This is a genomic window from Deminuibacter soli (assembly GCF_003412455.1).
Taxonomy (GTDB): Bacteria; Bacteroidota; Bacteroidia; order Chitinophagales; family Chitinophagaceae; genus Deminuibacter; species Deminuibacter soli.
Genome location: NZ_QTJU01000007.1, coordinates 173,014 through 230,684, shown reverse-complemented (window position 1 = coordinate 230,684; position 57,671 = coordinate 173,014). Strand labels below are relative to the sequence as shown.

The 57,671-nt window shown below is 46.8% G+C and carries 40 protein-coding genes (2 of these 40 only partly in view); 13 read left to right on the top strand and 27 right to left on the bottom strand.

What is annotated here, in order from left to right; genetic code table 11:
* The 3 genes in view from DXN05_RS18070 to DXN05_RS18060 are tightly spaced (at most 29 nt apart) and all read left to right on the top strand, a layout consistent with a single transcriptional unit that may run on beyond the window.
* Positions 1–241 carry the end of a DUF1214 domain-containing protein gene (locus DXN05_RS18070; RefSeq protein WP_116848681.1) on the top strand. 1,115 nt of this gene lie to the left of the window's left edge, so the window shows 241 of its 1,356 coding nt (coding positions 1,116–1,356); the start codon falls outside the window, past its left edge; its stop codon occupies positions 239–241.
* A 29-nt stretch (positions 242–270) separates the two neighbouring features.
* Positions 271–999 carry a DUF1254 domain-containing protein gene (locus DXN05_RS18065; protein WP_116848680.1) on the top strand — a complete coding sequence of 243 codons (729 nt, stop codon included), beginning with the start codon at positions 271–273 and terminating at the stop codon, positions 997–999.
* Positions 996–1,679, top strand: a complete 684-nt coding sequence (locus DXN05_RS18060; RefSeq protein ID WP_116848679.1) for a DUF1214 domain-containing protein — start codon at positions 996–998, stop codon at positions 1,677–1,679. Before DXN05_RS18065 ends, DXN05_RS18060 begins: the two co-directional genes overlap by 4 nt.
* Before the next feature lie 143 nt (positions 1,680–1,822).
* On the opposite strand, the gene DXN05_RS18055 is transcribed toward DXN05_RS18060, so the two are convergent.
* Positions 1,823–3,475 (bottom strand): RagB/SusD family nutrient uptake outer membrane protein, encoded by a 1,653-nt coding sequence (locus DXN05_RS18055; RefSeq protein ID WP_116848678.1) that lies wholly within the window; start codon positions 3,473–3,475, stop codon positions 1,823–1,825.
* 25 nt (positions 3,476–3,500) lie between these two features.
* A complete protein-coding gene (locus DXN05_RS18050) occupies positions 3,501–6,584 on the bottom strand; it encodes a SusC/RagA family TonB-linked outer membrane protein (RefSeq protein ID WP_211330094.1) in 3,084 nt (1,027 codons plus the stop codon).
* A gap of 212 nt (positions 6,585–6,796) precedes the next feature.
* On the opposite strand from DXN05_RS18050, the gene DXN05_RS18045 reads away from it, so the two are divergent.
* Complete coding sequence (locus DXN05_RS18045) at positions 6,797–7,669, top strand: AraC family transcriptional regulator (RefSeq protein ID WP_116848677.1); 873 nt, start codon at positions 6,797–6,799, stop codon at positions 7,667–7,669.
* Here DXN05_RS18045 and DXN05_RS18040 read toward each other — a convergent pair.
* From DXN05_RS18040 to DXN05_RS18005, 8 genes are all read right to left on the bottom strand, one after another.
* A complete protein-coding gene (locus tag DXN05_RS18040) occupies positions 7,659–8,588 on the bottom strand; it encodes an SMP-30/gluconolactonase/LRE family protein (RefSeq protein ID WP_116848676.1) in 930 nt (309 codons plus the stop codon). The two genes, DXN05_RS18045 and DXN05_RS18040, sit on opposite strands and share 11 nt — an antisense overlap.
* A gap of 83 nt (positions 8,589–8,671) precedes the next feature.
* A complete protein-coding gene (locus DXN05_RS18035; RefSeq protein ID WP_116848675.1) occupies positions 8,672–10,936 on the bottom strand; it encodes a glycosyl hydrolase family 95 catalytic domain-containing protein in 2,265 nt (754 codons plus the stop codon).
* 70 nt (positions 10,937–11,006) lie between these two features.
* Positions 11,007–12,353 (bottom strand): glucosidase family protein, encoded by a 1,347-nt coding sequence (locus DXN05_RS18030; RefSeq protein ID WP_116848674.1) that lies wholly within the window; start codon positions 12,351–12,353, stop codon positions 11,007–11,009.
* Positions 12,354–12,395: 42 nt separating this feature from the next.
* Complete coding sequence (locus tag DXN05_RS18025) at positions 12,396–13,172, bottom strand: SDR family oxidoreductase (protein ID WP_116848673.1); 777 nt, start codon at positions 13,170–13,172, stop codon at positions 12,396–12,398.
* A gap of 70 nt (positions 13,173–13,242) precedes the next feature.
* Positions 13,243–14,409 (bottom strand): mandelate racemase/muconate lactonizing enzyme family protein, encoded by a 1,167-nt coding sequence (locus DXN05_RS18020; protein ID WP_116848672.1) that lies wholly within the window; start codon positions 14,407–14,409, stop codon positions 13,243–13,245.
* A gap of 27 nt (positions 14,410–14,436) precedes the next feature.
* On the bottom strand, positions 14,437–17,337 hold the full coding sequence (locus DXN05_RS18015) for a glycoside hydrolase family 2 protein (protein ID WP_116848671.1): 2,901 nt from the start codon (positions 17,335–17,337) through the stop codon (positions 14,437–14,439).
* A 35-nt stretch (positions 17,338–17,372) separates the two neighbouring features.
* Positions 17,373–20,291, bottom strand: a complete 2,919-nt coding sequence (locus DXN05_RS18010) for a glycoside hydrolase family 2 TIM barrel-domain containing protein (RefSeq protein WP_116848670.1) — start codon at positions 20,289–20,291, stop codon at positions 17,373–17,375.
* Positions 20,278–20,982, bottom strand: a complete 705-nt coding sequence (locus DXN05_RS18005) for an RraA family protein (RefSeq protein WP_116848669.1) — start codon at positions 20,980–20,982, stop codon at positions 20,278–20,280. Before DXN05_RS18005 ends, DXN05_RS18010 begins: the two co-directional genes overlap by 14 nt.
* 181 nt (positions 20,983–21,163) lie before the next feature.
* On the opposite strand from DXN05_RS18005, the gene DXN05_RS18000 reads away from it, so the two are divergent.
* Positions 21,164–22,018 carry an AraC family transcriptional regulator gene (locus DXN05_RS18000; RefSeq protein ID WP_116848668.1) on the top strand — a complete coding sequence of 285 codons (855 nt, stop codon included), beginning with the start codon at positions 21,164–21,166 and terminating at the stop codon, positions 22,016–22,018.
* A gap of 24 nt (positions 22,019–22,042) precedes the next feature.
* Here the strand turns inward: DXN05_RS18000 and DXN05_RS17995 are convergent, their stop codons facing one another.
* The 3 genes from DXN05_RS17995 to DXN05_RS17985 form a co-directional block, all read right to left on the bottom strand.
* Positions 22,043–23,038 carry a mechanosensitive ion channel family protein gene (locus tag DXN05_RS17995; protein ID WP_116848667.1) on the bottom strand — a complete coding sequence of 332 codons (996 nt, stop codon included), beginning with the start codon at positions 23,036–23,038 and terminating at the stop codon, positions 22,043–22,045.
* 76 nt (positions 23,039–23,114) lie between these two features.
* On the bottom strand, positions 23,115–23,309 hold the full coding sequence (locus tag DXN05_RS17990; protein WP_116848666.1) for a DUF2188 domain-containing protein: 195 nt from the start codon (positions 23,307–23,309) through the stop codon (positions 23,115–23,117).
* 4 nt (positions 23,310–23,313) lie between these two features.
* Positions 23,314–24,288 (bottom strand): SDR family oxidoreductase, encoded by a 975-nt coding sequence (locus DXN05_RS17985; protein WP_116848665.1) that lies wholly within the window; start codon positions 24,286–24,288, stop codon positions 23,314–23,316.
* A 401-nt stretch (positions 24,289–24,689) separates the two neighbouring features.
* Here DXN05_RS17985 and DXN05_RS17975 point away from each other — a divergent pair, with 401 nt between their 5' ends.
* The 4 genes from DXN05_RS17975 (at position 24,690) to DXN05_RS17960 (ending at position 28,273) form a co-directional block, all read left to right on the top strand.
* Positions 24,690–25,694, top strand: coding sequence for an SDR family oxidoreductase (locus DXN05_RS17975; RefSeq protein WP_116848663.1), 1,005 nt, complete (start codon positions 24,690–24,692; stop codon positions 25,692–25,694).
* 153 nt (positions 25,695–25,847) lie between these two features.
* On the top strand, positions 25,848–27,017 hold the full coding sequence (locus tag DXN05_RS17970; protein WP_116848662.1) for a zinc-dependent alcohol dehydrogenase: 1,170 nt from the start codon (positions 25,848–25,850) through the stop codon (positions 27,015–27,017).
* A 24-nt stretch (positions 27,018–27,041) separates the two neighbouring features.
* Positions 27,042–27,845, top strand: a complete 804-nt coding sequence (locus DXN05_RS17965) for an SDR family NAD(P)-dependent oxidoreductase (RefSeq protein WP_116848661.1) — start codon at positions 27,042–27,044, stop codon at positions 27,843–27,845.
* 209 nt (positions 27,846–28,054) lie between these two features.
* Positions 28,055–28,273 (top strand): hypothetical protein, encoded by a 219-nt coding sequence (locus DXN05_RS17960; protein WP_116848660.1) that lies wholly within the window; start codon positions 28,055–28,057, stop codon positions 28,271–28,273.
* Between the two features lie 172 nt (positions 28,274–28,445).
* On the opposite strand, the gene DXN05_RS17955 is transcribed toward DXN05_RS17960, so the two are convergent.
* The 7 genes from DXN05_RS17955 to DXN05_RS17925 all read right to left on the bottom strand — a co-directional run bounded on the left by DXN05_RS17955 (position 28,446) and on the right by DXN05_RS17925 (position 34,174).
* The gene (locus DXN05_RS17955; protein WP_116848659.1) at positions 28,446–28,844 is read right to left on the bottom strand and encodes a response regulator; all 399 of its coding nucleotides are present in this window, start codon (positions 28,842–28,844) and stop codon (positions 28,446–28,448) included.
* A 4-nt stretch (positions 28,845–28,848) separates the two neighbouring features.
* The gene (locus DXN05_RS17950) at positions 28,849–30,477 is read right to left on the bottom strand and encodes a sensor histidine kinase (protein WP_116848658.1); all 1,629 of its coding nucleotides are present in this window, start codon (positions 30,475–30,477) and stop codon (positions 28,849–28,851) included.
* 6 nt (positions 30,478–30,483) lie between these two features.
* A complete protein-coding gene (locus DXN05_RS17945; protein ID WP_116848657.1) occupies positions 30,484–31,503 on the bottom strand; it encodes a SpoIIE family protein phosphatase in 1,020 nt (339 codons plus the stop codon).
* A complete protein-coding gene (locus tag DXN05_RS17940; protein ID WP_116848656.1) occupies positions 31,496–31,909 on the bottom strand; it encodes an anti-sigma regulatory factor in 414 nt (137 codons plus the stop codon). The genes DXN05_RS17945 and DXN05_RS17940 overlap by 8 nt, the downstream gene beginning before the upstream one ends.
* Complete coding sequence (locus DXN05_RS17935; protein ID WP_116848655.1) at positions 31,906–32,292, bottom strand: STAS domain-containing protein; 387 nt, start codon at positions 32,290–32,292, stop codon at positions 31,906–31,908. Before DXN05_RS17935 ends, DXN05_RS17940 begins: the two co-directional genes overlap by 4 nt.
* Before the next feature lie 11 nt (positions 32,293–32,303).
* On the bottom strand, positions 32,304–33,149 hold the full coding sequence (locus DXN05_RS17930) for an STAS domain-containing protein (RefSeq protein ID WP_116848654.1): 846 nt from the start codon (positions 33,147–33,149) through the stop codon (positions 32,304–32,306).
* 764 nt (positions 33,150–33,913) lie between these two features.
* Entirely contained in the window at positions 33,914–34,174 is a 261-nt protein-coding gene (locus tag DXN05_RS17925) for a hypothetical protein (protein ID WP_116848653.1), read from the bottom strand.
* Between the two features lie 195 nt (positions 34,175–34,369).
* On the opposite strand from DXN05_RS17925, the gene DXN05_RS17920 reads away from it, so the two are divergent.
* Entirely contained in the window at positions 34,370–34,828 is a 459-nt protein-coding gene (locus tag DXN05_RS17920; protein WP_116848652.1) for a ferritin-like domain-containing protein, read from the top strand.
* Between the two features lie 219 nt (positions 34,829–35,047).
* Here the strand turns inward: DXN05_RS17920 and DXN05_RS17915 are convergent, their stop codons facing one another.
* The 7 genes from DXN05_RS17915 to DXN05_RS17885 all read right to left on the bottom strand — a co-directional run bounded on the left by DXN05_RS17915 (position 35,048) and on the right by DXN05_RS17885 (position 52,323).
* Positions 35,048–37,069, bottom strand: coding sequence for an OmpA family protein (locus tag DXN05_RS17915; RefSeq protein WP_158559310.1), 2,022 nt, complete (start codon positions 37,067–37,069; stop codon positions 35,048–35,050).
* A 10-nt stretch (positions 37,070–37,079) separates the two neighbouring features.
* Positions 37,080–38,075, bottom strand: a complete 996-nt coding sequence (locus DXN05_RS17910) for a PorP/SprF family type IX secretion system membrane protein (RefSeq protein ID WP_116848650.1) — start codon at positions 38,073–38,075, stop codon at positions 37,080–37,082.
* Between the two features lie 24 nt (positions 38,076–38,099).
* The gene (locus DXN05_RS17905; RefSeq protein WP_147313975.1) at positions 38,100–44,795 is read right to left on the bottom strand and encodes a T9SS type B sorting domain-containing protein; all 6,696 of its coding nucleotides are present in this window, start codon (positions 44,793–44,795) and stop codon (positions 38,100–38,102) included.
* A gap of 534 nt (positions 44,796–45,329) precedes the next feature.
* The gene (locus DXN05_RS17900; protein WP_147313974.1) at positions 45,330–46,886 is read right to left on the bottom strand and encodes a hypothetical protein; all 1,557 of its coding nucleotides are present in this window, start codon (positions 46,884–46,886) and stop codon (positions 45,330–45,332) included.
* A 118-nt stretch (positions 46,887–47,004) separates the two neighbouring features.
* A complete protein-coding gene (locus DXN05_RS24510; protein WP_158559309.1) occupies positions 47,005–47,493 on the bottom strand; it encodes a hypothetical protein in 489 nt (162 codons plus the stop codon).
* Between the two features lie 365 nt (positions 47,494–47,858).
* Entirely contained in the window at positions 47,859–51,248 is a 3,390-nt protein-coding gene (locus DXN05_RS17890; RefSeq protein ID WP_116848646.1) for a TonB-dependent receptor, read from the bottom strand.
* Positions 51,249–51,339: 91 nt separating this feature from the next.
* On the bottom strand, positions 51,340–52,323 hold the full coding sequence (locus DXN05_RS17885) for a FecR family protein (RefSeq protein WP_116848645.1): 984 nt from the start codon (positions 52,321–52,323) through the stop codon (positions 51,340–51,342).
* 114 nt (positions 52,324–52,437) lie between these two features.
* On the opposite strand from DXN05_RS17885, the gene DXN05_RS17880 reads away from it, so the two are divergent.
* From DXN05_RS17880 to DXN05_RS17870, 3 genes are all read left to right on the top strand, one after another.
* Complete coding sequence (locus DXN05_RS17880; protein ID WP_116848644.1) at positions 52,438–52,992, top strand: RNA polymerase sigma factor; 555 nt, start codon at positions 52,438–52,440, stop codon at positions 52,990–52,992.
* 431 nt (positions 52,993–53,423) lie between these two features.
* A complete protein-coding gene (locus DXN05_RS17875) occupies positions 53,424–53,873 on the top strand; it encodes a hypothetical protein (protein ID WP_116848643.1) in 450 nt (149 codons plus the stop codon).
* A 51-nt stretch (positions 53,874–53,924) separates the two neighbouring features.
* Positions 53,925–57,671: the beginning of a DUF7507 domain-containing protein gene (locus DXN05_RS17870; RefSeq protein WP_116848642.1), read on the top strand. The gene runs 6,486 nt beyond the window's last position; 3,747 of the gene's 10,233 nt are visible here — the first part of the coding sequence; its start codon is at positions 53,925–53,927; its stop codon lies beyond the right edge, outside the window.

Genomic DNA, 57,671 nt, shown 5'->3' with positions numbered 1-57,671 from the left:
TGTCGTTGATAACACGTTAAAACGTTATAACCTGAATAATTTTTCGCCCTTCAAATATGAACGCGATAGTACTTTAAAAATCTACATTGCCCCCGTCTATCATTCAGGCTGGCCTAAAGAGAACTGGTTACCTTCTCCCCAAAACGGAAAGTTTAATCTTACGTTGCGCATGTATGTGCCCAAGGCCAATGTACGGACCGGAGATTGGTTTCCTGCGCCGGTTGAAAAAATAAAAAAATAAACTTAATTGCTCAATATAGATTTCCCGCTATGAAAAGAACGATTTTTTACCTGGCTATGATTGTAGCTGTAACATGTAGTTGTGGTAGCAACCGTGCTCCGGGTGATGCAAATAATATGGCTGACACAAGCCTAACAGCTGCCAAAGTACAGCAAATGGCCAGGGAAGCATATGTGCATTGCTTTCCCATCTTTGAAAATTACAAAGGGATTTATTTTTACGGGGTGTTGCAAACTTCACCGAAATATGCACCTATGAATACGATTACCAAAGAAACGAAATTATACTCTCCTGATGATAAGCTTGTGGTCAGTCCTAACAATGACACCTATTATTCCACTGGCATTTTGGATGTCCGCGCAGCACCTGTGATTATAAAAGTACCGGAAAGCAAAAACAGGTATTATGTAATACAGTTAGTGGATATGGTAACAAATAACTTTGCTTACATCGGTGTAAACACAACAGGAACTGCACCCGGCATTTATGCGGTTACCGGCCCTGACTTTACCGGCAGGCTTCCGGACAGTGTAAAGGAAATAAAATCACCTTCCGGTTTTTTGGTGTTTGCAGGACGCACAGCAGTCAATGCAGAAAATCAGGCCGATATTGCAAAGGCCAAACAATTACAGGAACTATACCAGGTTGGTCCTGTCAGCAAATTTTTTCCAGGATTCCCTTCCCAAAAAGCTGACACTCCAAATTTTCCCCCTATAAAAAAACAGACGATTCCGATGAACAGTTTTTTAACAGAGTGAACTTTCTGCTTAAATATACCAGGCTCAGCAAAAGTGATCAATCAATTATAGACAGGTTTAAACCAATAGGTATTGAGGCGGGAAGACCTTACGATTTTGTGCAAACTCATCCTGAATTTAAAGCTGCGTTACTCGCAGGAATTAAAGACGGGGCAGCCGTGGTAGATTCTTTAGGCAATCACATAGGCAAAAAAGTGAACGGCTGGAACCTGGCTCCCTTGGCAAAGGAGTATTTCGGTACCGATTATAACCTTCGTACAGGTTATGCAAAAAAAGCCATTTATGCCAATACTCCTTCTGAAGCATATTATCCTTCTGCGGCAGAAGATAAAGACGGTTTACCGCTTGACGGTAACAATAATTATACAATTACCTTCCCGGCCGGCGGACTACCACCTGCTAAATATTTTTGGTCTATCACGATGTACGATAATTCGCATCAGTTATTGGTGCCTAACGAGATCAAACGCTATTCCATCGGCGACAGAACCAAGGGTATACAGCGAAATACAAATGGTTCTCTGACCTTTTATATCAGCAGTAAAAAACCTTCAGCGGGCGCTGCCAACTGGTTGCCTGCACCTCCGGCAGGCTTTAATTTAATGATGCGAATTTACGGGCCGAAAGAACAGGTATTGAATGGAGATTGGGTGCCACCAGCGATTGTGAAGGTGAGATGATTGGTTGTATAAAGGTCTAATACACCTGCGCACACATTGCAAAAAAAATAAAGGCTGCTGGAAAGCAGCCTTTTCACTCGTGTTTAACTGTTTATGATTGTCGAATATTGGATTTTTGAATATACTGCGCAATGCCTTTGCTCTTAGTATCCTTTTGCAGCCTGCGCTGTCTTTAATAAACCATTGCGATCAACTGCCGTTTGCGGGTATGGGAGTAACTTGAATTTATCCTGCCATTTGCGCTCCTGCACCAGGTTATTGTTAATATCATATTCGTTTTTCATGTTGGTAGTCAGGTTCCATCTGCGCATGTCATCGTACCGGAAGCCCTCCTGGGCCAGTTCAATCCTGCGTTCATTCTGTATTACCTTGCGCAATTCGTCTTTTGATAAACCAGGTGTTACTGGTGGCATACCGGCCCTGTCACGGATGTCGTTCAATGCACTGTATACTTCTGGTCCAGGTCCTTCTGCCTCATTCTGCGCCTCAGCAAACGTGAGTAACACTTCTGCATAACGGATGATCTGGTAATTCTGTGGCGCTGTCCAGTCCACTACGTAATTTGGATCCACCAGTTTACGGAACGTATAGCCCGTCTTTGTTTCACCCTGGTCCCAGTAACCTGTTACTCCCATCCGTCCCCATGGATTGCTGGGGAATAAAACAGACGCATATAAACGTGTATCCCGATCCTTGAATTCATCATAATAAGCCGGGCTGGGATTACCTTTATTGAAACTGGCGGCCCTAGTTGCAGCAGTCGGCGGCGCAAAGGCAGTACCATCGGCTTTCCAATAAGCATCTACCAGTTCCTGTGTAGGTTCTATAGAACTCCAGCCGCCCAGGTAAGCAGGTGGCAGCAGCAGTTGCAGGCCATTGGAATAGGTGGCATCGTTTAAAATAAATCCTGCGTCCAGTATAACTTCCGGGTTGTATTCATTTGCCGCCCAGAACTGCTGCTCGTAGCTACGTAAACCTTTATAGAACTTTTGTTTGGCTGCATCATCTGCGAAACTGCGCAAACTACTGTAATCATCTTTCAGATCATCGGCTGCCAGGCTCGTTAACCTGAATAACCTGAAATGATTGCCATCGATGATTTGTTTGGCAATGGCAGCGGCCTTACTCCACTGACCGCGGTACAGCCAGGCGCGTGATTCCAGGGCCAGGGCCGCCCATTTGGTAATGCGTCCTTTTTCATTGCCGGCGCCGGAGCCGTTGTATTCATCCGGTAATACTGCACTGGCCTGATCCAATTCTTGCGTGATAAAGTCGTATAACTCATCCTGTGAAGCAGGAGCAATATTGAGCGATGCCGGATCTTTGGCAGCATCCTTAATCAATGGCAGCGGGCCAAAGTATTGCGTCATCAAAAAATACCGATATGCCCGCAATGCCCTCGCCTCGCCAATGTATCGCTGTTTTAATGTTTCATCCATCTTCACCTTGTCAATGTTAGCGAGAAAATAATTACACCGGGTGATAATCGTATAGTCGTACCCCTGGTTAATGGTCGCGGCATTGATATTGCCCGCAGAAATTTCAGTGGCATTGCTTTCCCATGGATATTGGCAATAACAATTATCCGCAAATCCGTCATTGTACCAGGCATCATACGCAGTGCCATTTACAAAATTGTAGCAGGCAGTAAGGGCTAGCCGCGCTTCTTTTTCTGTGGTCCAGAATGTTCCTTCGGAAATTTCTTCCTGCGGCAGTTTATCGAGTTCCTTTTTGGAACAGGATGATAGCAACACAGCCCCACACAGTATAGCGAGCATCAGTGGATTGCATTTCATGTAAAGTCGTTTTTAAATCAGTATTTTAGAATGTTACATTCAACCCAATGGAAACAGATTTCAATTGGGGATAGCTGGCGCGTACGGAAGCCATTTCCGGATCAAAGTCTTTTAAGCGTTTGTCGGCTTTTATGGTAAAGGGGTTATTGGACGATGCATAAAAGCGAACCCTTTGCAAATGCCATTGTTTTACCAACTTGGCCGGAAGCGAATAACCTAACGCAAGTGTTTTGATACGGAAGTAGTCGCCGTTAAACAGCCAGAAGCTGCTGTTTACCTGGTTTTGCGTATTGTCGGCAGAAACCAGTATGCGTGGATAGGCTGCATTGGGATCGGGGTTTTCTTTTGTCCATCGTTGCAAATTGTAGCGCTTCACCCCGCCACCATTGAAAAATGCCCAGGAAGCTTCCATTGGCAGATATACCTGCACATCGCTTACGCCCTGGCCCATCACATTTAAATCAAACCCTTTGTAACTTGCGGACAGGTTTAAGCCATAAGTGAAATATGGCACGTCATTACCCACTATCTTCCGGTCATTGCCGTCAATGATCCCATCACCATTTAAATCTGCATATTTAATGTCACCTGCCTTCGTAGCCGTACCCTGGGTCGCATGCTTGGCAACATCGGCATCCGTGGCAAATAAGCCCTGTGCCTGGTACATATAAAAGGCGCCAATGGCCTCCCCTTGCTTGTAGATATAATAGTCTCCGGTTACCTGGTTATCCTGTCCGTGCATATCCAGTATTTTATTCCATACCCGCGACACATTACCGCCAACGGTATAACTTACCGGCCCAATATGACCAGACTTGCTCACCGTAACTTCGATGCCCTTATTGCTTACTTTGGCAGCATTCTGTGGCTGTGTATTATTGGGAACGCCCCACTCAATGGGCACCGGCATATTCAGCAATATATTTTTGGTGATCTTTTTGAAGGCGTCTACCTGTATGTTCAGCGAGTGGTTAAACAACGTTCCATCCAGCCCCAGGTTGGTCATGTCCACTACTTCCCAGGTCAGTGTCGGGTTGGCCAGCCGGGTTTGGTATACACCGCTTGCATAGGCGTTGTTCAGGATTCCAATGGTGCCTGTGGTCATGCCATCATAGTAGTCGTAATAGCCTACATTATTCACATTGCCCAGTTTTCCCCAGGAGCCACGCAGCTTCAGTTCATCCATCCATGTTATGCCCTTGAAGAAACGTTCTTGGGAAATGCGCCAGGCTGCCGATACAGATGGAAAGGTTCCCCAGCGGTGACTGGGATCGAACTGGGAAGATGCGTCCCTGCGCACATTGGCTTCCACCAGGTACCGTTCGTTGAAATTATAATTGAAACGGCCGAAGTAGGAGTTAAATGCCCGCTCCTGTATGGAACCGCTGTTGCCGATGTCGGCAGACGTAACACCCGGAGAACCGGCATTCAGTGCATTGAGGTCGTTGTTGATAAAATCCTTGCGGAATGCAGTTAAGTTGCGGTACTTGTAATCCTCATAAGAACTGCCGGCCATTAACTTAGCATAATGTTTACCCCATTGATGCTCGTAGCTTGCATAGCCTTGCAGTAAGAGATTGCCTGCATTTTCCCAATTCTCATCCAGCCGGTTAGGATATTTATGGGTAGATTCAATGGTTTCCTTGGTTACCCAGTTCACCAGCGGCTGTATTTCATTTGTGAAGGTAGATGTGGTCGCGTTATAGACGTTGTAAGATATCGTACCGTCGAAACTTAATCCCTTGATGGGCTTGAGCGTGGCGTTCAGTGAAGTAATAAACCGGTTGGTTGCGTAGGATGATCTGCCGCCCTCTTGTAACGTGCGTAAAGGATTGATAGCACCGTATGTTGCATCTACCTTTCCGCCGTTCATGGTTCCCCAGCTGCCATCGCTTTGCTTATTAACTACAGTAGGAATCATTCTTGCGAGCGTAGTGGCGCCAAAGTCTGCACCGTTGAAATCAAACCCGTCTCTTATATATGAAATGTTGGTCCCCACCTTAAAGATCTCACTTACCTGTGTTTCGGTATTGGAACGCAGCGAATAACGCGTGAGATCTTTGCCAGGAATCAGTGATTCCTGGTGCATAACATTGGCATTCATATAATACCTTGTTTTACCGCCGCCCATAACACTGATCTCGTTGCTCCAGATAGGCGCATGTTTGCGGTATGCCAGGCTATACCAATCGGTGTTGGGGTAATTGTCAGGATCAGAACCATCCCGGAACTTTTGTATTTCTGCGGGCGTGAACACCGGGTCTTTGCCGGCATTGGTGGCTGCTTCGTTTCGCAGGGTCGCATAATCTGCCGAGCCCAGCACATCTGGCAGTACTGTAGGAGATTGGGAGCCGTAGTAGGCATTGTAGTCCACCTGCATCTTACCTTCCCTGCCTTTTTTGGTTGTCACCAGTATAACCCCGAATGCGGCTCTCGATCCATAAATTGCAGCAGCAGCAGCGTCTTTTAAAATGGACATGCTTTCTACGTCGGATGGATTGATGCGGGAGAAGTCATCTGCACCGATGGGAATACCATCCAGTACATATAGCGGCGCAGAGCTGCCTAAATTTCCCCTGCCGCGGATGTTGATGTTATCCTGGTCATTGCCCACATCGCCTGGCCTGGAGATGACTGTAACCCCGGGAGCTTGTCCCTGCAAGGTTTTAGTAAGACTGTTGACCGGCCTGTTCACAAGGTTGCCCACTTTAACGGTTGTTACAGCGCCTGACAAGTCTACTTTCTTTTGTGTGCCGTAACCTACCACAACTACATCCTGCAGTTTGCTCTCTGCTGCTTCCATGATGATCGTCATTGGTTCGCCCAACTTGGCCACAGTCTTCAACGGAGCAAACCCAACAGCCGAAATTTCCAGGGGATCGCCTGTTTTACCGGCAATGGAAAACTTGCCGTCTGTACCTGCTGCTGTGGATGTGCCACCTCGTTTATTAACAATGGTGGCTCCCGGAACCGGAGCCCCGGATGTAACGGCCACTCGTCCTGTGATGAGGGCTGAGGTTTGAGCCATCATTGCAGGCGCACTCAGCAGCACAATAAACATCAGTATTAACTGTGGCCGTAATAATTTTTTTGTAAGAAACGCTTCCATAAGTGCGGACAGTTTTGTTAGTAATTGGTTGATCAAACAAAACTATCTTTCACTATTGCCAAACCCTACAATCAAATTATCTAATCCTGCAACTTTTTTAGCAGATAGACTTCAAAAATCCGTGTACCAGGTATATTTACATCTAATATAATACTAACAGGCCTCCGGACATGGCAGCCATTGCGTTAAATCATGTCTTTAAATCACCGCTTATGAAAGCACAGCTCATTGATGTTCCGTTTGAAAATAAACACACGATACAGCTGAAAAAAGTAGACAAATTTTACCTGGATAATCCCTTTCATTTTCATCACCTGTGTGAACTGGTATGGATAGAACAGAGTTATGGCAAACGTATTGTTGGTGACCATATCGATAACTTCCTGGAGGGAGATCTTGTGCTGATGAGCCCCAACCTTCCGCACATTTGGCAAAACGACCCCATATTCCTGCACAGGAAAAAAGGATTTCGTTCAAAGGCGACTGTCATTTATTTTCCGGCTGATTTTATTTTGAATCTTTCAGATGAACCGATGATTGTTCATCCCATACAAGACCTGGTGGGCAACGCATCACGGGGGTTGAAGTTTTATGGCGCCACCCGCGAAAAGGTAACGTCCTTACTGATCGATATTGGTAAAGTACAGGGATTAACCAAGATCATTATATTTCTTAAGGTCATTGAATTGCTGGCGCAATCAAAGGAGTTTGAGTTCCTGGCAAGTGAGCGCTTTAAGAATGTTTATGATGCCAAGGATACCAGTCGCATCGCTGCAGTATATAAATATATGATGCAGAATTTTCACAACCCGATATCCCTGGAGAGAGTAGCTGCACTGTGCAACATGTCTCCTACGGCCTTCTGCCGCTTCTTCAAAAGCCGTACGCAAAAATCATTTGTCCAGGTGCTAAACGAATTAAGAATCGGGCATGCATGTAAACTGCTTCAAAACAATGATTATTCCATAGCAGATGCGTGTTACGAAAGCGGTTATAACAACCTGACCAACTTTAATAAATTCTTTAAACAACTAAAAGGCAAAACACCTTCAGAATTTCGCAAAAACATTTCCACTACGCTGTAGCATGGTCGTTCATTTCGTCATGGCTGTTTGATGTTTTTTTCACTTGTCCATAAACATGGCCCGGAAGGCCTTTTACCGGTAAGTCAACATAAAAAATGGAACCACTTTGCGGATACATTTCCAACTCGATATCGAACAGCCCCTGCCGCGCGGTCGTAATAAAAAGGCGTTGCATGGTGGCGCCGCCAAATACACAGCTGGTTACATTAGGCGCCTCTACTTTCACCTTGCCGATTATTGCACCGGTGGCAGGATTATACCGGTTAACACAGCCGCCGCCCCATATTGCCACCCATAGCATACCTTCTTCATCAATACACATTCCATCTGGCAAAACACCCTGCTCGGTCATTTTGACTACCATCCTTTTATTCGAAAGCATGCCCGTTTCCAGGTTAAAATCATAAGCACGCACTGCATATTCGTAAGAATCTATGTAATACAGGGTTTTGTTATCCGCAGACCAGCACAACCCGTTGGAGATGCTGATGTGCTCCAGCATTTTTGAAACCTGTCCATCCTGTATGCGGTACAATGCACCAGCGTGGGCAGCTGCATTTACATCCATTGTACCTATCCATAGCCGGCCGTGGGCATCGCATTTGCCATCATTACAACGGTTTGCAGGTATGCCAGGCTCTATCTCGCAGATCAACCGGCACGTGCCGGATATAGGATCCATGCGTACAATTTCTCCCTGTACTGCCAGCAGTAGCTGATCATCTGCAGTGGGAATTACGGCGCTTACCATTTTTCCCACGTTCCATGTTCTTATGTTGCCCGACAGCGGATCATAACATTCTACGACCCCTGCCACGATATCTACATATAAAAGCTTTTGCCTGGCGGCATCCCAATAACCGCCTTCCCCTAATTGCAGACGCCTGGGAAGCAATTGCGCGGCATTCCAGTGAATCATTAAAATGAATTGAAAATGAAAAATCAAATATTCATGCCAATGGTGTAAAACAGCATATACTATGTTGCCTGCAATGACAACGATCAGTTCTCTGCGCTTTCGAATACGACGGTTTCTCCCTTGTGCAGGTACACGGAGCCAATGCCCGGCCCTTCTTTTTTTACCCGCTCACCCGCTAATTGCCGGATGCGCCAATGCTCAAATGGCAGCCGTATGCGAAGTGTCCCGTTCTGTTCCGCCGCTACTGTAACCGACCGGGTAACGCCATCCGTTTTGCTGGCGCTCACCAAAAATGCGCCTTCTCCACGCAGCCGGGTAAAGGAGACATTTTTCCAACCGGATGGAACAGCAGGGAACACCTGCAGGTAGCCCCTGCGGCTTTGCAGCAGCAGCTCCTGCACACCCTGTGCGAATGCAAAATTACCCTCCAGCGTAAAGGGCCGGTAGGTGTAGCCGGAATATACACCGCCCTGCTGATCACCATTGAGGTGAAAGCTATTGGGAGAACAGAAATGCGTGGCAAATATTTGCAGTTGCTTTACAGCACTATCGGCCTGGTATGCCCGCGCATATAAACAAGCCATCCAGCTGAATGAATAGCCGCACCATTCCCGGGTACCCAGGCTTGCCAGGTGTTGCAGGGTGCTATCGATAATCCATTTGTCCGCTGCCTTGTTTTCATCCAGTAGCCCCAGTGGATAAATGGCCATATAGGGAGACATATGCCGGTGCGAAGCTACCTGTTCTAATCCCGGTGCAATAGATAGTCCTTTCGCTGTTGTTGCAAGCTGGGGCACCTGTTGCAAGATCTCACGCCAGTGTTTCGCTTCAGCAGGCTTGCCCATACTTTCACTTACGTCGGCTGCTGCTGTAAACAGGAACCTGGTGAGTGACAGGTCAAAATTGGTCCAGTCTGTGAACCAGGCATCCCGGGCGTTGTCGCGGTACTCAGGGCTTGAGCTCAGGGGCAGCTTTCTTTGGCCGTGCTGCAGGCGGGTAACAGCTTCCAGGTACTGCGCTACACCTTTGATATAAGGATAGGCCCTGGATTTTAAAAATGCGCTATCCATGGAGTAGCGCCATTGCCAGTAAAAATGTTGTGCACACCAGGCGCCCAATGTGGGTGACAGCGAATATTGTATCCAGCCGCCCATCGGGTCACCGCTTAAGGTTACAACACCCGGCACGTTAAGGCCATTTACTTCAAAATATTGCCGCGTAAACTTTTCGTTGTTCGGCTTTATCTTCCACAACCAGTCCGTATAGGTAGCGGCCTGCGTTAAATGGTTGGCGGTATAAGCGGGCCAGTAACTCAGTTGCGTATTCAGGTCGTTGTGGAAGTCGCCTTTCCAGGGCGGCAGGCTGCCGTTATCAGCCGTCCAGATCGCCTGTAAGGTAATGGCCGGCGCACCCGTGCGGGCCACGCAACCCAGCTTATACTGTTCCAAATAATATTGCCTTTCCAGCACAGAATCGGGAAGCGCGATGGCTGATTGCGCCCAAAACTGCTTCCACCAGGCGATATGGGTTGTCCAATCATCGCCCTTATCCGCTGCGGATATATCCTGCATAACTGTGGTGTTATTGGAAATGGTCCAGCAGCCTGCGAGGGTATCTTCGCCTATGCGTTTCCACTTAACCAACACTTCATAGAAACGCCCGTCATTGGTGGGTTGATGATACAGGCTGGTACTATCTGTCGTGGTGACCTGGCCTTGCTGGTAGCCCAGGCTGGACAATCCCTCCCCGGCATGTGTATTATCTGACACCGGCTGCTTGCCATCCGTCGCATAACGGTGCATCACCAGCCGCGGTATCACATTTCCTTGGTGGTTCCCGGGCAGGTGTGCGATCAGGAAACGCCCGTAAGGCCTGGTTGCATGAACATATGTGGTAAACACTACACCGCTTGTAAAATGGATGGTGTTAAGCGCCGTGTTTATATCCAGGGTACTGGAAACCACGTTCCCCCAGGCTTTGGTGTCCAGTTCAAGTGCGGCGGCAGGCAATTTGGTGGGATAAGGAATCTCATCGTAAGGCGCGTCGCCTACCTGTTGGATGTCGGCGTATTGGTTTTGCTTTACTTTATCTTCAACCTTACGAAAATTTAATTTGTTGAGGTCAAATGCTTTTCGCTCATCCCAAAGATCAGCCCTGTCCAGCGACAGTCGCATATTGCCTCCCTTTTCCCAAACCAGCACGCCCAGTAACCCATTGCCCAAAGGCATTGCTTCATCCCACCGTTTGGCCAGTTGCGTAAAGGAAAGGTTATGGCGCCCGGGTACCTGGGCGAGTAATGCTGTACACTGCAGCAGCGCGAGGATATTAACGAATAGATGTTTTCTCATAACTATTTATTTTCAGCAGCCAGGCACTCCATACACCTGTGTGATAAATGATGGCCTGCCTGGCGGCACTTTAAGATTGTTGCCTTGCCCAGGCCCTTAGCAACGCAATGGCCTTGGCCAAAGTACCTGCGGAGCCTTTGAACGCTGCCGAGCCGCGCCTCTGGCCACCTGGCGTATACCACTCGTAGAAGGTATCATCGGCAAGCACTCGGGTGAGCATCGGCTGTAGTTCCTGCCAAGCCTCCCCTACGTAACCATAGCGTACCAACTGTTGAATCATCCGGGCGCCAAACCAGGTCCAGTCGCCGCCATTCTGGTACTCATAAGCTTTGTTGACAGTGGAGGAAGGATAAGTGTTTTCAGGATATGGTGGATACAGGGTGAGCCCGATAGATTGGGCATTTGCCTGCTTAACATCGTCCAGCATCCGGGTGTTTGCTGACTTGATTTCTGCCATTGATAGCAGCCCTGCTTCTATAGCAATAGCCGTAGCGCCATGGTAAAAGATCTTGTTCTCATCAAAGCCTTTGGGCATCGGGGAAGCGGCCAGGTACCGGTGTGGAATCAGCTTGTGATGAGTATCATCCCACAAGTATTTGCGGATATTGGCCGCTGTTGCAACCTCAAGTTTTTCCCAACGCTGCTGCACCGCACCCGCCGGATAAAACGTTTGAAGATCTTTTAATGCAATAACAAACATCGCGTTGTCATAGGGATCTACACACCAATGGGTATTGGAATCTATATCAACCACGGCGCCGCCTTCAATTTGTACATCGCCCCAATCCTGCGTGGTGGCGCCTTTCAGCAGGCCGTAGCGAGGTGCATAACGTTCTTTCAGCAGGTATTCAACTGCCAGTTCCAGCCGTTGCAATACGGTTTTGCCATCCACCGGTTCCGACAAAATGCTATGGTCACCGGTCGTACGTATGTATTTGGCAATCGCCTGGATGAGCGAAGTTTCCTGGTCTGTTTCCACGGTATTTTTGAAACCCACATGCGTGGTATCGATGGCCGAAGTGTAGATGTTGGGATCATTCCAGGTTACATGCCCTTTGCGTACATAACCATCTACAATCTCCCCGTTGGGCTGCTGCAGGCGCAGGAAGGTAACCAGGCTTTCCCGGATGATGGCTTTGTCGTATACCTGGCAGGAAGTTTCAATAAATGTGTTCAGGTCACGTATCCATACCTGCGGATAACCGTCACCGGCGGCAAAGCCTTTTGCCAGCAGTTGTACGGCCTTTGCATACACGGTGTCAAGCCGCTTGTCTGACAAGATGGTTTGCGCCAGTGCGCGCTGTTGTGCGGACTGTGCCTGCAGCTTTCCGCTGTATAATACGAGACTGCACAACAAGAAAAAAAATAGCTGCACCGACTTTACAGGCGGCCTTAGCCGGGTTCTATTTTGGTTCATATGGTTACTCAATTAATCGTCCCATTAAACAGGAGGATGAGGCTAACCCCGGGTTTGCATCAGCGCGCTCCTGCCCCCGTCCACCAGGTAAGTAACACCGGCGGCAAAACCAGCATACGGGCTGCTGAGAAATACGCACCAGCCGCCGATTTCTTCGGTCGTCCCGATCTTTCCAACCGGGTGTAAACCGATGGTACGCTGCCGCTCCTGCGCAGGATCTGCAAAGCCATCAAACCATTGCTGATTACCCGGTGTATCAATAAAGCCCGGCGCAATACCTACGGTGCGTACCTGCGGCGCCCATTCCACGGCCAGGCTTCTGACCAGCCCTGTTAATGCAGTCTTGGCTACATCGTAAGGGAAACAGCCCGGTATGGACTGGAAAGCATGGTTGGAAGTAACCAGTATAATCACGCCCTGCTGTTGCTCGAGCCATGGCTTACACAACCTGGCCAGTTGCCAGTGTGCTTTGAGGTTCAGATCTATGTTGCGTTGCCAGTCTTCTTCTGAACTTTCGGCGGCCCCTGTAAAAACGTTGGCGCCTGCATTGGATACCAAAATATCTATACGGCCAAACTGTTCGGCGACTGTATCAATCCATCGCTGCAGGTCTGCTGTACTGGTTACATCACAACAGGTGTAACAGCCCGTGGTGCCGGTTATCTGCAATACGGCTGCAAATGCGCCGGGCGCCGGGTGAAGGTCTGCACCGCACACTGTAGCGCCGGCAAGGGCCATCTGGCGGGCAATGCCCAGGCCAATGCCGGCGCCGGCGCCGCTGATCAATACAACTTTTCCGCTTAGGTCTATCGTGAACATATGCGTGTGTTCCTGGTCTTTTTTATGATAAAGTTATCCCGCAATATCTTCTTTTTTATTGCCGGTACGCCTACACATAGAATCCCGGCCGGAAAGCTACCACCCCCGGGTGCTTTTCCATTTCAGCTTCTACCAGGTCTACACCCAGCCCTGGCCGGTCTGACAAATGCAGGTGACCATCGTTGATCATTTCCGCAATAGGATGGGTAATTACTTCATCCCGCCAGGGAACATCTGTAAACATAAATTCCTGCCGGAAGAAGTTGGGCACCGTGGCACAAACATGCGCGGAGGCCAAGGTAGATAAGGGACCATTGGGGTTATGCGGCGCCAGCAGTACGTTGTAGGCTTCCATCATGGTTGCCATGCGTTTCATTTCCGAAGGGCCGCCGCATCGCGTGATATCCGGCATCATAATATCGCAGACATGTTTTTCCAGCAGCGGGCGTATGCCATGCCTGGTATAGTGGCGCTCACCCACGCAAATGGAAACATTGGAGGGTAAACGCTCGCGCATAGCACGCAGCGTATCGGCACTCTCCGGGCCAGCCGGTTCTTCATACCAGGTGATATTGAGTTCGGCCAGTCGCTGGGCCATTTTTACGGCTACCCCATAGTTCAGCATCGCATGGGTTTCGATCATGATATCAAAATCAGGTCCAACTGCCTCCCGCACCGCTTTGCTCACTGCAAAAGCAACGTCCTGCTGCGCCGGGGTTAAGCCCAGGTTATGCGAAAGATCTTCTCCGTATAAATAATTGGTATGTGCAAACGGGTCGAACTTTAACCCGGTAAAACCGGCTGCCTTTACCTTCTTTGCCTGCGCAGCATAATCGGTTTCGTTATGGCCGCCGCCTGTAAACCAATAATTGGCGTAAAGCTGGATTTGCGTACGGAAAGCGCCACCCAACAACTCATAACACGGTACGCCCAGCACCTTGGCTTTCAGATCCAGCAAAGCCATGTCAATGCCGCTGATAGCGCACATGCTGGCGCCGTAAGGCCCCACCCAGTTTAAGTCCCGGTATAACTTGGTCCAGATAAAGTCCGTTTTCATCGGATCTAACCCAATAATACGTTGTCCTACATGCCGCGCAGCTTCCAATACAATGGGGCTGCCTGGCCAGTTCGTGGCTTCACCTATGCCTGTATGCCCTGTATCAGTAAAGATCTTGAGCATGGTCCAGTTATACTTTACGCCCTCTACCAACCACACTTTTACTTCCGTTATCTTCATAATATGTTGTTTTGCCGTTTGGTATTATTATAACGATAATTCAATGGTGTCTTCAATAATATCACCCTGTTTTAAGGGGCGATCAAATTTTTCAGCATGGCCCCTGAAAAAACGTTCATCTCCCAGGTTGCTATAGCCCGCAATTAATAGCTGCGTTATTGGCTGTTGCTTCCACGCCCGCACACTTTGCGCGCCATTGCTGTGTATTTGTACAGTGGCTTTACCGTTGGAAAGCGCAGCACTGGTAATATACATTTTTGTAGAACGGAAATCATTGGTGCCCGCTTCATTCCGGTCTATGTTCCAGGGCCAGGATGGCTGTACTGCCGGGCCGGCCGGGCCGCTGATTACCGCATTTGAAATGGCGCGGGCACTGCCTTCCAGTCGGCCGATGTGATCGGGCGGGTAATAATTCCATAGTCCTTTCCGCTGCCAGTCCAGTTGATCAAAACCGCCCTGCAGCGATAGTACCAGGCCCCATTGACGGGGATTGATGTCCTGCTTTACGGTATAGCGGTAATGAATAAGCACATGCCCGTCGGCCTTAAAGGTATACTGCGTAAAGCCCCCCGCTGTTTTATAATCATCCTGCACGTCTATTGTCAATTGGCTGGCTGTTGCCTGATAGGACAAGTGACTAACCACATGGTCAGTACATACATCGCTGAATAACGGAAAGTCCTGCGTTGTCCCTGTCATTTGTGTGCCCCGCCCTTCCGGATTGAGCGGTAGTAATAGCAGGTTCGCGAAGCTGATCACCGCATTTGCTGATCCTGCGGGTATAAGTTGTATGGCGCCAGTTTGTTTATCCACCTGCAGTTTGGCTTTGGGCCAACTGGCCGAGAGCTGCCCGTCACTTTCCTGGTAAGTGATCTTTGACGCAGCAGGAGCAGGTTTACCGGCAGTGGTTACCGCAGGCACTACTGCAAATGCATACTGGTCTATTAACACCTGCCGGCCATCCCACACATCCAAATACAATGTATCGGTTGCGCGCAGCGGTTGGTTTACCGCCAGGGTTACCGTGTCGGTCTGGCGCTGCGCAATGGATGGATGCAAGCGTTCTCCTGCATGGCCTATATGCCAGGACAGGGTACACTCGCTTAAGTTGGAAAACAACATCCGGTTTTCTACCACGAGCCTGATCATACCGTCACGGTAGTTACCGGCCAGCCGTATCTGCACCGGCGAATATGTTTTTTTCACATGCCAGAATTCCGGCTTCCTGCGACGCCAGTCGTCAATAGGCCCCCAACTACCATAACCCACCATCGCACCATCCGGTAAAATAAACGTATCATCGATACCTGCCCAGATACAACCACCCAGGATGGCAGGCGCGGCATACATTTTTTCCCACATGTTTTTAAAACCAATGCCCCAGGCATCCCTGACACCGGGATCGGTTGCCAGCTCCAGGCGGTTATAGGCATTGAGGTGTGCATATTCGTTAAACACCACCGGGCGGCTGTTATCATGATACTTGCCAGGACCACCCGGTCCCGGGTAGTGGAAATTGGCAAACTCCAGTTCTTTGTTGTCGGCCTCTTCACCGTATTGGTTATACACCCGTGGCCTGGTTGAATCCAGTACCCGTACCAGTGCCGCCGAACGTTTAAAATAGGCATCATAAGCGTCCTGCGATTCATTGGCAATAGACCAATCCAGCACCGCCGGGTCAGATTTGAAAAAGTTCACCATGTCCAGTGTTGGGGCAATGATGGCTGCCTGGTACTGCGCTGCCGGCACTGTTGTGCCATCTGCCCAGCAGAAGGGTGCTTCCACCTCCAAAAACATGCCCAGGCTGTCGCAGGCATGTACAAATTCTTCCGGTGGAGGATAGTGAGATGTGCGGATGTAGTTGACGTTTTCTTCCATAAACAACTTTACATCCCGCACCCAATCATCGCCCGTTAACACACGCCCATGCACGGGGTCTATTTCATGGCGGCAGGCTCCCCGCAATTTAATGGGTTGGTTATTGACAAAGACCCTGTTGCCGCGTATTTCAATCTGGCGAAAGCCAATCATACGTTGCACGGTCTCGCTGCCCTGGGAAGAACTTACTGACAGCCGGTAGGTGTAAAGACGCGGGTGCTCGGGATCCCATTTAACAGGCGCTGCAACCGGGAATGCAAAAGTCTCGCGATGCGGCGCTGCATGGCCGGCAATCTTCGTTAGTGCCACCTTTTTGGAAAATACAGGCGCACCGGTGCCGGGCGCCAGTAACTCGAAGAGCAAGGATGCATCTGTTATGTCTTTGGAAGATTCATTGGCTATTTCCACCTCTGTATGCAGTACGGCATCTTTATAACTCGTATCAAACGTGATGGCCGCGTGGAACATGGAAACATTGAGCGCAGGCATTGCTACCAGGTAGATTTTACGTGTAATGCCACCCAGCGGATGCACCGCATATTGCGAGCCGCTGGCCAGGGAATCTGCAATGCTTTCATTTTTCACCCGGATTACCAGTTGTACGCTACGACCGGGCGTTGCAGCGCCTGTCACATCGATTTCAAAGGGTGTAAACCCACCCAGGTGTTCTCCTATTTTTTTGCCATTCATGAACAGCTCACACACACTGTAAATCGCGTCGCATCTCAATTTTATACGCTGCCCCGCCCAGTTGGCCGGCACAGTAAAGTCGCGCCAGTAGGCCGCCCACGCACCCGGCTGCACCTTAAAACCCTGCATGACCCATTCTCCGGGAACCTGTATCGGTTTGCCTTCGTTCTTTACACGTTCATCGTGGCCTGCATTATCTGCAGGCGCGGCATTGAACTGCCAGGTGCCACCAAGGTTCAGCCGTCCGCCGGTGGTTGCCCGCTCAACAGGTATGGGGCTAAGCCTGTTTATAATTACGGTGGTATCGGCTGCCCTGGCCATACTGGTCAGCAGCAATAAAACCAGAAAGATTTTTTTCATGATCACTCGTTAAAAAGCATATTTGGTGGCGTGCATTAATCCAGCGCCAGTACCAATATGCCTGATAAAGTTTTGTCTTTGATGTTTATTTTCCCGTCGCTGAAAGGCCGGCCATAAAAAGGCTCAGATCCATTGTTGCTGTAATCTGCCGCCAGCCATTGCACCTGGCCGCTTTGCAGCCAGCTGCGTGCCGACTGCGTGCCATCCGACAGGATCGTTACCCGGTCACCTTGTTCATTCAGCAAACTGGCTGAATAGATGTTTGCTTTGGTAGACCTGAAATCGTTGGTGCCTAACGCGTTCGCATCCTCCTTCCAGGCACCCGCGGGCACTACGCCCCAGGGTTCCACATCGTTTTGCCGTACCGGGCCTGCCACGGCACTGCCGGCCGTTCTGGCAATATCATCAGCAGGGTATACAGAAAACGCACCATGGCGTTGCCACTCCAGCCGCTGAAATGTTACCGGTAATTGCAGTAGCATCCCGTATTGCCGGGGCAGCGTATCGGTGCCCTTGTAATGCAATGTATACGCAACCGTGAGCTTGCCTAACGCATCGAACCGGTAGGTTTGTTCGCACCTGGAGCCGTCGCTGTAATGCACCTCCATTGATACGGCAATGATCGAATCGGTCTGGTGAACCGCGAAGGATTTGGCGAAGATGGGATATAGTGTATACGCCTGCAAGGGGTAAATTTCGTTTTGATAGGTTTCTCCTGCAACATTTACCTTGCCACCGTCTTCAGCATTTTCCGGGACAACGGCAAATACAGGCCCTCTTTCCAGCAACAGGCGTCCTGCTTTGCTGGCTTCCACAATAGTACCCGTTAGCTTACTGATCTTGATAGCCGCGGCTCCCTGGTGAACAGTGACGGTAGCGTCGTTTTCACTTATAGCAAGATGTCGTTTATCACGGGGAGCGATTTGCTTTGGCTGCAGTACCACCAACGCTGAATCTACACAAAAGCCGCGCGGATCGGTGAAGTCCAGTCCAACCTCGGTCGTCGCAGCCGTTACCGGGATGGCTATCCAGCCACTGTCATGCGGTGCAATATTGGCCTGCAGGCGTGTTGTTGTGGCCATTTGCCTGCAGGTAATCGCTACGGATTCCAGGTTAGTGAAGTCATACCGGTTTTCTACCAGCAGCCGTAGTGTATGCGTCCCGTCAGCGGGGTAGACCACCCGTTTGATAACCACCGGCGCATAGGCCTTTTTCATGCCATAGAACTCCGGCTTGGGTCTGCGCCAGGCATCAATTACCCCCCAGGGGCCATAGCCCACTACCTGGCCACCCGGTAAATGAAATATATCATCTATCCCGCTCCAAATGGCGCCTCCCAGGCACGCGGGGTGTTGGTACATGCTGTCGTACAAAGTAACCAGCGCGGGGCCGTAAGCAGATCTTATACCGGGGTCGGTCACCAGTTCGCGGCGGTTATAGCAGGATATATGCGCATATTCACCGAACAATACCGGCCGTTTCATGGTATCGCAGGCTTTGCCGCCATTGATGCCCGGGTAATGGTAAACCGCTATGTCGGCCTGGCTTTTAGCGTTGTTAAACCCACCCCAGCACTGGTCATGAAAAGTGGTGGGCCTGGTAGGATCCAGTGCCTTAACAACCTGGTTTACGCGGTTCCACAACGGGCTCCAGCGCGATTCATTGCCCAGTGACCAGATGATGATAGCCGGATGATTGCGTTGGGCGGTTATTTTTTCTACATTGGCGCTGATCATATAGGGCAGGAAGCGCTTGTCCTGGTAATCCCAGTCCTGCCAGATGGGTGATGCACCATGCTGTATCCAGCATAGTGCCGATTCGCTTTCCACGAACATGCCCAGCGAATCGCAGGCATTTAAAAAGGCCTCTGATGGCGGGTAATGGGAAGTGCGGATATAATTGCAGTTGCCTGCACGCAGCAAGGCTACATCTGCAATATCCAATTCTGCTGTAATGCTGCGGCCCGTTAACGGGTAAATAGAGTGCCGGTTAACCCCATGCAGGCGTACAGGCTTACCGTTTACCAGCAGCCGGTTACCGTTCACTGTAACCTGGCGGAATCCCACTTTTTGTTGTAGCGCCTCTATTACTTTACCGTTCTTTACCAGGCGTGTAGCCAGTGAGTACAAATACGGGTGTTCTGCAGACCATTGTTCGGGTTTTTGTACCCGCAGATTGGTTTTAATTGTTTCGCCGGTTACCGGGGTGCGCTGCTGCAGCACCAGGTGTCCTTGCGCGTTGCGCAGTTCATATTCCAACACTCTACCGCTTTCTGCCGGCCCTGCCAGCGTGGTGGCAAGCTGCAATACGGCGTTGTGGTAAGCATTGTCAAAAGTGGTGACAGGGGTTAATGTTGTTATATGCGTTGCCGGAACAACGAACATTTCCACGTTTCTTAAAATGCCACCCACTGTATGCACAGCGTATTGGGAGGTGCAAGCCAGGCGGTCACTGATGGTCTGGGCCTGCACGCCTACATCCAGCGTGTTGATGCCCGGTTTAAGCGCATCGGTAATATCGGCTTCAAAGGGCACAAAGCCCCCTTCGTGTATGGCCACCTGCTTGCCATTTACCCATACGATGCCATGGGTGCTGATGGCCTCGAAACGCAGCTTCACCCGGCCTTGCCGCCAATCATCCGCGATGGTGAACGTGCGGCTATAAAAGGCGGTATCTCCCTCTGCCACATGAAAGCCCTGCATTTCCCATTCACCAGGCACCTGTACCGGGCGGCCGGATGCATTTGCACCCACCCGCAATTGCCAGGCGCCATTGAGCAGGGTAACAGGTTGACTTACCCCTGCCACCTGCGCCGGGCGGGCGGTCAGTGCCGCGACCGGGAAGTCTGCCGCCTGGTTTTGCTGCGCAGTGGCCGCTGCTCCCAGCAGCAAGCCGGTAATAGTGCCGGCGGCCATGCGCCACCACCGGCCTTGTTGTGATTTATAAAATGCCATACGTTTCAAATGCTTGTTTTGCGCTCATGCCTTCCTGTATCTTTTGCTGTACCATCTTTTCTCCCCGTGCTTTTTCGATAGCGCGGCTAAATACTTCCGCCTCTGCGTGACGGGGTACAATGCAGACCCCATCTATATCCCCTATCACGATATCACCCGGTTCTACCCGGATGCCGTTGAACATGACCGGTACACGGAAGTCCAGCACTTTGCCGCGGGGCGCCTGGTCCTGGGCATAACTGCCCATGGAAAATACCGGGAAATTTAACGCCAGGATGCCCAATGTATCCCTGCAATACCCGTCTACCACTGCACCGGTTGCACCCAATTTGATTGCCCGCGTGGTCATTAATTCTCCCCAAAGCGCATACTGCGGAGCGGCCCCGGCGCACACGTAAATTTCATTGGGCTTCAGATCATCCAGTGCCTCCAGCATTAGCCCGAAAGGCTTATCCAGTACCGTGTTGCGATGACCATTTTCGCCCGTAACGTCTGCCTGGAGCACTGTCATTGCCCTGCCTACCATTGTAGAACGCGGCTGTAATGGCCGTAATTGCGGGGAAAGAAACTGGCGTTGCAGTCCAATCTTATCCATGATATCCCCCACCACCGCGGTGTAGAGTTCCTGCCGGATGATGGTAAACAACGATTCGTCGCTATCCCAAAGCGGCTTTACTTGTGCATATTGCATGGTTGTTAGTTTTGCTCAAGAAGTGATGCATATCCCCGCATGCGTATGCCGGGGCTTTGGCGCAAAAATATTCTGCATGCATTGCGCCCCCTCCAACCATCTTAGCCGGCTTTTAAACTATTTTACCATTTAGCTTATTTTAAGCACTCCTGTTTGCAAATATTGATGAAATTAGCGTTGTATGAGGGCGCAGTTGATTGATATTGCTTTTTCCGATAAACGGACCATCCGGGTAAAACAGGTGGACCAGCCTCATTTGGACAACCCTTTGCATTTTCATGATCATTGCGAATTGGTGTGGATACAGCAAAGCACAGGCAAGCGCATCATCGGCGACCATGTGGACCAGTTTTCAGCTGGTGATCTGCTGCTAATGGGGCCCGGGCTTCCGCATGTCTGGCACAATGATACGCCGGAAGATGGATCTGCCCGTTCCCGGGCGATCGTTGTCTATTTTCATCCCGAGTTTTTACTGAGCTTGTCTGATGAACCAACCTACAAGCAGTCAGTCGGAAGTTTGCTGGAGCATGCAAGCCGCGGTTTGCAGATCCATGGACAAACCCGTAAGGCCGTGACCCTGCTGCTGGAAAAAATAACGGCAACAGAAGGCCTCGCTAAAATACTGTGCCTGCTGCAGATTATAGAACTGCTTACTTCTGCGGATGATTACCGGCTGCTGGCCAGCTTTGGCTATAAAAGCAATTATGATCAAAAGGATAATGCCCGTATCCAGCAGGTATATGCTTACCTCATCAATCATTTTAATACTGACATCAGCCTCGAAACCATTGCCGGTGTGGCCAACTTGTCGCCCAACGCTTTTTGCCGGTATTTTAAAAGCAAAACACAAAAATCTTTCGTGCAGCTGCTGCATGAAATCCGCATTGGGCATGCCTGCAAACTGCTGCAAAACGAACAGTATTCTATTGCGGAGATCTGTTACCAGTGCGGCTATAACAACCTTACCAATTTCAATAAGTTCTTTAAGCAACTCAAAAATTGCACACCCACCGAATTCAGAAGGCAATTGCAGTGATGAGAAATCTTCCAAAGCATTCGTTCATCGCGAATTACTTTTAGGAAACAACACCTGGTCAGGCACAGCCCGGAAATCTGCCAGCACTTTTTTGATCAGTGCAGTTTGTACAGCAGCTGCCAGCTTGGGTTCTACCAGGTAAGTGATAAGCACTTCCACCCAGGTGTTGTCATGAATGCGGAAATTGATGATAGGATAATCAGCCGCATCGGGCTCATCTACCGGGGTAGCGGCAAGGGCAGCGCGAAGCTTTTTTAGTTCAGCGATCATTTCATCCCCATGTAAGAATTGATAGGCCTTGCGTATAATATCTTCCACTTTATCCAGATCGCTCTCGTAAGCAATGTGGAAAGGAATTTCGTTCCAGATGTAAGGAAACTTATGCCACGAGTAGTTGTATACCGCCTGTTGCCATACCAGGCTATTGGGAAAGCGGATTAACCGGCCGGTGGCAATATCGGTAGACATATAATCCCCGCCAAACTCCCACAGCGTTGTATCCAGGTATCCAATTTCAACAACGTCACCGCGCAAATCCCCGGTTTGTATCCGGTCGCCCACTTTGTAGGGTGAGCGGAACAGGATATAAAACCAACCGATGAACGAAGCTATGGGGCTTTGTAGTGCGAAACCAAGTACCAGTGAAATAAGTCCCAGTGATACAGCAGCGGCATACCAGTTCTGATTTAGAAAAGAGATACAAATAATAACGATTAAGATGATCCCTGCCAGGTGCAAGGCCCGAACAAGATTGTAATAGCGGGAAACTTCGTGTACCTTATTTTTAACCACCTGCTCTGCCAGCGCTACCAACAGCATTGCCAGCGAGGCCAGTGTTGCTACAGATGCCAGTTTTTTAAGCAACAGCGCATGATTTTCCGAAAGCCTGAAAATGTTGAATTGCGCAATGGCAAATAATATAACACCCCCGGCCAACAGGAATAGATAAATGCCCGCATTGCTTTTTTTGTTTAATGCGCGCACTTTACCAGCTGCTTGTTGTTGCGATTGTATATTCATTCAACAAAAGATATAACATAAAAAACGGCTTGTTGTCTTGGGGATTATATAATGGGCTTACGCAACTGTGTACTTTTTACGATTTACTTTTTTTGTTTTCACCTTCCTGTTTTTTAAAATGCTCCCTTGCCTTTTTCAGGCCGGTAGCAATGGCGACGCCCTCGTCTGCACCATGCAACAACAGTTCGTTGGCAATTGCTACTGCCTTTTCCCGGAGTTGAACGGGCTGGTTTTTATAGGAAGGCGGGTAATTTCCATGATACCAGGGCATATGATTAAACTTTTGATGATTTATTGAATAGTACAGTGGCCGCCAGGCCAATGATGGCCAGCGCAGCACCTGCAGCCAATTTCTTTTTAGTCACTGGTGTTAACCGTGGCCGGGCGTTGCCGTTAACGCTCATGCCATAGTCTACCGTATCAAAAAGATTGCCCGGAGTAACCGCCGTGCTGTCTGCCGTTTTAAAATAGGTTTTCATCACCATAGCCGTTGCTTTTACCACCAGTAGCGGCGCAATGGCATGGCCCAGTTTAAAGAACCGGGAAGCGATACCTGGATACCGCGTAGCGCGTGGGTGAAGGATGGAAGCCTGTACGGCGCGGGCTACTACGGATGTATCGTATACAGGTGGTGCCGGTTTTAAAACCTTACCCGTATAATTACCTGCATGCTGAATACCGGGTGAATCCAGGAATGCCGGGAAAAGATCTGCCACGTGTATAGCAGGCCACCCGGTTAGCTCCCCCTTCAGTGCCTCAAAAAAGCCGCGCAGGGCAAATTTGGCTGCTGAATAAGCGCCACCAAACGGCACCGGCAGAAAACCCCCGATAGAAATATTGTTGATAAGTATACCGTGGCCCTGCGCCTTAAAGAAGGGTAACACCGCATGCGCCCCACGCATGTACCCCATCAGGTTTGTGGCTATCACGCGTTCATGCACTTCCCAGGGCGTTTCTTCAAAGACGCCTGCTGCCAGCACGCCGGCGTTATTTACCCATACATCAATGCCATCATTCCACGCTGCGGCTTCATTAGCAAGATGCTTTACCGCCTCGGTGTCGGTAACGTCTGTGGTAACCACCAGCACGGCTGCACCCAACTCACGGCATTCATCTGCCAGTTCTTCCAATGCCTTTGTGTTCCTGGCAGCAAGAACCAGCCGGTAACCGTCTGAGGCCAGCAGCAACGCGGTTGCTCTGCCTGCACCACTGGAGGCGCCCGTGATCACAATCGTCTTCGTGTGTTTCATATGCTTTTGTTACCCAAACAATACGCCAAGCTTGGTGCAGCCACCGGCCATAGTTCTGGCATAATTGTTAAAGTAGTTTTCATGATGGTAGCTAACCGTAAAATAAAATGCCGGTTCAGGTTGTATGCTGCATTACGCTTGCTGCATGGCCAGGATGAACCGCTATCGCATCAAAAGCTGCATGCCCTATGGCACGTCGCCAGGATCGATGATGTGGAAAGCTTGTTACAAGTGTGTAAGGCAGGAACACTCATTGTTCGGGGGTTCGGGGCAAAAACGCAGCAAAATGTTGTAGCGGCTATTAAAGCCTTACATAAAAGCCAGGCATTTTATTACCATGTTGGCTTAAAAGCGCCACCGCAAACACACCCATTAAACTCACTTGTACAAACATTTATCATATGAAAGAAGAACACAAAATGCACCGCCGCCAGATGCTCGGCGGCCTGGGCGTAGGTATTGCCACTGCCGCATTAACGCCACTTGCTGCCTCCGCCAGGGATTTTGCTGCAGGACCTGCAGGGCCGGCCCTGGAAGATCCTACCAGTAAATATCCCAAGCCACCCTTTGAAAGTCAATCCCAGCCCTGGCCGGGACTTGCCGGCAAAATGAACCCAAGACCGGATCATGGAGAAAAAAGTTATAAGGGCTCCGGCAGACTTGCCGGCCGTAAGGCACTGGTAACTGGCGGGGATTCCGGGATGGGTAGAGCCGCAGCCATCGCCTTTGCCCGCGAAGGTGCCGATGTTGCCATCAACTATTTTCCGTCAGAAGAACCGGATGCACAGGAAGTGATTGCCCTGATTAAAGCAGAAGGCAGAAAGGCGGTTGCCATACCAGGTGACCTGCGTGATGAATCGTTTTGTACACAGCTGGTAAGCCGGGCAGTGGAAGGCCTGGGAGGACTGGATATTGTGGTAAACAATGCCGGCCGCCAGCAATCACATGATTCTATCCTGGATATCACAACCGAGCAATTTGACTGGACGATGAAAACCAATATCTACGCGCCTTTCTGGATCATCAAGGCAGCACTGCCACATTTAAAACCCGGATCATGCATCATCGCTACCACATCAGAACAGGCCTATGATCCAACGCCAGACCTGTATGACTATGCGCAAACGAAAGCCGCTACCATGAACTATGTGAAGTCACTGGCCAAACAACTGGCTAAAAAAGGCATCCGTGTAAATGGTGTGGCGCCAGGCCCTATCTGGACGCCGCTACAGGTAAGCGGCGGTGCAAGCCAGGAAAAGCTGCAAAAGTTTGGTGGGCAAACACCGATGGGCAGGCCTGGCCAGCCTGCGGAACTGGCTTCTATTTATGTGCAGTTGGCCGCCAGCGATGCCAGCTATGCGACAGGACAGATATATGGCTCTTCCGGTGGAGCTGGCCAGCCCTAATAATTCCACATTGCCCATCCACAGTAGTGTAAAATCATCACAAGACCACGCCCTGTGTAGCATAGCTTTCTTATGTAAGCCAATAGTGGCATGGTTTTGCGCCCGCTTATCATGACCTGTAATTTTTTCACGTAAAACCCAACGTTTTAACCTATGAAGGCAGCTGTAATACATGGACCGCATAAAGTAACGTATGATTCGGTCGATGATCCCAAACTAAAAGACGATCGTGACATCATTCTCAAAGTCACAGCCACGGCCATTTGTGGCTCTGATCTGCATATCTACTCCGGCGGCATTCCGCAGCCGCGCCCCATGGTACTGGGTCATGAGTTTATGGGTATTGTAGAAGAGACAGGCAAAGCAGTAAAGAACCTCAAAGCAGGTGACAGAGTAGTGGTGCCCTTTCCCATCGCCTGCGGACATTGTTTCTTTTGTAATCATGAACTGCCCGGACATTGTGAAAACAGTAACCCGGAACACTACGGCCCGGAAGGTGGTTTGTTGACCGAAAAAGGCGGTGCCCTTTTTGGTTACACCGATCTGTATGGCGGTTATGACGGCGGGCAGGCCCAGTATGTGCGTGTGCCCTACGGGGACTATGGCCCCCGCCTGGTGCCGGAGAACCTGACTGATGAAGAAGTACTTTTTCTCACAGATATTTTTCCTACCGGTTATACCGGTGTGGATTGGGGCGAAGTAAAAGGTGGTGAAACCGTTGCCATCTTTGGTGCGGGCCCTGTGGGCATTATGGCCGCTAAAAGCGCCTGGTTGCGCGGTGCAGCGCGCGTGATAGTGGTAGATACCCTACCCTACCGCCTGCAAAAAGCGCAGGCCGCAGCCGGTTGCGATGCCATTTTGTGGGAAGATGGCGCAAAAGATGTAATAGCGCAAATACGTGCACTCACCAACGGCCGTGGTGCAGATGTAACCATTGATGCCGTTGGATTTGAGCCCTCCCGCAGCTTTGCAGAAAAAGCAAAAGCGGTGATTAACCTGGAAAAGGGATCGCCCAAAGTACTGGAGGCCTGCATGAGCGCAGTACGCCGCGGTGGCATTGTATCTGTACTGGGCGTATACCCTACTACTTACGATAACTTCCCCATCGGGCAATTCTTTGACAAAGGCCTTATCATCAAAGGGGGCCAGGCGCCTGCACAAAAGCACATTGATAAACTCCTGGGTTATGTAAGCGAAGGCAAAGTGAAGCTCAATGATATTATCACCCATCGCCTGCCACTTTCTCAAATTGCACATGGATATGAAATCTTTCAGAAAAAAGAGGAAGACTGCGTAAAAGTGGTACTTGATCCGTGGGCTTAATTTTTAACTATTCAATTATTTTTTATGGCAATTCCATCAAAGTATGCCCTGATCACAGGGGCCACCAGCGGCATTGGTTATGAACTGGCAAAGCTATTTGCCAAAGATGGCTATAGCATAGTGATTGTAGCTCGTTATCAACACGAACTCGATACCACATCCCAGGCCCTGCAGACGCTTGGCGCTCCCAAAATAATCACACTTGCAAGCGATCTTTTTGATCCAAAGGCCGCCTTTGACGTTTATAAAGAAGTCAAAGCGAACGGTATTGATATTGATATATTGGTCAATGATGCCGGCCAGGGCCTTTATGGCGAATTCATTGAAACCAATATTCAACGCGAATTAGATATAATACAGCTGAATATTGCAAGCTTAGTCGTGCTAACTAAACAGTTCCTGATAGATATGGTTTATCGTGGAAAGGGTCGTATCCTGAACCTGGCCAGTATTGCAGGCAAACTACCCGGCCCCTTACAATCGGTATATCATGGCACCAAAGCCTTTGTTCATTCTTTTACTGAGGCCATTCGCGAGGAGGTGAAAGATAAAGGCGTTACCATTACTTCTTTATTGCCTGGAGCCACCGATACTGATTTTTTTAACAAAGCAGAAATGACTGATTCCAAGATTGTACAGGAAGGCGAACTGGCAGATGCGGAAAAAGTAGCTAAAGATGGTTATGAAGCATTAATGGCAGGCAAGGATATGGTAATCTCCGGCTTCAAAAATAAGGTTCAGGTGGCAATTAGTAATATTACGCCCGACAATAAAGTAGCAGCGCAAATGCATAAGCAACAAGAGCCTGCCCAACAAACCGGGCTTTAGCTATATTTGTCAGAATTGCAAAGTACCCCGGCTAATAGCTGTTTCACTTAAAAACAAACAAATTCTTAAACCGAGAAGCTTATACACATATTGGCTTTAGGTGTGAATTATTTCGTCATTTCTACTCCCGCCGGTTAGGCCATTCGATAGCCAGGAATCTGTGTAGCATTGCGGCATAAACTTTGGACTTAGCTATTAAAACTTCGATTATGCCAAAAAAAAATCATGAAGACGCGGCTAAACACCATGAAGAAGCCGCCAAACATCATCGCAGCGCTGCTGAAGAAGCCGGCAAGGGCAATCATGAAAAGGCTGCGCATCATGCCCAGGCAGCCCATGGTCATACAGAACATGCAAAAGAACATGCTCGTGAAGCTTCTAAAAAATATGCTCAACAGCATGAAGAGAAAGGAAAGGAAAAAAAATAACCAAGCCTTCAAGTTTTATTACCGTCGGAAAAATCCGGCGGTTTTTTGTTGACAGTTGATGAAGATAGCTTTCTAAAAGGCTTGCGACATATAACGTATTAAACTTTACGCAACGCTGGCTACGACGGAAGAAGTTCTCCTAATATTATCAAGTTGGAGGATTAATGTTGCTTTAGTGATTAAAAGCCTGTGCCAGCTTATTAAATTCGATTGCGGTTTTCACCGCTTCATCAAAAGTAAGCGGCTTTACAATAAAACTGTGCGCACCCAAAGCCAGGCATTGCTCACGCTCGATACGATTTACAGAAGTAGAGCAGACAATGACCGGTATGTCGCAGAATGCTTCACTTTCTTTTAGCATCTGCAAAATTTGGGTACCATTAACCTTAGGCATATTCAGATCGAGCACAATCAAACTCGGTAGTACTTCAACTGATGCATTCAATAATACCATGGCTTCATCAGCTCCTGTGGCAAAAAAGGCACTCCCGTGCAGCCCCGCCGATTCAAAAGCATTTTGCATAATAAAATTGTCTTCGGCATCATCATCTATAAATAATATATCAGGCATACTGCTAGCTAATTTTATTTAACTGGATTAATGGTAGTGTTAACTTGAAGATAGCACCATGCCCCGGTGTGCTGGCTGCAGTAATAGATCCATTGTGCAACTCCGCTATTTTTTTGCAGATAGCCAATCCTAAACCGGTGCCGCTATACTCTTCTTTAGTATGCAGGCGTTGAAAAAGAGAAAATATTTTAGTTAAGTAAGTCTGGTCAAAGCCAATGCCATTATCTATGAATGAAATAACTGCATCTCCATTGCCATCTGCTCCGGAAATACGTATAAGTGGCGCTACGCCCGGCTTAGCATACTTGATCGAATTAGAGATAATATTTCCGAATAGTTGTACAAGCTGCTGGTAATTGCCTTCCACCACAGGCAATTGGTCAATAGAAACAATCGCTTCTTTCTCGTTAATGATCAATTCCATGTCTTGTAATACATCCAGTGCTACTTTGTTCAAATCAACCTTGGCGAAAGAGACACTTTCTTTTCGTACATCCGAAAATGAAAGCAGGTCCATAATCAGGCTGCGCATGCGCAATGAAGCAGCCAGCATTTTATCAAGAAAAACCAAACCCGCCTCATCTATCGCGTGAGCATAGTGCTGTTTGAAATAATCGCTATAAAAAATCATTTTGCGCACAGGCTCCTGCAGATCGTGGCTGGCAATATAGGCAAACTGCTCCAACTCTTTATTGGATATGTTGAGGTGGTGAATAATGTTGTGCAGCTCCAGCTCATTACGCTGCAGCTTATCCTTCACCAATTTTAGTTCTTCAAATTCTTTTTGTGTGTGGATATCTACCATATAACCTATAAAGCTGGCACCGTCAGGAGTATCTTCCTCAAACCTGCATATTACTACGAGGTGCCAGAAATAAGTTCCCGTTTGTGCATGCAGCAGGCGGCATTCACGTTTAATGGTATTGGTATGGCTGCCTTTAATGCGGTTAAGCATTTCGTTGAAAACAGCCAGGTCATCTGCATGAATGATGGTTGCCCAGCCCGCATCTTTTAATGTTTGTAATGACTGACCGGCATAGTTATCCAGCCATCGGTTTGCAAACACAATCTTACCTTGTGCATCTAATGAAAATATAACAAGCGGCAATGAATCAGTTAAAGTGCGGTATTGTAATTCACTGGCTTTCAAACGCACAGTAAGGTTTTGCAGTTGTTCGTTCTGCTGTTTAATTTCCTCATATGGCGAGGCTGAAACATTGCTTTCAAAAGAAGCGCGCCATTCATCAACTTTCCGCTCTATCTCTTTTACCGGATTAACAATCAGCAATTGCATTTCGATGGAAGTGCCTTCCCCGGAAGTGGTAAGATTAAACAGGTTTACAAGCTTTCGTGCATAGTAAATGCCCTGCTTTTGCAGTGATAGGTCTGGGCGACTATCCAGTATAGTGGCTACCAGGTATTGAGCCTGTTGAGCTGTTACCCGTACACCCAATAGCAATGATCCGTTTTCGCCATCTTCGATGATATTTCTTGCAACTTCTGCCACAGCGGTGGCAAAAGTAGTTTGCGCTGAAAGAGATAATCCCGCCAATTCGGCCAGCTTCATTGACCGGCGATGGGCGAGCACCAAATCCATTTCATTTTGCAATGTGATCCTGGCTATTTGTTTCATGAAAGATTACATTATTTTAACCACCAGTACCGATGCATCGTCAGTATTCCGGCAAAAATCTTTATAAATGGCGGCTGCAATAATATTTGGGTCATGTTTAGCAATGCCAGGCAATTTGCTCAAATCCCATCGCGTCCTAATGCCATCAGAACACATTATCAAAAGTTGTCCTTTTTCCACGTCAAATGATTGCTCATTCATAGAGGATGGAATATTCAAACCGATAATGCCATTATATGAAAGGAAATTTCTAATCACCCCGCGAAAGATCAGTCTCGAAGAGATATTACCAATGCCATTTATTTTAATAATGCCTGATCTAAGATTGATAAGCAAAACAGTCCCAACTAACCCGCGTGTTTTTCTCACACTGCTGGTTTGATGTAATGTGCGCAGGATATTGATGGCGTTATCATCTCTGTTATCTGCAAATGCAGTTATGGCCTGTATGGCAGCTAACGCAGCCTCTTTGCCGTGGCCCAGGCCATCAGCCATAAAAATACGGGCGCCCTGATGGTCAAGCCTGGTATATAAACCATCCCCACATACCTGTTCTCCTGGTTTGGGTACTATAACAGCACCAAGGGTCATTTTGAGCTTCCGCGCAACCTCATTTGAACTACCCACATATTTTCGTACCAGGATAATGGTACCCCAGCCGACTTTTGAAAACACCTGGAACACACTTGTCAGCCGTTTTATCGCCCCCAGGCCCATGCCTAAAGATTTCTTATGGGTAGTAATGCCATCAACCTGCGCAAGACTGAGATCGGGAATACCCGGCCCGTCATCAATAGCAATGATTTCAAGTCCGGCCTCTTTTGCATCTATACATGTTTTTACCAGCAACCGGCCATTCACAGCATATTTAAGCAGGTTAGATATTAGTTCGGCAACGACAATATCTATTTCGGCCATCTCATTGGCTTTGAAAGCACACTTGCCGGCTAACGCATGTATTTCCTTTTTAATAACTGCAGTATAACTTCTGTCCACTACACTAAACAGCACATGGTGGTTATCCATTTTTCCACTTTAATATTGTTACCGTAGTGCCTTTACCTACTGTACTTTTTATGTCAAATTCGTTAACCAATCTTCGGGCACCAGGCAACCCCAAACCGAGGCTTTTGCCTGTTGAGAAGCCGTCTTTCATAGCTAATGGCACATCAGAAATGCCAGGCCCTTTGTCACTGAATACCAGCCGTATGCCATTTTGCCTGCCACTGCTGATTATTTCTATCAATACTGTCCCTTTGCCCGCATACTTCAGGATATTGCGTACCAGCTCACTGGCAGCGGTTATAAGTTTGGTTTGGTTTACCACACCCATCCCAATTTTAATGGTATATTCCTTTACACGGTTGCGAAACAGTACCACATCCTGTTCCTTATCTATCGGGATGGATTCTTTATTGAGAACGACTATCATTCAATATTATCCAGGTCTTCATCCGGTAAACTAATTTTTGACTGCAGTAAGGACATCCCCTTTTCAACATTTAATGCGGTGTACACGCCTTTTAGCTCAAGCCCTAACTCTATAAGCGTAATGGCCACTGCAGGCTGCATTCCCACCACCACAGTTTGCGCATCCATGATTTTCGACATGCCAGCGATATTCCCGATAATCCGTCCCATAAATGAATCCACAATGCTTAGCGCAGAAATATCGATCAGGACGCCTCTTGCTTGGGTTTTGCTTACCATTTGAATCAGGTCTGATTCCAGATTTAAAGCCAATCGATCGTACAAATCGACTTGGATAGTTACCAGCAAAAAGTGGCCAAATCGCAGAATTGGTATTTTATCCATTCCAGCGTATTTTATTTTTGAACTTTTCTAACCTCTAACTGCAACATGTTATATGCCTGCTTTAATGCGCTTGCCAATGTGGCCTTGGTTATTATATTCGATAAATCAATTCCTAAATGCACAACTGTTTGGGCAATTTCGGGACGTATACCGCTAATAATACATTCTGCTCCCATCAAACGCGTCGCAGCTACGGTTTTAAGTAAATGCTGCGCCACCAAGGAATCTACTGCAGGCACACCCGAAATATCCAGTATGGCAATGCTGCTACCGGTATCAACAATCTGTTGCAGCAGGTTTTCCATGACTATCTGTGTGCGGGAGCTATCTAATGTGCCTATGATGGGTAATGCCAGTATGTTATCCCATACACGAATAACGGGTGTGGATATCTCCGATATTTCATCTGTTTGGCGCAATATTACTTCTTCACGGCCTTTAATAAAGGTTTCAAAGGTGATAATGCCCAGGTTATCGAATAACTTATTCAGCTTTAAGGTAGCCGCAAATAATACCGCGAGGTCGTTGCTAAACTCTGCTTGCCACACTTGTAAAATTGCATCACGCAGGCTAAAGACATAGTTCCCGGTTTCTTTAGGTGAATAACCTTGCCTTGCGCGTGAAATTGAAATACCTGAAAGAATCTCGATGATCGGTTCGTAAGTTGGGTCATCCACATTTTCAACATTCTTGTCCGTGACAGCTTTTAAGAAGGCATCCAAAAGTTCTTCAGACTGCGCCCTTAGTTCTTCGTTTTCCATCAGATCCTCGCGAAGTGATATATCTGCCAGCTGATATTGCATCCATAGTTCCAGCAAACGGCTGCGTTTTTTTGAAAGCGCCTTGAAAAGGTCCATATTTTCTTGTTAATTGATTAAAAGGTTTAATAACAATACAATTTGCCCCGGCACTTGTTAAACCTCACGGGCTTCAAATTATGTTTTTATTCAACAACGCAATACTACACAGATTTGATGCAATTGTTTAAAATTCTCTGAAAATCAAAGAAAATATGTCAGGGAGACCGAATATAACCGGAAAAACCGTGGCTTCTTTAAAGGAGAGGCGATTAATCTCAATCATCATCTATGAAATTGATTATCAATGAAAAGATTGTCAAATGAGATACAGGTTTTACTTAGCTATCATTAAACAGTTCTTTGCAGTAACGCCTGGCTAAATTAAGTTTAGTGATCGGATAAGAACGAGCGTTTACAGCTCAAGGTGAAATGGGGCTCCGGCTGTCTTGCCGGAGCATTTCTGGTATTTGAACTAGTCCTATCCTGCGCTACACTGAATATAATAAACGGAAAAGAATCCTGCTTTTTACTGAAGTTTGCCCTTTAGCTCAATGGGGATCAAGTATACAGCAGAGCCTGGTATTCGTACCGGGCTCATTTTAGTTTATGCCCTAAGTGATTATTTTTTGTATACAAATAATTTTGCAGCGGTCATTGCAGCCGGGATGTTACAGCGAATTTATCAGTAAGAAGTATGGCTATTTCGATGTGAACTGTATTCCGTTTGATTGCTTAATTGGAAAGAAAATACTTGTTTTTAAACAACATTCAGTTATTCAGTATCCAGTGCATAGTTATAGAACAATGTGTTCTTAAATAAGCTATTTTTTACCTTTTTTATTGACTAACCAGTTAAAAGCAGATTGTTCGCTCATAGTGCCCAGCGGCAGGTGATTCAATATAAGATCTTCCAATTCATGGGCCTGATCAAATGTTACAGGTCCATAAAGAGCAGAAAAATGATTTAAAATGGCGATCGTTTGGTTGCCATTATAACGATTGAATTGCTTGCGGGTGGGAATAAAATCTTTCAAATAAAAGTCTGAAACCGGCACGTCCCAATCATAATCGACCCCCTGCAAGTGTTCTCTTGTAATTTGTATGTGTTAAAAATAACAACAAAAAGCCACCTTTCAGAAAAAAGGTGGCTGCTGTTTGCATTAGAAAACGAATCTACAAACCTGGTAATAAAATAACCAACTAACTGCCCTTTTGCGGTAATGATAGCCTTTACGGCAACGGCATCCTATTTGCGTGTTATGTAATAAACAAAAAATATGAGTAACAGGCAAAAAGCTGCAGATATTCTGAACGATCTGATTCAACTAAATAATGATCGCGTGGCAGGATTCGAAAAAGCACTTTCAGACATCAAAGAGGAGAATGTTGATTTAAAAGCACTCTTTGAGGAGTATGCAAATCAAAGCCGCACCTATGGCCAGGAGTTAACAGCATTGGTAGCAAGTTACGGCGAGGATTTCGACAAAGGAACCAGTGTTGGAGGTACCTTACACCGGGCATGGATAGATGTGAAATCCCTTTTTGGCGGTAACGATCGTGAAAGCATTTTAAATGAGGCCGAACGTGGCGAGGACGCTATTAAAAAAGCCTATACGGAGGCCCTGAGCGATGGTGACCTTACTGCGGAGGCCGAATCAGTAGTAAGAAAACAGTCAGAAGGTATTCACAATGCGCATGACAAGATCAAGGCTCTGCGTAACATTGCCAGGTCTTAGATTGAATAGTAGTTTAGAATTATCGCTAAAACAATAAACGCTCCGGTATTACAACGGAGCGTTTATTGTCTGCTTAAATCAGCGAGTAACCGTTACAAGTTGTAAAATTTTAGATAATATCCTTAGTAACTTCCCAAGCAATAAATCAATCCCGCAATTCTGCGTTTGCATAACCAGGGTGTACGAAACCAACGCTGGCTCTTTTCCTAATCAAACAGTTTATTGATTGCTCAACACCGTAACCTCTGTTCGTCTGTTTGCCTGATGTTGTGCTTCTGTACATGGCACTCCATCAGAACAACCATTCACCAGGCGACTTTCACCATATCCTTTTGAAATAATACGTTCGGCGGAAATGCCTGCTTTTATCAGGTAAGCCCTGGCAGATGCTGCACGTTGGGCTGACAGTCGTTCGTTGTATGCCTTGCTGCCGCGGCTGTCTGTATGCGAAGACAATTCAATCTTCATTGTAGGATATTTCAACAACAATTGTTGAAGTTTGTTAAGAACTATGGCAGCATCCGGGCGAATGTTGTATTTATCGAAATCATAGTATAGTCCCTCAAGAACAAAGTGATCACCCACCTTATAAGTTTTCTCAGGTACAATGTGTTCCCTTAAATAAAGCGATTGGTAAACAGTATCGCCACTCATAATGATGTTGGTACTAAACTGCGCACTATCTGGCTGGAGTGTCGCAAAACTACCTACCAGTTCATAATCAATAGCCCGCTCTAATATGAACATGGTTTGTCCTCTTGTATCTGTTCGTTGACGCCACATAGCGCGACGCTGTAGATTAGTGAGTGCCACAATCGCATCTTGTACTACACTGCTGTCTTTAGCGCGATATACCGTAGTAAGCAAGTTCAATACTTTCGGAGGCGCAACCTCAACTGGCAACTGGAATACATAAATATCGTCGCTGCCAACGCCATTTTGCCTATTGGAGGATAAAAATCCTTTCAGGGTATCGAAACGAAAAAAGTAAAAATCATCAAATGACGAATTAAATGGAGGCAGCAAATTCTTCGGTTGCTGCCACTGCTGTTTTGCACCGGTGACTGCGAACAAATCCAATCCGCCCATACCCGGCCATCCATCGCTTGAGAAATGCAACCGGTTGCTGTCATTCACAACAGGGAACATTTCGTTACCTGAAGTGTTAATGGCGCTGCCGCAATTTTTAGGTTGTCCCCAGTTCCCGGCACTGTCTTTTTCAGCATACCATATATCAGTTTGCCCATAACCACCAGGCATGTCCGATACAAAATATAAGATACTTCCATCTTTACTTAGGGCCGGTTGTCCTACAGAATAAGCTTTAACATTATTGAATGGGCAGGAAACAGCCTTCTGCCAATGGCCTTCAGGACTTTTTACCGAGTATTGCAATTCCAGCTGTTGTTCTTTAACGCGATGGTAAACATAATGACGTGGCGGGGATTCGGTTAATGCATTCCGGCGCGTTGCATGGGTAATAGTAAAATATACGGTATCGCCACGTGACGAGAATACGGCTGCACCTTCATGAAAAGGACTATTGTTCACCTGGGTACCAATATCTGACACTATAGTTTCGCGGGTACCGGGCAGGCCTATATTTTTTCCATCTGAGCGTGCGGCAAATATTTTGGAGTACGGCAAGCCTGTTCGTGGATAAGGCCAACGCAACACTTGTGTTTTATTATCCAAGGCTTCTCCACGTATAAATTCTGTGGTAAAAACAATAACAGAATCATGCACAACAGCTCCCCAGTCTGCATAACTTGTATTCAAGCTGCTGGCGGGTTGCAGTGTTACGATTGCATGTGAATGCAACCAGGCCTGGGCGGAATCGCAGCCAGCCAAACGATTTTGCAGCAGTGGTGAAGTGCCATATTTAGCGGCATAAGTTGTGTACGCTGTTTTCGCCTGTGTGTACTTTTGCAATTGTTTTAATAGGTTGCCTGTACGCATTTGCAGTGTATCTGCGGTGCTATCTTGTTGCATGCAACGCGCATACGCCCCCAGTGCTTTATCATAGGCACCGGTAATTTCATAACTATAACCGAGCTTGTATAAATTCGCTGCTTTTACTTTGCTGCCACGACAGAGGCGTTCGTATATAAGCATAGCCCGCTGGTATTGAAAAGTAATGAAATACCTGTCTGCAAGTTGCTGGTAAGACAACTGCTCCTGCCCTTCTACCTGTAAGAAAACCAGTAACGGCAATAACAGTAAACACAAACGCTTTTTCATAACATGTGTTTTAAAAATACCTGGGTGACAATTCTCTTTTACCATTTGCAGGAAATAACAAGCTTACCGATATTTCATGTGAACCTGTCTGATACGAATTCAATCCACTCGTGGTAAAATCATAACTATAACCAATCCGCAACCATGGCGTCGCAAATACTTCTGCCATAGCACTTACTGCATCTTTCTGCTCCAGGTTATCCTGCAAATGGCTTTTATTCCATATGCGCACAGCTGTCCTGTAAGATGCACCCAACCACAGCACATCGTGCAGCAGCACAAAAGCAGTTAAGTCTACATTACTAGGCCCCTTAAAGTCTTCTTTCCACATAAAAGAGGGCTTTATTTTAAAGTTATCCGATACTGGTATTACTGTTCCTGTACCAACATACAAATGTGGCGAACGCAGCATGCTGCGAAATACAGCACCATTCCAGTTATAAGTTTTTATGCTATTTACCTGTAAAATATCGCTCACAGAAACTGAAAAATAGTAGTTGGGTGTATAATAGTAAATTCCGGCATTGGCATCGGGCTGTGTGCGTGAAGCTTTGCCAACAGGTATGGTATTGTCATTGTTATCAGTATATTGAAAAACATTACCATCAATAGAGTATTGTGTAACCCCCATGCCCAAACCCAGGCAAAGCCGTTTGCTGCCGTCTTCGCTCATAGGTATGCGATAGGTAAAACCACCCCAGGCCGAAAGTGTTTCCTGTGCACCAAGTTTATCCGATAGCACACGTACACTTAGCGCGATACGCTCATCGCGGTGGGCGGTTAGCCAATCGGCAGAGACTGCAGCAGTTTGCGGCGAGCCCGGAAATCCGGTCCATTGCTTTCGGTAAATAGCATTGATATTAGTTCCACCTTTATATCCTGCATAGGCAGGGTTAATATTTACCATGTTGAAAATATACTGACTGAATTGAATGTCTTGCTGTGCAAGAGCCGTGAAACGATTGCAAAGCAATACCAAAACCAGTATTAAGATTTTTGTTTGCATAACTGCTGTTTTAATCACACTTTTTCATCGCATCAGTGTTACCCAGCCTTTATAGTCCTTTGTACCTGCAGGTGTTCGTAATTTTAAGACATAGTAATATGTACCTTCATTCAAACCTGCGCCATCCCATTCGTTGTGATAATCGGAAGAATAAAACACCTGGTTACCCCACCGATTGTACACAACCAATACAGAATTGGGATAGGCTCCAATGCCTGTTATTTTGAATTGATCGTTTTTACCATCGCTGTTGGGTGTAATAATATTGGGAATAAACAGGTCTATTACATTATGTTTATCCGATGAATGATTGTCTGTGGTATCTAAGTCGTTTCCTTGACTACTTACCCAGGCTGTATTCACTACATCTCCGGCAGCGTTAGCCTTAACGGTCAAAACCAATGAAACGCTTGCTCCTGCAGCTATTTCAGGTATTGACCAATGTAACACCCGGTTGGATTGACTGTAACTGGCTTCGCCGGTGGCAGCACTGGCAAACTGATAAGTAACAGACGCAGGCAAACTATCAGTAACCATCACATCCCGGGCAGGTGAATTTAGTTTATTGGTTACAGTGATCGTGTAATTGAATACATCAGAGACACCGGTTCTTTTTTCCTCTGATTTTTTTACTACTGCCAGATCATTGGGCGTTTTAATGAATATGGGAATACGTGTTGAATCGCCCATTACGCTACAACCTGCATCAGAAGCACAGGTCGCAATACCGTTGTCATCACTGCCAGGCATAACATACGCCAGGTTGCTGATGGTGGTAACAGTTGGCAGGCTATCCACCACACGTACAGTAAAACCAAAACTGGTAATATTGCCTGGTGACAGCGCTGCATGACTTTGGTCAATCCGTAAAACGCGCGAGCTACTATCGTAAGCATAGTTGCCATTGGTGCCGCTGCCGGTTATATATGTTACCTGCGAAGGAAGAACATCGCTAATGTAGATAGTATCCAAAATAGCTGTGCCAGTATTCTTAACGAAGATGGTATAATTCAACAACTCATTTAGTTCAGCCACACCATTACCTGAAGCATCAGCCACCTGCTTCCACGCCTGCAAACTGCGGACTTGCGGACTAAGCAACACTGTGTCCTGCGGATTGTGCGGATCATGTGGATCGAGACTGCCACCGACAACGATATTGTTATATACCGCATTGGGCAAAGCCATCATTTTCAAGTGAAGCAGGTAGGTTTGCTGTGCACCTGCATCAATTGTCCAAATATTGGAAACCGGATTATAAGTGCCGCCTCCATCATCAGAAATGTATGTGAACCCTGTCGGAATGTCTTTTACCTGTACACCCATCGTATCTTTCAAGCCATGGTTACTGAGCATGATGGTAAACAATACGGTGTCGCCGGCTGAAGCTGCTGTACGGTCAGCTGTTTTGGTTAGTTGCAATGCTACGAGCAAAGCAGTATCCTGCGGATTATTTTTGTTGCCGGGATCAAGTGTTCCAGCCACCGCAATATTGCTGTAGGTTCCATTTGAAGTAGCCAGGAATGACACGTGTAAGGAACGCGATGCGCCCGCCGGAATGTTCACTGTCCAGATTGACGTGGATGCGTTATAAGCACCGGCCCCGTCATCGCCAACATAACTAAACCCATCCGGGATTTCTTTTATCTGCACGCCGCTGGTATCTTTCGCTCCGTTATTAGTGGCTTGTATAGTGAAAATAACAGTGTCGCCAGGTTGCACATTGTTTACATTGGCAGTTTTGGTTATATGCAGGGACGCAAGACTAACTGTATCGCACGGATTCTGCAAATCATTTGGATTAAGATTGCCCCCTACAACGATATTGCGATAGGTGCCTGTCGAATTCGCAAGCATTTGCAGATGCAGCACGGCACTGCTTAGCCCGGCCACATGCGTTGTCCATATGCCGGTTGCAGGGTTAAAAGTCCCGCCGCCGTCATCGTCAATATAGCTAAAGCCATCAGGAATATCTTTAATTTGAACACCTATTGTGTCTTTTACACCATGGTTTACCAGCGTTATGGCAAACGTTACGGTATCACCAACCGACACGCTGTTACGATTTGCTGTCTTTATTAACTGTAACGACACTAATTCAATACTGTCTTTCGGGTTGTGTGCATCAGTCGTATCAAAATTTCCCCCGACGGCTACATTGCGGTATAGGCCGCTTTCAGCTGCTTTCATGGTAATATGCAGCACTGCCGTTGCACCTGCCGGAACATTGGTTGTCCAGATACCTGTTTCAGCATTATAAGCGCCGGCTCCGTCGTCACTTATATAGGTAAAGCCATCTGGCAATTCTTTTACCTGAACATTGCTGGTATCCTTTGCGCCATGGTTGCTGATACTAATAGCAAACACCACACTGTCACCTGCATGCACTTCATTACGGCTGGCTGTTTTTGAAATTTGCAGAGAAACCAACCGCACCGTATCTACAGGATTGCCCGGATCACTTGGGTCTAATGTACCACCAACAGCGATATTACTGTAGGGCCCCTCAATGCCAACCTTCATTGCAAGCTGAATTGTTTGTGTTGCGCCAGCCGGCAGGTTGCTGATGGTCCAGATTCCTGTAGCAGGATTGTATGAACCATCGCCGGTATGCTGTACGTAAGTCAAGCCGTCGGCAATGTCGTGTACCAATACATTGGTTGTATCTTTTGTACCATTGTTGCGCATGGAAAGGGTAAATAACACGGTATCGCCTGTTTGAACATCATTACGGCCTGCAGTTTTAGTGAGTTGTAAAGCTACCAGCGCTACCGTGTCGCGGGGATTATCTTTGTCATCAGGATTTAGGGAACCGCCCACGGCAATATTGCGATATGCACCTGTTGCATTTACAAGCATCGTAATATGTAACATCCTTCTCGCACCAGCCTGCAAGGTAGCTACCTGCCATATCCCGCTGATATTATTATAAGTGCCTGCTCCATCATCACTGATGTAAGTAAACCCATCAGGCAATTCTTTTATCTGTACGCCACTGGTATCAACCGACCCGGTATTGCTAATGGCAATCGTAAACACCACTGTATCACCAGGATTTACGAATTGTTTATCCGCCTGCTTGGTAATTTGAATCGCAGGAAACGCCAGGGTATCCTGCGGGTTTTCCGGATTCACAGGATCCAATGTGCCACCAACAGCAATATTTCGGTAAACGCCGTCTGCAGTGGCTTGCATAGTAAGCTGCAATTCGCGCGAAGCACCAACAGCAAGTGCGGCAATTTGCCAGTCATGGCTGACTATATTATAACTGCCGCCCCCATTATCGTTGATATATGTAAAACCGGCAGCAATATCGCGGATAGTTATACCAGCAGTATCTTTTGTTCCATTGTTAGAAACGCGGATGGTGAATATCACTGTATCACCTATGTTTACCGTATAGCGATTGGCTGTTTTTACCACGTTTAATAAGGCTTTGCCGGTTACTGCAATACGGGTACTATCGCCAGTACAGGCCGGGTCATGCTCCGGACAACTCGGTTGTTCGGTAAGGCCGCCGCCATTTGCAACAGCCATATTGCTGATATATGAAACACCGGTTACGTTGTCTGCTACTTTTACTTTAAACTGAACGGTAGTAGTGGCACCCGGCTGTACATCCGCGAGTTGGTATACCAGGTAAGTTCGTCCTGCGTTGGTTAACACATTATTCGACGCGCCGCCCTGTATACTGCCCGTAACATAACCGGTAAACGCCGCCACCGAATCCAGGATAGTCATGCCACTTAGCACAGCACTTCCTTCATTTTTAAGGTGTATCGTATAAGTAAGCACGTCACCAGCCGCTGCAATCGTGTTGCCGTTATCGTTTGTTACTGTTTTCCACAGAGTATACCCTGCGGCATTGCCCAGATTTACCGGTTCATCACTGATAATGCTGCAACCCGCGCTGCTGGAGGCTTGTATTGTATATAAACCAATATCGGCAGTTTGAAAAGAAGCGATAGTATAGGTATTTGCTGTAGCCCCTGCAATGATTGAATTACCCTTGTACCATTGGTATGTGGTGGCACCGTTAATATTGGCAGTAATGGTTACCGGCGTACCAATTGGTAAGGTGCTGCCTGGCGGCACGGCAACAACACTGCTGATCACTGGCAGCGGATTAACAGTAATGCTGAATTGCTGCGCTGAACCAATACATCCATTGGCAGAAGGCGTTACGGTGAATAAAGCTACTATTGGCCCACCGGTAGTGTTAGCAGCCGTGAAGGGCAATATATCACCGCTGCCACTTGCTGCAACGCCAATTGCCGGTTGCGTGTTTGTCCAGCTAAAATCTGTCTGCACTGCATTTCCGGTAAAATAAATCTGTGTTGTTGTTTGCCCGTCACAAAGCGTTTGATTGTTTAAACTATTTACATTCACAGCTGGTTGAACCTGCACACTGACATTTTGTGCAGTACTGCAACCATTTGCTTCAATAGTGAATCGATATATTGCAGTGGCGGGTGTTGTACCAGTGTTTACCAAGGATTCAGTAACACCACCGGTACCTGCAGCGGCCGGGTTGGTAATTCCGGGTGCAGCGTCGCGCACCCAGCTAAAGCCTGCACCAGCCGTTTCCGAGGTTGGTATGTAAGTAAATGACGTTGAATTGCAAATAGCCGGCGGCTGTAAGGCACTACTTAACACAGGCATCGGGTTAACTGTGGCAATCACCTCGTGCGTTGACGAACAATTATTGTAGTGAACCGTGAAATGATAAGGCACTTTCACTGGCGCATTGGTCGTGTTTATCAACACTTCCTCTATCTTAGGCAAACCGCCGCTGCCAGGCGCATTGGCAATACCAGGTACTGCATCCCGCTGCCATTGAAAGGTAGCGCCAGCCACATTGCTGGTTGCTGCATAGTTCATTGCACTGCCGCTGCACACGCTGAAAGTATCGTTACTGTTAAATACAGGTACAGGATTTACGGGAACCACCACCTGTTGCGTAGCGCTGCAACCATTGCTGCTTGCAGTGACTTGATAAACTGCGTTGACTGTAACCGGCAAAGTATCTATTAATATTTCGCTGATTTGCGTTGCAGTACCGCTATCAGCCGCATTACTGATGCCGTATACTGCGGCACGTTTCCAGCTCAGGATGACGTTGCTATTATTGGAAGTAATTGTATAATTGAACGGAGATCCGCTGCAGACTGCATCAGGCGAAGTATTTCCCGTTAAAACTGGTATCGGGCTAACAGTAACAGTGCGTGTTACAGGAACCCCGATGGCAGGAAGCATCGTTCCATCTTCCAGCGCATAAGTGTATGATGGAGTAATGGTATATATCACTTGCTGCGGCGCATTACTGTTATTCACCAGGGTTTGCATTAACTGGTAATTGCCGGTTGCATCTGCCACGCCCGATCCGCCTAATGCGCCGGTAACACCCGCAGGTGTGGTTACTGTCCATTGCAATGTAGCGCCGGCCATAGTTCGTAAATGCAGTAATGCAGCTGATTGGGAGCAAACATTGGTATCACCGGCATTTACGGCAGGTATGCGATAAGTGATGGTATGCGTTGTGTTATTGGTGCTGTCTTCATCGGTAAAACCAGGCGGTGCATGTCCCATTGCTATATTGCGTAATTGTGTAGTGGTGCTATCCAATAGTTTCATCGTGCCTTGTATAGTGATAATACCGTAACTGTGTGCCTGCAGGGAAAGGGTATTGTTTTGCAATACCCCATTGGCGACCGTTGTGGCTCCGGCATCAAAGCTGTTGCTGTAGCCTGCATTATTAAATGAAATAGATTGATAGCTGAATCCCGCAGGAAGACTATCGGTAAATGGAATGCCTGGCTGTGCGCTGCCTGCATCATTGTATACACGCACCTGATAAGTTAAAGCGCCATTGTTGGTTACAAGTATAGGTGCGCTTTTCTCGGTACGTACACCACCTGGCGTAGTAATACGCACATTTCTCACCTCGTGAAAGGCAGTAGCGCCGCCAGTTGAAGCTGCAAAACCCAACTTTAGATTCGGCGGTGGCGGAGTGGAAAGAAGTACAGGGCCAAACACGGTTTGCATAGCGCCAGATTCATCCATCTGCAATCGCACGGATACCTGATAAGTGGCGCCATTTCTTTCCATCAATACCTGTACTTTTCGATAATACAATGAACTTTGTGGCCGGGTGGCTGTTATTGTGGGATATGCTAAGGACTTGCCCGCATAGGGTGTACCTGCAAGATTAGCCTGTGTGCCGCTCAGGTAACGAGTACTGTCGCTCGCAGGCCCACGCAATGCTATTGCATTTGGCACTGAACCGTAAGAAGGCGAAAGCCCTCCCACCTGTCCCTGATAAGTAGACGACCAGCTACCGAATTCATCCAGCCCAACGCCAATATAGCCACCTGTAAGCGCGGGTTCGTAAGCCCCTCCATTTGTATTGGTTTTGCTGAATGCGTAACCAAGTGAGCCGCCAACGTTACCCTGGCCAAAACTGCCGGGGCCATAATTAGCATCAAATAAAAAAACGGAAAAACCATCAGCAAGCGGCACACCAGGATTGTTGTTTTTCCAGGCGCTAAACTCAAACTCGGCAAGCACGCCTAAGGTAGAAGGAAATGATTCATTGATATAACAGTAACCCGATTTATAAGTTGTGTTAGATGAAAGACGTAACCATCCATCTCCTGGAACGTCAATACCTGATTGTGCAGTAAGTACTGCTTCGCCACCTAATATAATATCAGGAGGCACAGTGCTGCCACGAAAAGTTTCTGTGATACTAAACTGGGCCCAGGTATAATTATTTACGCATACGCATAACAGGCCTGAAATAAGTATGATTAGCAGTGATTTGGTAATATCTTTGCAGCTGATTGTCAATTCATACGATTATACAATATGATAGATATTTTATAAAAGCATCTAAATGTATACTGTAAATCGGGCTATTGCAAGGCGTAACGGTTACGACTATGTAAGCATCACCGGACTATATTTCAGTCATTTCAATCTCTATCAATTACTTACCTTAAATCTAAAAAAGCTAAAACATTCCACATAGCATCAATAACAACAGAAAAGTTTCAAAACGTTGGTCAGTGCAGCGATAGTCATTGAAGCATGTAACGCTTCACAACGCTATGATTCCCCTAAGCATAAATCGCAAAAAGAGGCTGTCTCTTTATCTTTTGAGACAGCCCCTTTTCATTTTTACCCAACTTTACCTTTTAATTGTTGGTGTTAGGCTGGTTATAACTTCTGCAGTAAGTATCTGCATCACTCCTGCTATTTTTTTGAATGCAATTTGTAGAAGGTTACTCCATTCGTATAATCATCCACTCTGCCGCAGTAATATACTGTACCTGTTCTATCCTGTCCGATAAAATTGGCGTTTGTAAAATCTACAAATTTGGCTTTGCCTGTACTGCCTGTTTGAACTTCATTGGGGTTGAGTAATCCCAATTCTGTTCCTGCATAGCAATAGGCAACCAGATTTTGAAGGTCGTAATTATAAATGGACTCAGCACTAACATTGATTACACTACCATCTATCAGCGGCAAAAATAAAGAAGGAACAGGCATGTAGCCTGCGCTATAGGCAAAATAGGGACTTTGAAGCGCGGGATCGGTTTCATACGACTTGAAAATAAAATGTGTATAATAATCAAACACGCCTGCGAGTTGTTGCTGTATCACATCGTATTGTACCGTTCGTGTATTAAACGCATTATCGTACACATAACCGTACACATATTTGCCTGTTGGATCAAGGCTGTACAGCGAGCTGGCTGCAGGATAGCCCGGGGTGTTATAGAAAAGCGGATTGCTCATTAATACCGTAACATGCCCCCCGGCATCGAGACGGCAAATCATGTACACACAATTAGCGACAAAATCCATGTTGAGCTGTGCCTGACTGATATTGCGATACCAGTTGAGGTGATCTTCCACATCGTCATCGGGTGCAAAATAGTTGCTGTAAAACAGCATTCCATCGTGTGACAAATTAAGGTTCGCGGCTACTACCTGCAGCTTGCTGATGTCTCCCTGGTAAGGCGAACCATCCGTTTTCAATGCTGAGGTTGCGGTAGTTACAAGGGTTCTGTTGATTGTGGTAACGCTTCTGGTTACGAGATTCATTTTGCAGAGCCTGAAAACATAATGATCCTTTACATCAGCGGCAGTCTCGTTTGTTTCCGCAGAAAAATAAATGGTATTGCCATCATACGTTACTGCCGTTCCAAGCAGTTGCACGATGGAGAAAGGGGCTGATTCGTTGTTAAAACTATCTCCCGCTTTTATAATCTGGGTTGTTTTGCCGGCAGCTATTTTATACATGCCATACTTGTTATCGAAAAAAATATTGCCTTCCTGGTCAGTATGTGCGGATCGCAAAAGTGAATGGTAATTCTGTGCAAACAGGATAGCATCATCCGGCATCCATGTAGTAATGGAATCTACCTGGAATGTAGTGTCTGTTTTTCCGGCGCTTGCAGGAAAGGAAAGAATGTTGATCGGTTTGCAATTTGTTGTAATGCCATTTGCAATGAGAGTTACAGGCCGCTTTTGCCCCACTCCCATTTGGTCTGTTATCAAAAATCGTATCAGTTGTACACTGGTTAGCTTGCCTCCCTGATTCGCTGTGTAAGGCAAGGTAAGTGTGTCAATTATTTTTACTGACGCGTTGCCGATCACCAGTTGAAAGTCAGGCCTTTCGTAAAATAGTTTACCGATCATTATCGCTGTGTCGCCCACTACAAGGTTCTCGGGATATTGCCATTCACCGCCGCCAAAATGCCCGTTTAAACTATAAACATCGCTGATCCATGGCTGATCGCTCACAAGGCCTATATGCTCATCAACTTTTTTACAAGCTGCAAAAAAACAACCGATAGCAATCAATATATAGAAAAATCGCTTTTTTCTATTAGTAAATAATAACATGAACATTGGGTTTAAATTAAAAATTTTGAAAAACCTTGATGGCATAAGTTGTTTGCAGGAAAACAAGGCGACCGGTAAGCGGATCTGTATAGGAGCCAGGATTGTTGCTGGTATAGCCGGAAAGTAAAATCGTATAGGCGTGACCGGGATACACACGCAATTGTGTTGCGGCAAGTATGTCCAGTGAATCTCCCTGTTGATACGCTTTAATATTTAGCAACGAATCTGTTGCCATATTTACGGGAACAAAACCGGTATGTTGCAAGTACCTTATTTCATCAGGCAATGAATCGATCGCGCGCTGGTTGAAAGTAAGGAAGACTGGCTGGTCAAACGGACTGAGATTGATAATGCGCAAGCCAATCTTTTTGTCTTGCCTGGTAAATGCATCTGCAGCTACATAATGTGAAAAGTATCCAAGACTGTCTGTGTAAAAGATGCTTACCGGCACATCGCTTTTGATGTTCGCAACAGCTGTATCCAAAAGATGTTTAGCGCTGTCCATCAGGTAAAATTTATGCGATCCGGACGAAATTCTCATAAAAGTTAACCAACTATCTGTTGCGTGCGGAAATGATTGGGGAGTGATGGTGGTAAAACAGGGATATATGGAATAGGATAAATTTTCCGGCCTCTTATAATTGGTATCAGGTTTGTCTATAAATACAAAATTATTACTATTAGCGGTGTTACCAAATACCTGTCCCAGCAAGGCATCTGATGCATTATAAAAACTGATTTGGGCATCGTTCGTCACGGGCAACGGTTCAATTTTTTTGCCACAGGCGCAAACAAACAACAACGTAGCGTAAAGAAAAAAATGTTTGCAAATATTCTTTTCCAATGATTTCATGATAGATTATTTGTAAGTTAAAAAGCGTAAGTGAACTGCAAAAGGAAGTAACGGCCCGGCTTGTACGAGGTATAAATATCATCGCCCTTATAATATGTAACGCCTGATCCCGCATTGTGCATAGGCACTTCCTTGTCATACCGCGAATTGAAATTCTGGTCTTCTGCAATCCTGTAAGACTGATCTAACAGGTTTTGAATGCTGAATTTCATTTGCAATGTTTTTGCAATGTGCTGGGTAATAGAAAAGTCCAAGAGGTGCATAGGCAATTGCAACAGGTTTGGACGTGTGAAGGTAGAAGCAGCACCATGGTCTTCCCTGGTGCGCACACTTTTGGCATAAATGCGCGGACCGCTTACGTTGTATACGAGACCCAATTTTGTGCCCCATGAGGTATTTTCGTAAAACAACCCGCCGTTGAGCGTATAGGGCGACTGTCCCTGTAAACCTTCGCCTTTTTGCTGTGTTGAATCAACTGCATAAAATTGATTGAACTTATGCGTAATGGTGCTGCTTTTGATCCATGCGCCATTGATTACGACCGACAAATTCCTGAATAATTTTCCGGGAACAAAGGACAGACTTTTTTTAATCTCTGCTTCTATTCCATATAATCGTGCACTAACCGAGTTGGAATAACTGATGATGGGAAACGGAAAGCCATCGGAATAAGCAGCCCCTTTTACATCGTAGAAAACGCGTTCAATAGGCTTGTCAAGATACTTGTAAAACACACCGAGATTCAATACTTCATTTAAGTTGCCATGTTGCGGATACAATTCCAATCGCAGGTCAAGATTGTCTATGGTTGCAGTTTGTACCGACGGGTTGCCAATTATTAACTGGTTGTTTTGATAATCGAAATCGTTGTAGGGTGTGAGTTCACGAAAGTCAGGCCTGTTTACCGTACGGCCATAACCTGCCCTGATTACATAGGCTGAATCCGGATGATAAGCAATATTTATGGAAGGAAGCCACGACACTTTGAGATGATCCAGCACGACCGGCACAAGATTATGTGCCCCGTCATCCTGCGCTCCTGATAAACGCTGCCTGTCAATTTCTGCACGGAGACCGGCATTCACCACTATTTTCTGATGCGCCAGTTTCCAATCTCCCATAGCATAAAATGCATTGTACCGTTCACTTGCAACATACGCATCTACAGGACTTGTAACATCATACACTGCCAGCCCGGATTGATCATCAGGAAAATATTTATTGCTCCAGACAGAAGAAAGATCCTGCGCACGAAACCGCAGCAAAGAAGGGTCATTATAACCATAACCATTGTACCAACCCAGGTCATCGTTTGGCGCATGCGGCCAAAGCCCGTTATCAAGCCCGGCACGATTCACACGAAACAAGCGCCTTCCCAACGACCGGGTTTTGTAAAAATTACAGGATCCGATCTTTAAATCGAAAGCCGGTTGCACATGAAAAGTATAATCGACTGCCCCGTTAAATAATTGTTCTTCGTTCTTTATAAACATACGGGTGATCATGCCTTGAAATCCGTAGTGCCTTGTATCAAACCCGCTTGCATTGGAACCGGCAGCAATCCAGGAATCATCGGCATAATTCTGGTTGCTGATGAAATGGCTAATGCGTTGATCCGGCACTTTTTGCAAATCGTATGTATAACCGAGGTTCCATGTTAGCTGGTGTTTTTTTAAAGCGTCCAGCATGTGTTCGCCACCAAGATTACCCGAGTACAACAAACGCTGCTCGAATGACAATACAATGTCTTTTTTGCGCAACAGGTTGGAATCAGTGCCCGGCGATACATTGGCTGTTGTAGTGGTAATGCTTGTAAACCGGCGGCCATCATTTACAAAAAAGTTATTAAAGTTTATGGTATTGCGCTCATTGAGTTTGAGTGTAATATTTTCTAGCACGTTTACTTTGGCGTTTTCAAACGTTTGTTGCGAACGGATAAACCGGTTGTAATCTGCATCGGCCTGCGTATAGGCTGTGGTGTCGTCATCCTGCGCGTTCTGTGCATATGTATTGCCCAATTGCTTGCGCACATCCCGGCAAATCGTCTCCTTCGTGTAAGTCATTGAAGTGAGGTTGTAAAGGCGCTTGTGACCAAACTTCCACGTATAATAAAAATTGAAGAAACCCTGCAGGTCTGGCGAACTATGACGTGTACTGTAATCAAGTGTTGGAGAAAATCCTTTGATAAACTGAGCAGGTGCTACAGTATTGCTTACCTGCTTGTTACTTTGTAATATGCCTGGTGAAAAGGACGGCAGCTTTCTTGTGCCATCATCGAAACCAAGCACATCATATTTTCCACCGTTGTAACTGTTTACTGTTGTCAATGTAGAATTGGGACGATGTGCCAGTTGCAGGCCAATGTCAAAATGCCTTACAGCAGCAGGTTTCTTTGTAAACACTTTGATTGCCGCACCACCATAATCAGCAACAAGATTGGCCACAGGTGATTTATACACCAATATTTTATCAATCACACTGCTGGGCAATAAATCATACGCAAACGACTTATTGTATAATTCAGTAGAAGGCGCAATATTGTTGTTCAGGTAGGTAAGCGTGTATCTTTCATTCATTCCGCGCACTACAATAAAACGATCATCCACCACTGTTACGCCGGGTATGCGCTTTGCTACTTCAGCCGCATTGCGGTCGCCGGTGCGATTGATCAACTCATTGGAAATGCCAGATACCACGCCATTCGCATCTTTGATTTCCCCGAGCAGCTGTTTTTCCGTATTATGCGTTACCGCTTTTAATTTGTGGTGCCCAGATTCTACAATTACTTCTTTTAATGAGCCGCCTGTTTGCATTTTTACATCATATACGGCCTGTACGTTAGGTTCAACAGTAACGTTCCACAAGATGCCTTCCTGGTAGCCTGTAAAGCCGGCTACGAGCGTATATGAACCAACAGGCACATTTTTTATTTCGTAAAATCCGCGGTTGTCTGTAATGGCGCCTACCCTGGTGCCCGACAGCATTACCGATGCACCGGGCAGCGGTTCTGCTGTTTCAAAGTCCACTATGCGCCCACGTATAGATCCCGGCTGCGGCCGCTTCCCAAGTTTCAGTGCAATGGTATTGGCATTTGCCTGGTAAGTGAGACCGGTGGTTTGTGTCAATTCACTCAATACTTTTTTAAGCGGCACCGCCTTCCAATTGACTTTTGAAATATGTACGCTATCCATTACCGCTTTATCGTAACTGAAAATAAAATCGCTTTGCTCATCCAGTGCTGCTATAACAGCCGACAATGAGACATTGGATAACGATAAAGTAACAGGCTGATCCAGCGATGAGGTTTGCGCAAACATTTGCCGCATAGAGATGAATGATAACAGCAGCAATAGCATGCAATAGCTTCCTGCCTTTTTTTTACCGCTTTTTCGCATAAATTGATCCATACTGGTTCTTTAATTAAGAGTTATTTTGAACGTGCCATCATCTTGCAACACGTCCTTTTTATAGTTAATAGTTGGAAAGTTGGGTAGCAGCTTATTTTCGTCTTATCCAAACACTGTCGCCTTTGCTGCGATAAGAAAAATTGTGGATGTAGGCTATGTTATCCATTATCAGCGGGAATGATTCGTGGTGATAAGTGCCGGTAAATCTTGCTGCAGCATAACCTCCTTTTGCGTAAAATATTTTCTTGTGAAAACGGCCGGATAATCTTTCAAAAACTGATTCCAGCGGCACATCATCAAATACCAGCGCTCCTGTTTTCCAATCATTTTCAGCTGCTGCAGAGAAGCCTGAAACAGCAACCCGGCGCGCATTTTTGTTATATACAAGTTTGTGTTCCGGGGCAAGTATAACAACACTGTCACGCGTTGACGCATGCATTTGCACAGCTATCTTGCCTTGTGTTAAAGTGACGCTTACAAAATCATCACTGCGGTAAGCTGACATATTGAAATGTGTTCCCAATACAGTGGTTTGCAGCTGCTCCGTGTTTACAATAAAGGGAAATTTTGCGTTGGAGTTTACTTCAAAATAAGCTTCACCGGAAAGTGTTACCGTTCGGTGAAACTGGTTGTAGTCATCCGGAAGGTCAATAGAAGATGCCGGTGTCAACCAGATTTTACTGTTATCCGGCAGCGTTAGCAAGCGTACGTTGGCGGATTCGTTATACAAATGCCGCTTAGCCATTGTATATTGCATTACCTCATGCGTCGCAGGGGCCATTAAACGATACATAAACGTTGCCATTACAAGCAGCAACACACAAGCTGCAGCCAATGCTGCTTTGCGGCCAATGCGGTACACAGGCCGGCGCAGCGCCGGTTGTATACTGAGTGCTTTACGAAGACGGGCGTCTGTCGCAACAGGCATGGCCGGTGCTTTTTCGTCCCAACCTTCTTTCAGTGATTTTTGTATTTCATCATCAGATTGAGACTGCAGCCATTGCAAAAATGCTTTACGCTCTTTGCCTGTTTGTTGCTTATCAACAAACCGTTGCCATTTTTCTTTTTCCATCATACATTATACACGTGGAAAAGCCCATTCACCTCAATAATTTTTTTTATAAAGACAGCGAGATAACAATTTGTTAATACCACAATTCCATAACAGCACAATTATATTTGTGAACCAATGCCAGCAAATCAGTCAGCCGGGAATGAGCTCTTCGCAGCGCTATACAATGCCACTAAAAACAGTCTGTATCATTACCTTTGCACATATACAAAAGATGTGCATTTAGTAGAGGATCTAATGCAGCAATGTTATCTTAAAATTTGGGAAAGATTTGATCAGTTGCAAGATTACAACAAAGCCTTGCCTCTTGTAAAAACCATAGCACATCATCTGTTGATCGATGTGGTACGCAAGCGCATGAAAGAGGATACCGTTTGGCTTGAAACGCTGGAAGGTGAAATAGAAAATTTAATGGAAGCACCTGCAGACACATCCTTTGTTTTTTTGCAGGCGCTTGACAAAGCTATTGACCGGCTGCCTGAAAATTGCAGGAAAGTCTACCTGATGCATAGAGAAGAAGGGCTCTCTTACCGCGAAATTGCAGCGCAACTATCGGTGTCTGTGAGCATGATAGAAAAGCACATGAGTAAATCTATCAAACTGCTGAAAGCCGACCTGCTAAAAGACTACGCGCTGGTGCTTGCAATCGCAATAAGCATGTCTGTAAATTAAAAAATGTGTTGCAGGGCAATGGTTGCTTCCCCGCCATACTTGCCCAGCTGGTCTTTATGTTACAAATTTATTATCATTGCAGATACCCGAACCGGTATTATATAACCGAGATAACTGATGCTAAATCATGTCACGGTTACAATTTTTTTCTCCTGTTTTATTCGTATAGTTTCGCGGTATTGTAATATTTACCATTGCATGGAAATTTACTACAGACCATTCTCTCTTACTACAAAGCAAACTGTTTATCCGCCAGCGCACGCCATTTAACAGGACTTCCTTAGGTAAATTACACCGACTTCTTTTTTGTTCAATCCGTACTTACTCACTTAATCCGTACACGTTTGTGTTAGCAAGTTATTACTGCGCCCTGAAATTTATGTAAGGACAATAGCAGCATATAACCCAATTCATTTTTAATTCATTCTGGTATGAACATGAAATATTTATGCCTGGTGATGCTTGCAGCTGCATCATCCCTGGCATCCTATGCGCAATTACTTAAAATTGACAGCGTGCAGCTGGCAGGGGACTGGCATTTGGCTACTAATAAAATTGTGCAGGTAGTAAATGTAGGAGGCCTTCAATTGAATGATGGCACTACACCGCCAGGCTCACCTTATGCTTTTACTTCGCTGCATTTTGACTACAGCAACAAAGGCATTGCAACAGCCGCTGATGGAAAAGAATATACGCTATTCATGACTTATCAACCTGACGGTGTGGGCATACTACAAACACCACTGGGCAATGTGCGGCCGTTTGCTTTTTTAATGGTGAAGAGCGATGTATACCTGGCCTTTTTTCAAGGATATAAAGACGGCCAATTCGATGCTGCGGGAAGCGGCGAATGCGTGGCAGTGTATATCAAAAACCGTTAACCTGGTAAGAGCTAACGGTATTGTATAAGTCATTCACTGAATTTAAAAAATATGCAGGTAGCAACAAATACACTAAAGAAGGTCTGCCTCAGCGCTGTTGCTGTTTTGTTTATTGCTGCAGCCTATGCCATACCTACCATTTCTGTAAATGTAACCGCGGGCAATTGCAAAAACAATGGTATCATTACAGTAACAGCTGCCAATACTACCGGCACTGTTTTGTACGCATTGATTGCCCCCTCCCAGCTACCCTTTCCGCAGCAAACAAATAATGTATTTTCAGGTCTGCCTTCCGGTTCGTATACCATAGCTGTTTACGATAACACTACCGGCGCAACACCGGTTACAAAAACAGTCTCGCTCACCAATAACTACACCGACCCATCGGTTTCATCAGTATCTCCCGGTGTTGCCGCTACCGAGGCATATGGTTATTGCGGCCCACAGGGAACAATAGCAGTAACGGTAAAAAACGGTCGTGCCCCCTATACTTACCAGTTGATGGATGCTACGGGCACTACGCCCATAGGCAGCCCGCTGGCAGTTACGGGCACTTCAGGTACGCTAACCAGAATAGCCATTGGTACCTATACCGTCAGGATTACCGATGCCTGCGGCACTTCGTTTATAACCGGGCAGCAAACAGTTACACAGGATAATGATATCAGTAAGGTAACCTTGTCGAACCTGTCAGTTAGCAGTACCTGGGCAGAACAATTAAAGATTAACACAACCTGCGATGGTGTAATTGCCCAGTCATTTCCCAATCTGCTGCCTATGACGTTTACGTATACCAATGGTACCACTGTGAGTATGAGTTACAGGTACCTGCAGGGCAGAATGGAAATACCTGCGGGTTCTGGCAACTGGAGTGCCTGGGGGCCGCTTGATCAAACGCTCACACTTCCTTATGCAATTACGGGCGAATCATTTACGGTGAACTACCAGGTAAACAACCCTTGTACCAATCAAACATTAAATGCTTCGTACACCTACCCGAGGCTGGAGTATACACTGGGTCAGACAAATAACAGCACTACAAGTACCATGTGCGATCCCGGGAAGCAGCTCAGCATCACTTTTTCGGGCAATGTATACAACTGGAGCACCAAGGTTTGTTATCCGATAAGCGTTACGCTGACAGAACAAGGCAATCCATCCAATGTAAAAAACTACACATGGACAAGCAGTTACCCCTACTATATTACAGATGCCATACCTGGTACTACCTATAACGTTACTATCAAAGATGCAAAAGGAGTTACCAGGTCGTATACCTACCTCTATCCTGCTGCAATCCGCGATGCCATTTCTTTGTCTACCTACGTAGAACCCTGTGATTTTAACTCAATACGGTTTTATTTCACCAGCAACTCACTTTCCAAAGGCCCGTTTCCTATAACATATACTATTTTAAATGGCCCGGCTGGCACCGTTGGTACAGCCGTTACTGTAAACAACAGCACTGACCTGAACAGCCAGGGAAGCAGTCTATACACGTATCCTTTTACCAATATGCCCTGGGGAAATTATATTTTCAAAATAAGTTTCGGGAACCCTGTTTGCAGAACTGATACCATTACCCGGAGTAATACGCAGACCTATAAGGATTTAAAACTGCAAACATTGAACTATGTACAGGGCAATTACGGTTGCGGATATTACGACATCACCGGATCTGCCAGGTATACTACTGTAAGTGGATTCTCAACTACTACCTTTTATGCATATTTATACCGGGGCACTACGCTTGTTACAAGCTTTTATTCAAGCAACGGCACTTTTACATTTTCCAATCAGCCGGCAGGCACCTATACCGTAAAAATCTATTCTTATATTAATATATCCGGCAGCCCATCGATATGCAGTGCGCCGTTTGATCAACAAAATATTGTACTGCCTGATTATAACCTGCCGCTTGTAAACAAACAGCTATCGGGCGGATTAGTGTGTGTGGGACAAACTACAGGGCAGCTGCATGTTTCAGCTTCCGGTCTTGCGCCAATCCGGTTTCGCGTGAAGCCACAGGGCACGCCGGATGCAAGCTACAGTGCTTACCAGCTCGATTCCAATTTCAACAATTTAACCCCCGGTGTGTATACAGTGCTTGTAGAAGATGGATGCGGCGGCCGTATTGCAGAAGATATCACGTTATCAAATGCGGCAACCGCATCCCTGCTGCAGGTAACCGGCGCTACTGCTGCCAATACGGTATGCCCGGGAAGCTCTTTTGGTGTTAATGTAACACCTATCGGAACTGTATCGAGCGTGCAATGGACACTTCCCGATAACAGTACCGTTTCAGGCGTGCTAAGTATATCAGTACCCTCTTTTGCACCAGCTAATGCCGGGGTATACCGGGTTCAGGTTGTTTCAACGGCGGGTTGTTCGGTTTCATCCAGCGTTACTATCGGCACGGCAACACAGCCAACACTGGTAGTCAACAATCCTGCGCCGGTTTGTGCTGGTACAGCTGTTAATCTTGCTGCGCCGGCTATTACTGCAGGCAGCAGCAGCGTGTCTATCTATGCTTATTATTCAGATACCACAGCTACCAGTCCATTGCCCGGTTCAACGGTTACACCGCCGGCTACAACTACTTATTATATCCAGGCACTTTCTGCTGATTATTGCGCAGCGGTTAAGCCGGTTATTGTACCGGTAAAACCTTTGCCGGCTGTGTTTAAACCTTCTGCTGTCACAACCTGCAATGGACAAACCGTCGCAGCCATTCCCTTAAGCGGCAGTGTATTGCCCAATACAATCTACACCTGGACCGGCGGCGCCGCCATAGGTATAACCGATGGAAGCAGCACAACCGGCATACCTGCTTTTATAGCGGTAAACACCGGCTCAGCCCCGCTTACCAGAACAATAACTGTTTATGCAACTGCGGATGGCTGTTCCGGTACTGCTCAAACGTTTACTGTTACCGTAAATCCTATACCCCAGGTAAACCAACCGGCAAATGCGGTGGTGTGTAACGGGCAGCAGGTAGCCGCTATTCCCCTTAGCGGAAGTACGGTAACCGGCACGCTGTATAACTGGACTGGCGGCTCATCCATTGGCCTGCCCGACGGGAACGGCACCACAATACCGGCCTTCCCGGCAATAAACAACAGCAATGCACCGGTAACTGCAACGCTTAGTGTTGTACCTGTTGCCAATAATTGTTCAGGCGTGGCACAGAGTTTTACCATCACCGTAAATCCAACAGCTACCGTAAACAAACCGGCAAACATTGTTAGTTGCACAGGTCAGCAAGTAACCGCCATTTCATTAAGCGGCAATGTTGCAGGCGCAGTGTATAGCTGGACGGGGGGGGCAGCTGTTGGTTTGCCAGATGGCAGCGGAACCGCGATTTCTGCTTTTACCGCAGTAAACAATACCAGCACGCCTGTTACCAGCGCAATTACCGTAGTACCTTCAGCAAATGGATGCACCGGTGTAAAGCAAACATTTACAGTCACAGTAAATCCTGCTGTAACCGTTAACCAGCCTGTAAACCTGGTTGCCTGTGCAAATACCCTGGTAGCGCCCATAACATTAACCGGCAGCAGTGTTCCGGGTCAAATCTACAGCTGGACGGGTGGCAGCGCCATTGGTTTGCAGGATGGCAGCGGCACTTCCATACCTTCATTTACCGCCGTTAATGCAGGTACTGCTCCGGTAATTGCCAATATCAATGTCACTGCCGCAGCCAATGGCTGCGCCGGGAACAGCCAGCTGTTTTCAATAACAGTCAATCCCCTGCCGTCCAATACAACTGTTTCAGTTACGCCAAACCTTGCAGATTTA

Coding starts and splice junctions, on each gene's coding strand:
- DXN05_RS18065 (WP_116848680.1), top strand. CDS start 271: ATGAAAAGAACGATTTTTTACCTGGCTATGATTGTAGCTGTAACATGT.
- DXN05_RS18055 (WP_116848678.1), bottom strand. CDS start 3,475: ATGAAATGCAATCCACTGATGCTCGCTATACTGTGTGGGGCTGTGTTG.
- DXN05_RS18050 (WP_211330094.1), bottom strand. CDS start 6,584: ATGGAAGCGTTTCTTACAAAAAAATTATTACGGCCACAGTTAATACTG.
- DXN05_RS18045 (WP_116848677.1), top strand. CDS start 6,797: ATGAAAGCACAGCTCATTGATGTTCCGTTTGAAAATAAACACACGATA.
- DXN05_RS18040 (WP_116848676.1), bottom strand. CDS start 8,588: ATGATTCACTGGAATGCCGCGCAATTGCTTCCCAGGCGTCTGCAATTA.
- DXN05_RS18035 (WP_116848675.1), bottom strand. CDS start 10,936: ATGAGAAAACATCTATTCGTTAATATCCTCGCGCTGCTGCAGTGTACA.
- DXN05_RS18030 (WP_116848674.1), bottom strand. CDS start 12,353: ATGAACCAAAATAGAACCCGGCTAAGGCCGCCTGTAAAGTCGGTGCAG.
- DXN05_RS18025 (WP_116848673.1), bottom strand. CDS start 13,172: ATGTTCACGATAGACCTAAGCGGAAAAGTTGTATTGATCAGCGGCGCC.
- DXN05_RS18020 (WP_116848672.1), bottom strand. CDS start 14,409: ATGAAGATAACGGAAGTAAAAGTGTGGTTGGTAGAGGGCGTAAAGTAT.
- DXN05_RS18015 (WP_116848671.1), bottom strand. CDS start 17,337: ATGAAAAAAATCTTTCTGGTTTTATTGCTGCTGACCAGTATGGCCAGG.
- DXN05_RS18010 (WP_116848670.1), bottom strand. CDS start 20,291: ATGGCATTTTATAAATCACAACAAGGCCGGTGGTGGCGCATGGCCGCC.
- DXN05_RS18005 (WP_116848669.1), bottom strand. CDS start 20,982: ATGCAATATGCACAAGTAAAGCCGCTTTGGGATAGCGACGAATCGTTG.
- DXN05_RS18000 (WP_116848668.1), top strand. CDS start 21,164: ATGAGGGCGCAGTTGATTGATATTGCTTTTTCCGATAAACGGACCATC.
- DXN05_RS17995 (WP_116848667.1), bottom strand. CDS start 23,038: ATGAATATACAATCGCAACAACAAGCAGCTGGTAAAGTGCGCGCATTA.
- DXN05_RS17990 (WP_116848666.1), bottom strand. CDS start 23,309: ATGCCCTGGTATCATGGAAATTACCCGCCTTCCTATAAAAACCAGCCC.
- DXN05_RS17985 (WP_116848665.1), bottom strand. CDS start 24,288: ATGAAACACACGAAGACGATTGTGATCACGGGCGCCTCCAGTGGTGCA.
- DXN05_RS17975 (WP_116848663.1), top strand. CDS start 24,690: ATGAAAGAAGAACACAAAATGCACCGCCGCCAGATGCTCGGCGGCCTG.
- DXN05_RS17970 (WP_116848662.1), top strand. CDS start 25,848: ATGAAGGCAGCTGTAATACATGGACCGCATAAAGTAACGTATGATTCG.
- DXN05_RS17965 (WP_116848661.1), top strand. CDS start 27,042: ATGGCAATTCCATCAAAGTATGCCCTGATCACAGGGGCCACCAGCGGC.
- DXN05_RS17960 (WP_116848660.1), top strand. CDS start 28,055: ATGCCAAAAAAAAATCATGAAGACGCGGCTAAACACCATGAAGAAGCC.
- DXN05_RS17955 (WP_116848659.1), bottom strand. CDS start 28,844: ATGCCTGATATATTATTTATAGATGATGATGCCGAAGACAATTTTATT.
- DXN05_RS17950 (WP_116848658.1), bottom strand. CDS start 30,477: ATGAAACAAATAGCCAGGATCACATTGCAAAATGAAATGGATTTGGTG.
- DXN05_RS17945 (WP_116848657.1), bottom strand. CDS start 31,503: ATGGATAACCACCATGTGCTGTTTAGTGTAGTGGACAGAAGTTATACT.
- DXN05_RS17940 (WP_116848656.1), bottom strand. CDS start 31,909: ATGATAGTCGTTCTCAATAAAGAATCCATCCCGATAGATAAGGAACAG.
- DXN05_RS17935 (WP_116848655.1), bottom strand. CDS start 32,292: ATGGATAAAATACCAATTCTGCGATTTGGCCACTTTTTGCTGGTAACT.
- DXN05_RS17930 (WP_116848654.1), bottom strand. CDS start 33,149: ATGGACCTTTTCAAGGCGCTTTCAAAAAAACGCAGCCGTTTGCTGGAA.
- DXN05_RS17920 (WP_116848652.1), top strand. CDS start 34,370: ATGAGTAACAGGCAAAAAGCTGCAGATATTCTGAACGATCTGATTCAA.
- DXN05_RS17915 (WP_158559310.1), bottom strand. CDS start 37,069: ATGAAAAAGCGTTTGTGTTTACTGTTATTGCCGTTACTGGTTTTCTTA.
- DXN05_RS17910 (WP_116848650.1), bottom strand. CDS start 38,075: ATGCAAACAAAAATCTTAATACTGGTTTTGGTATTGCTTTGCAATCGT.
- DXN05_RS24510 (WP_158559309.1), bottom strand. CDS start 47,493: ATGGACAGCGCTAAACATCTTTTGGATACAGCTGTTGCGAACATCAAA.
- DXN05_RS17890 (WP_116848646.1), bottom strand. CDS start 51,248: ATGGATCAATTTATGCGAAAAAGCGGTAAAAAAAAGGCAGGAAGCTAT.
- DXN05_RS17885 (WP_116848645.1), bottom strand. CDS start 52,323: ATGATGGAAAAAGAAAAATGGCAACGGTTTGTTGATAAGCAACAAACA.
- DXN05_RS17880 (WP_116848644.1), top strand. CDS start 52,438: ATGCCAGCAAATCAGTCAGCCGGGAATGAGCTCTTCGCAGCGCTATAC.
- DXN05_RS17875 (WP_116848643.1), top strand. CDS start 53,424: ATGAACATGAAATATTTATGCCTGGTGATGCTTGCAGCTGCATCATCC.